Annotated in this window: 43 protein-coding genes and 1 tRNA gene (1 of these 44 only partly in view); 25 read left to right on the plus strand and 19 right to left on the minus strand. The window is 45.4% G+C overall.

All coding sequences use genetic code 11. The features are described 5' to 3' along the window. Window positions 1-1,302, minus strand: partial view of an ABC transporter ATP-binding protein/permease gene (locus L4C42_RS05040; RefSeq protein ID WP_429759619.1) — the 5' portion only. The gene continues 477 nt to the left of window position 1, outside the view; only the first 1,302 of its 1,779 coding nucleotides appear in the window; the start codon lies at window positions 1,300-1,302; its stop codon lies off the left edge, out of view. A 125-nt stretch (window positions 1,303-1,427) separates the two neighbouring features. Then, window positions 1,428-2,324, minus strand: a complete 897-nt coding sequence (locus L4C42_RS05045) for a LysR family transcriptional regulator (RefSeq protein ID WP_429759621.1) — start codon at window positions 2,322-2,324, stop codon at window positions 1,428-1,430. A gap of 136 nt (window positions 2,325-2,460) precedes the next feature. Here L4C42_RS05045 and L4C42_RS05050 point away from each other — a divergent pair, with 136 nt between their 5' ends. Beyond that, window positions 2,461-2,886, plus strand: coding sequence for a PACE efflux transporter (locus tag L4C42_RS05050; protein ID WP_353499069.1), 426 nt, complete (start codon window positions 2,461-2,463; stop codon window positions 2,884-2,886). Between the two features lie 90 nt (window positions 2,887-2,976). Here L4C42_RS05050 and L4C42_RS05055 read toward each other — a convergent pair whose 3' ends face one another. Beyond that, window positions 2,977-5,751 carry a glycoside hydrolase family 3 protein gene (locus L4C42_RS05055; protein ID WP_429759624.1) on the minus strand — a complete coding sequence of 925 codons (2,775 nt, stop codon included), beginning with the start codon at window positions 5,749-5,751 and terminating at the stop codon, window positions 2,977-2,979. A 58-nt stretch (window positions 5,752-5,809) separates the two neighbouring features. Beyond that, on the minus strand, window positions 5,810-6,565 hold the full coding sequence (locus L4C42_RS05060; protein WP_353499071.1) for a type 2 periplasmic-binding domain-containing protein: 756 nt from the start codon (window positions 6,563-6,565) through the stop codon (window positions 5,810-5,812). Between the two features lie 528 nt (window positions 6,566-7,093). Between L4C42_RS05060 and L4C42_RS05065 the strand changes: the two genes are divergently transcribed. The 6 genes from L4C42_RS05065 (at window position 7,094) to L4C42_RS05090 (ending at window position 16,214) form a co-directional block, all read left to right on the plus strand. Continuing rightward, window positions 7,094-8,737: an ABC transporter substrate-binding protein gene (locus tag L4C42_RS05065; RefSeq protein ID WP_353499072.1), complete on the plus strand. Its 1,644-nt coding sequence runs from the start codon at window positions 7,094-7,096 to the stop codon at window positions 8,735-8,737. Window positions 8,738-8,787: 50 nt separating this feature from the next. After that, window positions 8,788-9,762: an ABC transporter permease gene (locus L4C42_RS05070; protein WP_353499073.1), complete on the plus strand. Its 975-nt coding sequence runs from the start codon at window positions 8,788-8,790 to the stop codon at window positions 9,760-9,762. An 8-nt stretch (window positions 9,763-9,770) separates the two neighbouring features. Next, on the plus strand, window positions 9,771-10,763 hold the full coding sequence (locus tag L4C42_RS05075; RefSeq protein ID WP_042497363.1) for an ABC transporter permease: 993 nt from the start codon (window positions 9,771-9,773) through the stop codon (window positions 10,761-10,763). After that, window positions 10,760-11,713: an ABC transporter ATP-binding protein gene (locus L4C42_RS05080; RefSeq protein ID WP_418642435.1), complete on the plus strand. Its 954-nt coding sequence runs from the start codon at window positions 10,760-10,762 to the stop codon at window positions 11,711-11,713. The genes L4C42_RS05075 and L4C42_RS05080 overlap by 4 nt, the downstream gene beginning before the upstream one ends. A 7-nt stretch (window positions 11,714-11,720) precedes the next feature. After that, entirely contained in the window at window positions 11,721-12,695 is a 975-nt protein-coding gene (locus tag L4C42_RS05085) for an ABC transporter ATP-binding protein (protein ID WP_418642434.1), read from the plus strand. Window positions 12,696-12,758: 63 nt separating this feature from the next. Further along, window positions 12,759-16,214 carry a hypothetical protein gene (locus L4C42_RS05090; protein WP_353499075.1) on the plus strand — a complete coding sequence of 1,152 codons (3,456 nt, stop codon included), beginning with the start codon at window positions 12,759-12,761 and terminating at the stop codon, window positions 16,212-16,214. Window positions 16,215-16,333: 119 nt separating this feature from the next. Here L4C42_RS05090 and L4C42_RS05095 read toward each other — a convergent pair whose 3' ends face one another. After that, window positions 16,334-17,341, minus strand: coding sequence for a LacI family DNA-binding transcriptional regulator (locus tag L4C42_RS05095; protein ID WP_042497374.1), 1,008 nt, complete (start codon window positions 17,339-17,341; stop codon window positions 16,334-16,336). A 782-nt stretch (window positions 17,342-18,123) separates the two neighbouring features. Between L4C42_RS05095 and L4C42_RS05100 the strand changes: the two genes are divergently transcribed. Next, a complete protein-coding gene (locus L4C42_RS05100) occupies window positions 18,124-19,407 on the plus strand; it encodes a carbohydrate porin (RefSeq protein WP_353499076.1) in 1,284 nt (427 codons plus the stop codon). Window positions 19,408-19,685: 278 nt separating this feature from the next. Further along, the gene (locus L4C42_RS05105; RefSeq protein ID WP_418642431.1) at window positions 19,686-20,573 is read left to right on the plus strand and encodes a MalM family protein; all 888 of its coding nucleotides are present in this window, start codon (window positions 19,686-19,688) and stop codon (window positions 20,571-20,573) included. A gap of 42 nt (window positions 20,574-20,615) precedes the next feature. Here the strand turns inward: L4C42_RS05105 and L4C42_RS05110 are convergent, their stop codons facing one another. After that, window positions 20,616-20,807 (minus strand): hypothetical protein, encoded by a 192-nt coding sequence (locus tag L4C42_RS05110; RefSeq protein ID WP_353499078.1) that lies wholly within the window; start codon window positions 20,805-20,807, stop codon window positions 20,616-20,618. A gap of 369 nt (window positions 20,808-21,176) precedes the next feature. Between L4C42_RS05110 and L4C42_RS05115 the strand changes: the two genes are divergently transcribed. From L4C42_RS05115 to L4C42_RS05150, 8 genes are all read left to right on the plus strand, one after another. Continuing rightward, the gene (locus L4C42_RS05115; protein WP_353499079.1) at window positions 21,177-22,121 is read left to right on the plus strand and encodes a sensor domain-containing diguanylate cyclase; all 945 of its coding nucleotides are present in this window, start codon (window positions 21,177-21,179) and stop codon (window positions 22,119-22,121) included. Between the two features lie 183 nt (window positions 22,122-22,304). After that, complete coding sequence (locus tag L4C42_RS05120; protein ID WP_429759630.1) at window positions 22,305-24,125, plus strand: extracellular solute-binding protein; 1,821 nt, start codon at window positions 22,305-22,307, stop codon at window positions 24,123-24,125. 9 nt (window positions 24,126-24,134) lie between these two features. Beyond that, on the plus strand, window positions 24,135-25,223 hold the full coding sequence (locus L4C42_RS05125) for a microcin C ABC transporter permease YejB (protein ID WP_418642429.1): 1,089 nt from the start codon (window positions 24,135-24,137) through the stop codon (window positions 25,221-25,223). Beyond that, complete coding sequence (locus L4C42_RS05130; protein WP_353499082.1) at window positions 25,224-26,246, plus strand: ABC transporter permease; 1,023 nt, start codon at window positions 25,224-25,226, stop codon at window positions 26,244-26,246. Between the two features lie 9 nt (window positions 26,247-26,255). After that, window positions 26,256-27,860 (plus strand): ABC transporter ATP-binding protein, encoded by a 1,605-nt coding sequence (locus tag L4C42_RS05135; protein ID WP_429759632.1) that lies wholly within the window; start codon window positions 26,256-26,258, stop codon window positions 27,858-27,860. A 336-nt stretch (window positions 27,861-28,196) separates the two neighbouring features. Beyond that, the gene (locus L4C42_RS05140; protein ID WP_429759634.1) at window positions 28,197-29,795 is read left to right on the plus strand and encodes a glycoside hydrolase family 16 protein; all 1,599 of its coding nucleotides are present in this window, start codon (window positions 28,197-28,199) and stop codon (window positions 29,793-29,795) included. Window positions 29,796-30,360: 565 nt separating this feature from the next. Next, window positions 30,361-32,757: a glycoside hydrolase family 17 protein gene (locus tag L4C42_RS05145; protein WP_429759636.1), complete on the plus strand. Its 2,397-nt coding sequence runs from the start codon at window positions 30,361-30,363 to the stop codon at window positions 32,755-32,757. A 190-nt stretch (window positions 32,758-32,947) separates the two neighbouring features. Then, window positions 32,948-33,967, plus strand: coding sequence for a glycoside hydrolase family 16 protein (locus L4C42_RS05150; protein ID WP_429759638.1), 1,020 nt, complete (start codon window positions 32,948-32,950; stop codon window positions 33,965-33,967). Between the two features lie 83 nt (window positions 33,968-34,050). Here the strand turns inward: L4C42_RS05150 and L4C42_RS05155 are convergent, their stop codons facing one another. From L4C42_RS05155 to L4C42_RS05165, 3 genes are all read right to left on the minus strand, one after another. Then, window positions 34,051-34,734 (minus strand): hypothetical protein, encoded by a 684-nt coding sequence (locus L4C42_RS05155; protein ID WP_353499086.1) that lies wholly within the window; start codon window positions 34,732-34,734, stop codon window positions 34,051-34,053. A gap of 71 nt (window positions 34,735-34,805) precedes the next feature. Next, window positions 34,806-35,825, minus strand: coding sequence for a hypothetical protein (locus L4C42_RS05160; protein WP_353499087.1), 1,020 nt, complete (start codon window positions 35,823-35,825; stop codon window positions 34,806-34,808). Window positions 35,826-35,983: 158 nt separating this feature from the next. After that, the gene (locus tag L4C42_RS05165; protein WP_353499088.1) at window positions 35,984-36,922 is read right to left on the minus strand and encodes a LysR family transcriptional regulator; all 939 of its coding nucleotides are present in this window, start codon (window positions 36,920-36,922) and stop codon (window positions 35,984-35,986) included. Between the two features lie 154 nt (window positions 36,923-37,076). On the opposite strand from L4C42_RS05165, the gene L4C42_RS05170 reads away from it, so the two are divergent. Beyond that, the gene (locus tag L4C42_RS05170; RefSeq protein WP_429759641.1) at window positions 37,077-39,074 is read left to right on the plus strand and encodes a HAMP domain-containing methyl-accepting chemotaxis protein; all 1,998 of its coding nucleotides are present in this window, start codon (window positions 37,077-37,079) and stop codon (window positions 39,072-39,074) included. A gap of 71 nt (window positions 39,075-39,145) precedes the next feature. Here the strand turns inward: L4C42_RS05170 and L4C42_RS05175 are convergent, their stop codons facing one another. Continuing rightward, the gene (locus L4C42_RS05175; protein WP_112462870.1) at window positions 39,146-39,613 is read right to left on the minus strand and encodes a nucleoside recognition domain-containing protein; all 468 of its coding nucleotides are present in this window, start codon (window positions 39,611-39,613) and stop codon (window positions 39,146-39,148) included. Continuing rightward, complete coding sequence (locus L4C42_RS05180) at window positions 39,613-40,347, minus strand: nucleoside recognition domain-containing protein (protein WP_042497400.1); 735 nt, start codon at window positions 40,345-40,347, stop codon at window positions 39,613-39,615. The genes L4C42_RS05175 and L4C42_RS05180 overlap by 1 nt, the downstream gene beginning before the upstream one ends. A gap of 303 nt (window positions 40,348-40,650) precedes the next feature. On the opposite strand from L4C42_RS05180, the gene L4C42_RS05185 reads away from it, so the two are divergent. Then, window positions 40,651-41,823 carry an MFS transporter gene (locus L4C42_RS05185; RefSeq protein ID WP_429759644.1) on the plus strand — a complete coding sequence of 391 codons (1,173 nt, stop codon included), beginning with the start codon at window positions 40,651-40,653 and terminating at the stop codon, window positions 41,821-41,823. Between the two features lie 52 nt (window positions 41,824-41,875). Here the strand turns inward: L4C42_RS05185 and L4C42_RS05190 are convergent, their stop codons facing one another. Beyond that, window positions 41,876-43,003: a JmjC domain-containing protein gene (locus tag L4C42_RS05190; RefSeq protein WP_353499091.1), complete on the minus strand. Its 1,128-nt coding sequence runs from the start codon at window positions 43,001-43,003 to the stop codon at window positions 41,876-41,878. A gap of 218 nt (window positions 43,004-43,221) precedes the next feature. After that, entirely contained in the window at window positions 43,222-43,473 is a 252-nt protein-coding gene (locus L4C42_RS05195; RefSeq protein ID WP_112479601.1) for a DUF2999 family protein, read from the minus strand. A 642-nt stretch (window positions 43,474-44,115) separates the two neighbouring features. Here L4C42_RS05195 and L4C42_RS05200 point away from each other — a divergent pair. Both L4C42_RS05200 and L4C42_RS05205 read left to right on the plus strand, forming a co-directional pair. After that, window positions 44,116-45,405, plus strand: coding sequence for an outer membrane protein transport protein (locus L4C42_RS05200; RefSeq protein ID WP_429759647.1), 1,290 nt, complete (start codon window positions 44,116-44,118; stop codon window positions 45,403-45,405). Window positions 45,406-45,435: 30 nt separating this feature from the next. Next, the gene (locus tag L4C42_RS05205) at window positions 45,436-48,162 is read left to right on the plus strand and encodes a parallel beta-helix domain-containing protein (RefSeq protein ID WP_429759649.1); all 2,727 of its coding nucleotides are present in this window, start codon (window positions 45,436-45,438) and stop codon (window positions 48,160-48,162) included. 78 nt (window positions 48,163-48,240) lie between these two features. On the opposite strand, the gene L4C42_RS05210 is transcribed toward L4C42_RS05205, so the two are convergent. Then, window positions 48,241-48,600 (minus strand): glutaredoxin family protein, encoded by a 360-nt coding sequence (locus tag L4C42_RS05210; protein ID WP_353499095.1) that lies wholly within the window; start codon window positions 48,598-48,600, stop codon window positions 48,241-48,243. Between the two features lie 139 nt (window positions 48,601-48,739). After that, on the minus strand, window positions 48,740-50,320 hold the full coding sequence (gene norR, locus L4C42_RS05215; RefSeq protein WP_429759790.1) for a nitric oxide reductase transcriptional regulator NorR: 1,581 nt from the start codon (window positions 50,318-50,320) through the stop codon (window positions 48,740-48,742). A gap of 296 nt (window positions 50,321-50,616) precedes the next feature. On the opposite strand from norR, the gene hmpA reads away from it, so the two are divergent. Further along, window positions 50,617-51,816 carry an NO-inducible flavohemoprotein gene (hmpA, locus tag L4C42_RS05220; RefSeq protein ID WP_418642425.1) on the plus strand — a complete coding sequence of 400 codons (1,200 nt, stop codon included), beginning with the start codon at window positions 50,617-50,619 and terminating at the stop codon, window positions 51,814-51,816. Between the two features lie 37 nt (window positions 51,817-51,853). On the opposite strand, the gene L4C42_RS05225 is transcribed toward hmpA, so the two are convergent. The 4 genes from L4C42_RS05225 to L4C42_RS05240 all read right to left on the minus strand — a co-directional run bounded on the left by L4C42_RS05225 (window position 51,854) and on the right by L4C42_RS05240 (window position 54,876). Then, window positions 51,854-52,393 (minus strand): hypothetical protein, encoded by a 540-nt coding sequence (locus L4C42_RS05225; RefSeq protein ID WP_429759652.1) that lies wholly within the window; start codon window positions 52,391-52,393, stop codon window positions 51,854-51,856. Then, window positions 52,390-52,926, minus strand: a complete 537-nt coding sequence (locus L4C42_RS05230; protein ID WP_353499098.1) for a YaeQ family protein — start codon at window positions 52,924-52,926, stop codon at window positions 52,390-52,392. Before L4C42_RS05230 ends, L4C42_RS05225 begins: the two co-directional genes overlap by 4 nt. 148 nt (window positions 52,927-53,074) lie before the next feature. Further along, complete coding sequence (locus tag L4C42_RS05235; protein ID WP_042497416.1) at window positions 53,075-53,284, minus strand: cold-shock protein; 210 nt, start codon at window positions 53,282-53,284, stop codon at window positions 53,075-53,077. 428 nt (window positions 53,285-53,712) lie between these two features. Further along, the gene (locus L4C42_RS05240; RefSeq protein WP_429759654.1) at window positions 53,713-54,876 is read right to left on the minus strand and encodes a threonine/serine exporter family protein; all 1,164 of its coding nucleotides are present in this window, start codon (window positions 54,874-54,876) and stop codon (window positions 53,713-53,715) included. Between the two features lie 462 nt (window positions 54,877-55,338). Between L4C42_RS05240 and L4C42_RS05245 the strand changes: the two genes are divergently transcribed. The 3 genes from L4C42_RS05245 to L4C42_RS05255 all read left to right on the plus strand — a co-directional run bounded on the left by L4C42_RS05245 (window position 55,339) and on the right by L4C42_RS05255 (window position 56,853). After that, window positions 55,339-55,413: transfer RNA gene (locus L4C42_RS05245), tRNA-Gly, on the plus strand. Window positions 55,414-55,739: 326 nt separating this feature from the next. Continuing rightward, window positions 55,740-56,336, plus strand: a complete 597-nt coding sequence (locus L4C42_RS05250; RefSeq protein WP_429759656.1) for a hypothetical protein — start codon at window positions 55,740-55,742, stop codon at window positions 56,334-56,336. Next, window positions 56,326-56,853, plus strand: coding sequence for an opioid growth factor receptor-related protein (locus tag L4C42_RS05255; RefSeq protein WP_429759658.1), 528 nt, complete (start codon window positions 56,326-56,328; stop codon window positions 56,851-56,853). Before L4C42_RS05250 ends, L4C42_RS05255 begins: the two co-directional genes overlap by 11 nt. Window positions 56,854-57,671: the final 818 nt, after the last annotated feature.

Below are 57,671 nucleotides of genomic sequence, written 5' to 3' on the forward strand. Positions count from 1 at the left end.
AGGCTGCTGAGGAACCAATGCCATTTGCTTGCGAAGTTCATGAGGATCAAAGCGTCGAATATCGATGCCACCTAAGGTGATTTGCCCTGCTTCAGGATCGTAAAACCGCTGCATCAGCTCAAACAAGGTGGTTTTTCCGGCGCCAGAAGGCCCCACCAATGCCAAAACCTTGCCTTCTTCGGCGACCAAATCCAGTGATTCCACCGCTGCCAGTGTAGGTCTAGATGGATAGTGGAACATCACATTGTGAAATACGACTTCTGGCTTTAGTTTGTTTGGTGAGAGTATATCACTTGCTGGGGCGGTAATATGGCTTTCGACTTGTAAAATCTCGACCAATCTTTCCGTGGCTCCCGCTGCACGTTGCAGCTCGCCCATGACTTCCGAAATGGTGGCAAGGGATGAAGCTACCATGATGGCATAAAACACAAAAGCACCGAGATCGCCTGCCGACATCACACCGTTAATCACATCGCTGCCGCCTACCCAAAGCATGCCGGCGATAGCACTAAACACGATCACAATCACGCCCGAGATTAAGATTGCGCGCTGTTTAACTCGGCGGCGACCGATATCATAAGCCCGTTCTACTTCACTGGAAAACGAGGCGCGCTCTTGCGCTTCAAAGCTGTAACTTTGAACCGTCTTGATATGTTCAATGGCCTCTCCTGCATAGCTACCCACATCCGCCATTGAATCTTGGCTTTGCCTAGATAGTGCTCTTACGCGCCTGCCATAAAACAAAATAGGCACTAGAATGAATGGCACAGAGGCAAGCACAATGAGGGTGAGCTTAACGTTGGTCGCAAATAGCATGATGATGGCACCCACGCACATCAAGGCACTGCGCATTGCCATTGAGAATGATGAGCCAATAATGCTTTGCAGTAGCGTTGTGTCTGTGGTGATACGAGACATGATGTCACCGCTGCCATTGGTTTCAAAGTAACTCGGATGCAGCGTAATCACATGGTCGAACACGGCTTGACGAATGTCGGCGCTGACACGCTCACCAACAGAAGAGACTAAGTAGAAACGGAAAAACGTGCCGATAGAGATACACAACGTGATGAGGAGAATGAACTGTATCGCGCTCTGTAGATCAGCCAGTGACTGCTGAGTAAAACCTTGGTCAATGAGAATGCGTACGCCGTGGCCAACCGAGAGGGTCAATCCAGCCGTGACAATAAGAGCCAGCAGTGCGGCGAACACTTTCATTCGGTAAGGATGGATAAAGGCCAAAAGCTCAACTAAAATCCCCAAGTTTCTGCGTTGTTGTTTTGATTGGGAGGGTATTTGCATGGTTTAGACCTTTTATTGAAATAAGTTTGGGCATAACATTTTGTAAATTATAGATACTTCAGTAACCTTCACTTCGATCTACGGTCACGTTTTTATATAATTTTCAGTGACGCTGTCACTTCATGCTATTGCCAGTGGTCATTTACAAACTGGTGCTTTTGTAAAACACTGACCAGCTCGCTAAGTACTGGCCCGTTGGCATGACGTCGAGAGACTAAGCAGCCGACTGTAGTAACCCAGCCGCTTTTTTCATGTGCGACAGGAAGGGCAACCATGCGTTGTTCTTGTATGGGTTGTTTTACCAACATTTCAGGTAAGTTTGACCAGCCGATACCCTGCAATACCATATCGACTAAGTTCTGATGAGTGTTCGCGTACCAAACATTGGTACTTATTCCATAGGTAAACCACAGTTCTTGTTTGTCAGAGCTACGATGTACACATTGGCGATACGCTTTGAGATCCGAGTCTTTAACGATGGTAAGTGTCGCGAGGGCGTGATCTGGTGCGACAACGGTCAGAAAACGAGCTTGCCCCATGACAAAAAAATCCATATCGACACGCAGTTCTCCATCGGCATATACAATGCCTATTTGCGCCACCTCTTCTCTCACCAATTTTTCAACATCAAATGTAGAAGCGGTGATGATTTCAAAGTTGGTGATGGGGTACTGGGTGGCAAGCGGTGTAAGAATCGACAATAAAGCAGAGCTCATCAGGCTTTCGTCCACGGCGATGACGAGTTCGTGCTCATAATCATTAGCCAGTGAATCTATTTTCTGATCGAAATACTGCTGCTGATGAAGAATAGACCGAGCAATGGGCAGTAAAGCTTCACCACTCTCCGTCAACTCTGGCGTGTTTTTCTCGCGGCTGAATAAGGTTTGATTGATGGCAATTTCAAGATTTGATATTGCTTGGCTTACGCCAGATTGGGCGCGATTGAGTTTGCGCGCAGCGGCCGAAAACGAGCCGTACTCACAGACTGCGACAAAAACCTTGAGTTGTTCGAAACTGTACATCGGCAATCCTTAGTCACAAAACAGCGCCCAAGGTATCACGAACTGTGATGGTTGTTAACTTTCTATCTATTGCTGGGTGAGGATAATCAGAGGCGAACTATCAACAAACCAAATAAAAACCAGTGAGGAGTTAACAATGGGAGTGCTTGAGAGAGTCTTTCATTCAGTATTGTTTGAAGTATTAGCCGTGAGCCTATCAATCGCGGGATTAGCAGTATTTACCGACCATGACGTGGCGAGACTGTCAGGAACAATGATAGTCATAGCGACAATGGCAATGTGTTGGAATTATCTCTTCAATCTGATTTTCGATTATTTTGTCAAAGGTGAGCGAGTAGAACGAACTGTGATGGTTCGCGTGGTTCACGTGCTACTGTTCGAAGCGGGACTCTTGTTGGCAACGGTGCCTGTAATGGCAGTGATGCTTGGCGTGAACTTATGGCAAGCCTTTATTATGGATATCGGCGTGACGATCTTCGTGACCGTTTATGCGTTTGTCTACAACCTGACTTACGACCATGTTCGAGTTTGGGTGGTGAGCCAGCGTCAAGCAGCGGTGTAATAGGGATTGACCTAATAAAAACAATTAAAAAGGGCAGACGTTAACGTCTGCCCTTGTTTATTTGCAACTTACCACTGTCGATTTTAGAGCCTAAACCTGCTTGAAGTTTAGGTGATGCAGGGTAAGTCCAGGCTTAACAAAAGACACGTCCAATTCATACCAGCCGGTTTGCAGCTCGACAATGAGGCCTTCAACGTCGACAGGCTTGCCTTCTGTGCCATTCGTAGACAATGACATACTGTAGTTGCCATTGAGGTGCAAACTACAGGATGATTGAGCGAGCTCATTACGGTCATAACTGGCATTCATACTGACTTGGTATTGACCAGCCTTGGTGACGTGAAGAACGATATTGGTATCATTCTTGGTCTCGAGTGCGACCGCTCCATCAATGGTGTGTACAGAGCCTTCTGGCTGCTCGTCACACGCGTTGAACGGTTTAATAGGGTTATAGCGAACTAATGGACGTTGCATCGCCGGGGTACTTAAAATAAATCGGCAGATGTTCATGGCGCTTCGCTGCAACTCGCCAAGAGTCAGTTGACCCGCCTCCATTGCGCTAAGTGTGTCATCATCCATCGCGTTGCGCTCGGCACCATCATTGTCGACCACCATATACAGGTCGTTCTGAGCACGAACCATGTAGGAGGTATAGGTTTTAGACTCTTCACCTCCGGTGACTGGGTGGTTCATTTTTGCCCACCAGTCAGACATGACAATGCCATCAAATCCCCATTCGCCGCGAAGAAGGGTGGTATTAAGATCATAATGTGATGCGCCCCAATGCCCATTAATTGGGTTGTAAGAGGTCATTATCGTCGTTGCGCCACCTTTTTTCACCGCAATCTCAAATGGCTTAATGTGGACTTCACGAAGAGCACGTTCAGACATGACGGCGTCGACGAAGAAACGCGAGGTTTCCTGATCGTTGGCCGCAAAGTGCTTAATTGTGCCTGATACGCCAGCGCTCTTAAGGCCACTAACTTGTGCTGCTGCCATTGAGCCCGTTAGTAGTGGATCCTCAGAGAAGTACTCGAAGTTACGGCCATTAAGTGGATGGCGATGAATATTAATACCTGGACCAAGTAATGTATCAATTTGGTAGCTCTGCAGTTCACCACCAACGAGATAGAATAGGTGCTCATTAAGCTCGGTGTTCCAAGTGCAACCGAGTAGTGTACCAATAGGCACCTGTGTCGCTTTATGGCCGCTGTCCATGCGAATACCCGACGGGCCATCCGCTGCGGCGGCAACAGGAATACCAAGATCAAACAAGGCATCGCTCACTCCACCAAATGCCGCTGCGGTGCCTGGAGTCACTTTGGGACTGCACATACCCTCGCCGCGTACGATAGTTGCAAGCATGGATGGACTGAACTGAGCAACAAAGTCTGTCAGTGAGGCTTTGCCGTTTGCCACATGCTGCAATTTAATCCCTTTATCACCGGTAAGCTCAATGCTCTCGGGCAGGCGAGACTCAATGCGCGCTTGCATATCGACGTTTCGAGTTGGCACTGATTCGTGCTCAATAGAGAAACGACCATCTTGTGAACTTTGGACAGGCTTAATGCGGAGGAATGACTCAACAGGCGCTGCCGATTCAGAGAGTTGCTCAATAACTTGTAGCGTATCTACGTTGAATGGCGCATCGACTAATGTCGCTTCTCTAACACTACCGCCGAGATAGAAATCATAGCGACCGGCTTCGAGAACATAGCAAGACTTATGACCAGTAACACCGGAGTCATCATAAGACGCTAGCACCTCGAGTGGTACGACGATACGAACCAGTTCAGACTCGTTTGGCGAAAGCATGCGGGTTTTACCAAAACTTGCAAGGCTACGGGCAGGTTTGCCAAGCTTGCCTTGCGGCGCTTCAACATACAACTGCACAACTTCTTTGCCACTGTATTGATTGCCAGTGTTGGTCACTTCAATGTGAAAGTGTACGGCACGTGTGTTGCCGCGGCCTTCGATAGAGTGTGCAATGAGTTTGCGTTTAAACTGGGTGTAGCTCAAACCTTCACCAAACGCATAACGAACCGCTTCGGGTTTGAAAGTGGCGAAGTAGCGATAACCTGAGTAAATATCTTCTTGGTAGAGGTTTTTGTCTTTGTTGCCAAAGTTAGCATGAGAAGGGTAATCACTAAGCTCAAAAGCGATGGTGTCCGCTAGCTTTCCGCTTGGCGATAGGTCGCCCGAAAGAACATCAGCAAGTGCGTGACCACCTTCCATCCCTGCCGCCCAGCTATATAGAACAGCTTTAATGGATTCTGGTTTGGTGACGGACTCCATCCAAGACATATCAACAATATTGGTCACATTGAGGATCACCACTACTGAGTTGAACTGTTCACAAACTTGGCAAAGCATTTGGTATTCAATATCGGTGAGTCGGTAGCTGCCTGCCTCGTCTGAGTTATCTTGGTCTTCACCTGCTGTGCGGCCGATAAAAACGAGAGCATGATCACTTTGCTGGCTCGCACGTTCAATCGTCTCTTTATCGAGTGGCATTTCCTGTTGGAACCAAGGTTCGGCCGCCCAGCCGCCACCGCCATCATCAAACGGGTGCTGATCCAGCCAACTTTGGTAAGCGCTAACCAATTCTTGGTTCACTTCGATACTTGGGTGAGAATTGAGCCCTTCTAGTGCATTGACAGAGTAGGGAACGTTTACTGCACCGCCAGAGCCTGTACCGCTGCGAACAGTATCAATTTGGCAACGGCCGAAAAGCGATACACGACTGCGTGTGTGCAGTGGGAGAGTGTTGTCGATGTTTTCCAATAAAACAATGCCTTCAGCAGCGGCTTGGCGGCTGACGGGCGCAAGGGCTTGCCTTGCTAATTCAATGTTTGTGAAGGGCATAATTGGGTTCCAGTTCCTGTTATTTTCTATCGTTTTTGGGAGCTTAGATTACTAAGATTTAGATAAATGGGTTGTTCAGTTCAAGTCGTTCACGCTGCTCAATTTTCAAGGTGCTCTCGATGTCTGAAAAGTATTGTTGATAGAGCGCTTCATAGTCGCCCGTTTCAAGCACAATTTCACAGCCAAGCTGGAGACGTGCAGCAAGCTCTGGGTTGTCTGCATTTACGTAGAACACTAAAGGGAAGGGGTACTCGATCATCACTCCGCCGACTAGGCTTACTGGATATTGATTGGCAACACGGCTTTCAAACACTTCAAGTGCTTCATTTGCGCCGAAACAGACAAAGTCGAACTCTCCGTCGGTTAAGCGCTTAAACAAACCATCAAAGTTGCCGCGTTCTACAACAGTAAAGCCGTTGCTTCGAAATAGCTCGGCATCAACCCATGTCTCGGGTACGCCAACGCTTTTATTTTTAATGGCCTCTACCGATGAGAACTCATTAAGCTTATCATCTCGCGCAAATAAAATGCGCTGCCCCAAAAGCTGTTTTGTAACAGACAGTGCAAGCTCGATAAAGCGTTTACCGGCAAATTTAGCATTGCCTTTTACTGTGACGAGTACATCGCTACCGTTGTCGAGAACAGCGCCTTCATCTTTAGCTGAAGGCAAGTCGGTGCGATCGTCAATGATACTGACGTCGCCATGGCTCTCAGCGGTAACAGAAAGCAGTAGATTGAGCACATCAAGCTCAAATTGTTGACGATACGCAGACTTGTTTCCGTTCCAAAAACGTACCGAATTAATCGTTGTCACATTGATCACCAAAAAGTAAGCGGTTTCTTTTTGGATAATATCAGTTTGGAAAAATGGTGGTAGTGAGCAGATCACATAACGGATTAATAGTTTGGTTTGGTATTATAAGTTACTGTTATTAAGATAATAATGAATCATTATGAGCTTAAAATTCACTCACTTATGCATGGCGTTTGCTAGCGATAATGTCGTGAGTCGCATGTTAATCTGAGTTACAAAGTTGCTGAGATCACATTTCTCGAAAGAGACATTTTAAAGAGCTTGAGATGAGCTAATTGATTGAATTTTAAGAGTAATATCTTTGAGTTTTATGCGGTTAATTATTAATCTTTGAATTTAACCTATTGTTTTTAAATGATTTTATTTATTGTGATCGGCACGGGCTTTTTGGGGGACGTTTTTGTTATCGAGCAATGGATTGCTTAGCATCTTAAGAAAGCGCTTTCATGAAGTGTTACCCCCGAACTGATTCAGTTCCACTTAAATTGAAAATCGCTCGACCCAAAAACAAAACTAAAGGACAAAGTGATGCAAAAGAAAACATTTATCGCCTCAGTGATTTGTGGTGCATTGTTTGCTGGTAGTGCAGTGACTGCACAAGCGGAAGAGATTAAGCAAGGGGGCACACTAACGGTGCCAATCATCAACACTGGTTTCGTTGATAACTTTAACCCATACACAGTGAAAGACATTTATAACGGTACGATGTTTGAACCGTTGATGGTCTTCAACAACATGACTGGTGAAACGCACTGGCGTTTGGCTGAGTCTGCTGACTATTCTGATGATCTAAAAACCATCACTATCAAACTACGTGACGGTCTTAAATGGTCGGACGGCAGCCCTCTAACGGCTGAAGACGTGGCATTTAGTTTCGAGATGACTAAGAAAGCGCCAGCATTCGACCTTAAAGGTATTTGGTCTGGCGGTAACCTACAAGGTATCGACGTTGTTGATGCTCGTACGATTAAGCTTAACCTAACAGAAGCCGACTCTACATTCCTATGGAACCTTGCGGACTACCATATTGTTCCTAAGAAAGTATGGAGCAAAGCTGAAGACTTAACGACCTTTACCAACCCAAATCCAATTGGCAGCGGTCCAATGACGACGGTGAAGTATCTTAAGCCTCAACAAATGGAGCTTTGCCGCAACGAGAACTACTACCTAGATAACCGTCCTTACCTAGATTGTATGACGTTCCGCTCGTACAACGATAACTCGCAAATTCAACCTGCACTTATCAAAGGCGAAATCGACTGGGGTTCAAACTTCATCGCTGACATCGAAAGCACATTTGTTGAGCAAAACCCTGACAATCACCACTTCTGGTACCCAGCGAATGATGCCATTCACCTTTATGTGAACACAAAAGAAGCGCCATTTGATGACATCCGTGTTCGTCAGGCTCTTTCTATGTCACTTGACCGTGAAATGATCGTTGATATTGCGGCTTACGGTTACCCAACAGTGAACTACAATGCGGGCGGTATTGCTGAGCTTTACAAAGCAAACATCGACCAAGGTGTAACTGACAAGTACCGTAACCTAACGACATACAGCCCAGAAGAAGCGAAAAAGCTACTTGATGCTGCAGGTCTGAAAGACGTGGATGGTGACGGCTACCGTGATATGCCAAACGGCGACAAGTTCACATTTGACATTGAAGTCGTTAACGGTTGGACAGACTGGATTCAAGTGGTTCAAATGGCAACTGAGTTCTTCGATGAAGTTGGCGTAAAAGCGAACGTTAAAACGGTTGACTGGGCGGTTTACGACAAGAACCTAAAAGACAGTAACTACAAGATGTCTATCAACTGGTCGATGGTATCGACTAACCCAATTCTAGCGTATCAAGCTTACTTCTCATCTGCGTATGTAGGTAAGATTTGGCATGCTGGTCACGGTGTAAATAGCCCAGAAATCGATGCGCTAATTAATAGCTTCGGTAAGACGGGTGACAAAGTGAAGCAGCAAGAGATCATCTCTGAACTGCAAGAGTTCACAGCGCAAAACCTACCGTTTATCCCGCTGTTCTCTAATGCGACTTGGTTCCAATACAACACTAAGAAAATTGTTGGTTGGCCAAGTGAAGAAAACCCATACATTCAACCTGTATTTTACGATGGTGGTAAGCGAGTCATTATCCTAAATAACTTGCACCTTAAGTAACTCGTAACATTTGGGGTCTCGTCTGAGGCCCCACATTAAAAGGTATTGCTATGTCGTTTTTAGCTCGCCGTTTTGGCTTTTATTTTACTGCGTTTTTAATCGCAATCTCATTTAACTTTATGTTGCCACGTCTGATGCCAGGTGACCCAGTCGACGCTCTGTTTGCTGCTGCTCAAGGCCGTATGGATCCAGCTCAAATGGATGCTGTTCGTGAAATGTACGGCTTCGTTGATGGCAACGTATTTGTTCAATACATTCACTACATCAAAAGTGTGTTCACTCTTGACCTTGGCCCTTCAGTGTTGATGTTCCCAATCAACGTATCTGAGGTGATTGCTATGGCGCTGCCTTGGACTATGTTCCTAGCGCTTGGCTCACTGATTGTGGCTTTGATCATTGGTGTGAGCATCGGTACCTATGCATCTTACCGCCGCGAAGGGTTGTTTGGTCAGGTCGTACCGCCAGTATTGGCTTTCATCAGTAACTTCCCGTACATCGTAACCGCGCTGCTTTTGTTCTACTTCTTCGGTTTGAAAATGGAGTTGCTACCGCTCGCGTACACTTACGACCCTTCTCTAGAGCCGGGTTGGACTTGGGAGTTCATTGCAAGTGTTGCCAAGCATGCTGTGTTACCTGTGGGCTCAATGGTTGTGGTTGGTATTGCGACTTGGGTGTTCAACATGCGTAACGCGATGATCAACGTGTTAGGTGAAGACTACGTCACTATGGCAGAAGCCAAGGGTCTTAGCAGCTTTAGAGTCATGTATCGCTACGCGGGTCGTAACGCTATCTTGCCAGTTGCAACCGCTATTGCGATGGCGATTGGTTTCTCGTTCGCAGGCTCAATCATGACGGAAGTGGTGTTCAACTACCAAGGTCTTGGCAACATTCTTCTCAAAGGTATCGTTGCTCGTGATTACCCGCTAATCCAAGCCATTCTGCTTATCTTAGTGACCGCAGTACTAACTGCTAACTTTATCGCCGATCTTCTATACGTTTGGCTTGACCCACGAATTTCCAACTAGGCCGTATTATGGAAAAGTTAATTGACGCTCATAAATATGACCGCGAGAGCAAATTAGCGGTGAGAGAATCTGCTTTCTCGTGGAAAAATATCAAATCAAAACTGGGTAAGGTGTACGCCTTTTTCTATGGCAACCCGCCAGCGATTATTGGTGGTTTTCTTCTGACTATCGTTTTAGCTGGTGCTGTTTTTGCTCCCGCATTTGCAACACATGATCCAGAGCGCCGCGTTGCTCGCCCTCATGTGGCACCAAACGCAGAGCATGTGCTTGGTTCTACTCGTAGTGGTCGTGATGTCTACAGCCAGGTGCTTTACGGAGCACGCAAATCACTAACAGTGGCACTGACTGCCGGTGTGATTGCGATGAGTATTGCTGTGCTGGTGGGTGTATCGTCTGGCTATTTTGGTGGCAAGATTGATGAACGCTTAAACTTCTTAACTAACGTATTTTTGGTGTTCCCACAGTTACCGTTATTGATTGTACTCGCAGCATTCTTAGGGCAGGTGGGGTCCCTCGTTATTACCGTGTTGCTCGGTATCACCTCCTGGCCGTGGGGCGCGAGGGTGATACGTTCTCAAACAATGGCAATTCGTAACAAAGAGTTCATTATTTCTGCTGAAGTAATGGGTGAATCAAAAATTCGCATTATTCTGGTAGAGATTCTGCCAAACCTTATCTCAATCGTATTTGGTGGCTTCCTTGGTACCGTTATCTACGCAATGGGTGCAGAAGCCGGTCTTGGTATTCTTGGTCTAGGTGATGCAACGGAAGTGAGCTGGGGCTCAATGCTTTACTGGGCACAAACTTCGTCTTCACTCTACACCGGCGCATGGTGGGAAATGATGGTTCCAGCAATGGCACTGGCAATTACTGGTGGCGCACTGGCACTGATTAACATGTCGATTGACCAAGTGAGTAACCCGAAACTTCGTACTGGCCCACACATCAAACTGTGGCACAAACTGAAAAAAGAAGCAGATAAAAAGAGAGGCCTACGATGAGCGCTTTACTTGAAATCAATAACCTTTGTGTCGATTACGTATCGCCGAATGGCGTCGCTCGCGCGGTAAACAATGTGAGTTTGACCATCAATGAAGGTGAAACGCTAGGTATTGCGGGCGAATCAGGTTGTGGCAAGAGTACGCTAGCGTTTGCTATCTCTCGTTTACACAAAGCACCAGCGCTTATCTCAGAAGGTGAGATCCTGTACAAGGGTACAGATGTACTAAAAATGAACGACCGTAAGCTGCGCCAGTTCCGTTGGAACGACGTATCAGTGGTATTCCAAAGTGCAATGAACTCACTAAACCCGGTGATTACCATTGGTGAGCAGCTGACTGATGTTATCTTGGCACATAAGAAAATTCCGTATAAGCAAGCTCACGAAAAGGCGGTGGAACTGCTGTCTATCGTTGGTATTCACGGTGATCGTATGGGGAGTTTCCCGCACCAGTTAAGTGGTGGCATGCGTCAGCGTGTGGTCATTGCGGTAGCGCTAGCTCTTGAGCCAAAGCTCATCATCATGGATGAACCAACAACAGCGCTAGACGTGGTCGTTGAGCGTGAAATCCTTAACGAACTGTACGATCTAAAAACTAAATTTGGCTTCTCGATCTTGTTCATCAGTCACGATTTGAGCCTTATGGGTGAGATTGCCGACCGTATTGGTGTTATGTACGCAGGCAACTTGATTGAAATGGGTGAAGCTCAGCAAGTATTTGGTGCTCCAGAGCACCCATACACTAAAGGTTTGGTTGCGTCTTTCCCGACCATCCATGGTCCTAAAGAAAGACTGTTTGGTATTCCAGGCAACCCAGTGAACCTGCTTGATATCCCAACAGGTTGTAATTTCCAAGCTCGCTGTGGTGAGTGTTTTGAGAAGTGTCAGAAGGTAGAACCTGCGCTTTCAACGCTAGCGAACGGCCGTCAAGTCTCTTGTCATTTGGTTTAAGGAAGTAATGATGCAAAGTAACGAAGTCATCCTATCGGTAAAAAACTTGGTTAAAGATTTCCCTCTAGGCCAATCGGCTAAATCAAACCTAATGCGAGCGGTAAACGATGTGTCGTTTGAACTTCGTAAAGGTGAAGCGCTGGCGATTGTAGGTGAATCAGGCTCTGGTAAAAGTACTGGTGCACGTATCTTGACTCAAATCTATGACAAGACCGCAGGTGATGTCCACTTTAAAGGTGTGCCACTGAATGAATACATTGAGAACAACGGCCAGTTGGAATATGCACGTCAGGTACAGATGATTTTCCAAGACCCGTTTGGCTCACTCAACCCAGTGCACACGATTTATCACCACATTGCACGTCCGTTGATGATTCACAACCGTGCAGACAAGAAAGCTATCCCACAATTGGTGTATGACTTGCTTGAGCTGGTGGGTCTAACTCCAGTAAAAGAAACCGCAGAGAAGTTCCCTCACGAGCTAAGTGGTGGCCAAAGACAACGTGTTGCGATTGCACGTGCGATTGCCGTTGATCCTGAGGTGATCTTAGCTGATGAGCCGATTTCAATGCTCGATGTATCCGTACGTCTTGGTATCTTGAACCTGATGGCGGATCTAAAAGATAAGCATGGTATCTCGTTCATGTATATCACTCACGATATCGCGACAGCACGTTACTTTGCTGAAAAAACAGCGGTGATGTATGTCGGCCATATGGTGGAGTGGGGCGAGAGTGATAGTGTGACTCAGAATCCTCAGCACCCCTATTCGAAGCTGCTACTGTCTGCAGTACCTGAGGTAGGTAAGGCTGGTCGTCGTGACCTCGCTGTGAAGAAAGGTGAAATCCCGCTTTGGAAACCATCGAGCGTAGGCTGTCCATTTGCGACACGTTGCCCGAACGCGACCGATATATGCACTAAAGAGATGCCTGAGACGACACAGATCTCTGAGCAGCACTTTGTTCGTTGCCACAACATGTAATTTAAAGAATCCCAAAAATTTTGCGCTTAGAAGAAAGCGCTTACAAAATCAGAAGTGACCAATATGACGGAACAATTACAAGCTAATCAAGCGTTTGAAGTACACGGAAAATTTATTACTATCAACGACGAACGTTTTTACCAGATTTCTAACGTCGATCAGATGGCACCGTTTTTTATCAGTGTCGTCTCTGCCAGCAACCATTGGCTATTTATTTCCTCAACAGGAAGCTTATCTGCAGGTCGCATTCGCCCTGAGAACGCGTTATTCCCATATCGTTCAGTTGATCATATTCATGAGAATGCTGACAACACTGGCTCAAAAGCGGTGCTACGCGTTAAAAAAGGCGAGGGCAAACCAGCACTTTGGGAACCGTTCAATCCGCACCATGATGGTCTGTATGATGTGCAGCGTAATCTGTATAAAAACGCAGTTGGCGATAAGGTCATCTTTGAAGAGTTAAACCATACACTAGGTCTGGGCTATCAATATAGCTGGTCTACATCAGACAAGTTTGGCTTCGTTCGTGAAACTCATGTTACTAACTTGGGTGAGAACGCGGTTGAGTTTGACATCATTGATGGTATTCAAAACTTGCTACCTTCAGGTGCACCGCTTCAAGCTCTGCAAACGCGCAGTGCACTGGTAGACGCGTACAAATGGAATGAGCGCATTGAAGATTTGCCAATGGCAACGTACAGCATGTACGCCAAGCTTAGCGACCGTGCTGAGCCAGCAGAATCACTGCGTGCAACAACGGTTTTCGGCATCGCGCCTAACGCTCAGCAAGTGACGCTGAACGCCAAAGATGTAGCGAATTTCCGTAAAGGATTACCGCTAAACGCGGAATCACTGACTCGCGGCGAGCGTGGTGCTTTCCTTATCACTCAGTCCCTGACGCTTTCTGCTGGTGACTGTGAATCTTGGACTATCATCGCGGATATCGATAAGTCACACGCTGACGTTGCTGTTCTGAAAAACCAGCTTGTCCTAGACGATGAAATCTATGCGACTGTCGCCAAAGATGTGAAAGCGAATCGTGATGAGCTCAAGCTACTTATGGCTGGAGCGGATGCATGGCAGTTGACGTCATCGGAAGAAACCGCGGTTCACCACTACGCTAATGTGTTGTTTAACAACATGCGTGGCGGCGTTTTTGTGGATGGTTATAAGCTTGATAGCAGCGATGTGCTGGCAACGTTCACTCGTATCAACAAGAAGGTTGTAGAGAAGCACTCTGCATTGCTGCGCACGCTGCCAGAAAACCTATCGCATCCACAATTGGTGTCTATGGCGAAAGATACCGGTGACCAGCAATTACTGCGTATGGCTTACGAGTATTTACCACTTACATTCGGTCGTCGCCACGGTGATCCAAGCCGCCCATGGAACCATTTTGAAATCAAAGTGCGTGATGAAGAAGGTCAGCGTTTGCTCGCGTACCAAGGTAACTGGCGTGATATTTTCCAAAACTGGGAAGCGATGGCGCTCAGCTATCCAAACTTCATTGGTTCCTTTGTAGCGAAGTTTGTCAACGCATCGACTATTGATGGTTACAACCCTTACCGTATTACTAAAGAGGGTGTCGACTGGGAACTTCTAGATTTAGATGATCCATGGAGCAACATTGGTTACTGGGGTGATCACCAGATCATCTACCTACTTAAGTTCCTTGAATTGGCGGATAAGTATCAAAGCAATGACCTTATCGAATGGTTAAGTGAAGAGACATACAGTTACGCTAACGTACCTTATGAAATTTCTGGTGTAGAGCAGTTGTTTGCTAACCCGAAAGATACCGTCACGTTCAACGAGCAAAAGCAAGCGACAACTGAAGAACTAACGGAAACCATGGGCAGTGATGGTCGCTTAGTGATGAGTGGCAATGGTGAGGTCTACCAAGTTAACCTGCTAGAGAAATTGTTGGTGCCACTACTTTCTAAGCTTAGTAACTTCGTGATCGATGGCGGTATTTGGCTCAATACGCAACGTCCAGAGTGGAATGATGCGAACAACGCGATTGTTGGTAACGGTTTGTCTATGGTGACGCTGTACTACATGCGCCGATACGTAACATTCATGCAAAAGCTTATTTGTCGCGCGCCAATTAACGTTGCGCTATCAAGCGAAGTGGCAACGTGGCTGGCTAAAACCAGTGAAGTGCTATCAGAAGCGGCAGCATCATTGCGTGTTGAGAAAATTACACCTCAGTCACGTAAAGCGCTACTGACTAAGCTTGCAAAAGTAGCAGAAGAATACCGTGTGGGCATTTACGCCAACGGTTTCTCAGGAAAGTCGACGGTTGAGATGACGGAAGTGGAAGAGCTACTTCGCGTGTCCAAGACGCTACTTGACCATACGATTCATAGCAACAAGCGTGAAGACGGCCTGTATAACGCTTACAACATTCTTGATCTACAAGGTGATGGTGCCAATGTTGAGTACTTGTACCCGATGCTTGAAGGTCAAGTTGCTATTCTAAGTGCGGGCATCTTAGATGCGACACAAGCGGTTGATTTGCTAACCAAGCTTTTCGATAGCGAGATGTTCCGTGAAGATCAACTGAGCTTTATGCTCTATCCAGACCGTGACTTAACGGCTTTCTTGAAGAAGAATCACATTACTAAGAACCTCGTGGATAATAGCCCGCTGCTGCAAGCGATGCTAGAGAACGATGACAAGCGTATTGTGAATCAAGATATTGAAAACCGTGTTCACTTCAATGCTGATTTCGAAAATGCAGGTGTACTGGAAGCACGCATCGCACAAGTTGCTGCAGACTATCCACGTTTTGGTCGTCAGGACTGGGAAAAAGTCGCTGATATCTACGAACAGACCTTTAATCACAAAGCGTTTACGGGGCGCTCTGGCACCATGTTTGGCTATGAGGGCTTAGGCTGTATTTACTGGCACATGGTTTCAAAGCTATTGCTAGCGGTTCAAGAGAACTATCAGCAAGCGTGGGTAGAGCTGGGCAATACAGAGAAAACTAAGCAATTGGCTGAGTTTTACTACCGAGTCCGTGAAGGTATCGGTTTCAACAAAACGCCTCTAGTGTATGGTGCGTTCCCAACTGACCCATACTCACACACACCAAAACAAGCCGGTGCACAGCAACCAGGTATGACCGGTCAAGTGAAAGAGGAAGTGATCACTCGCTTCGGTGAGCTAGGGGTTGCAATCACTGATGGTGAGATTCAAATTACTCCGAACCTACTCGATAAGTCTGAGTTCTTAACTGAGCCAGTTGCGTTTGACTACTTCGACCTTAATGGTCAGGAGCATCAAATTGATGTAGAAGTAGGTAGTCTTGCATTCACATTGTGTCAGGTACCATTTGTGTACACATTGAGTGAAGAGCAAAATGAAGTTTCTCTTACGGTAGAGTTAGTTAATGGTCCTAAGATTGAAAAAGTGTCGAATATGATTCCTGAGAATTTGAGCAAACACATTTTCGATCGTAGTGGTCAGGTGAAAGCGGTATACGTGACGATTCCAGCGGAAAAACTGGTTATCTAGAAACAAAACGTAAATAAAAAGGCAGGACAATGAATTGTCCTGCCTTTTTTTATGAATGAATGGGAGAAAAACGTGTTAAGAATTGAGCTAATGGTGCTATGTATTAATGACTAAGTGTATTAGCTACTCAATGTCTTAACTGAACCACGGCTAATAATACTTGGCTCAATGGGTTCGATAGGCTGCGATGCGGTACTCTTACCTTTAACAATGGCCATGACTTTCTTGGCGGCGGCGGTGGCCATTTTTTGAATAGGGAAATCAACTGTGGTGAGACCTGGTGTCATATGTTGACCAAAAGGTACGTTATCGAAACCAATAATTGAAATGTCTTCACCCACTTTGATGCCGCGTTCTAAGCAAAGCGTGTAAGCCGTCATTGCGATGTTATCGTTCATACAGAAAATGGCGGTCAGTGGAATATCGCGATCCAAAAGACGACGAATCGCATCGTGATTGCATTGATTATCAAATCGACCTTCAACGACAGCATTCGGATTATAAGCAACACCATAGTGACTTAGCGCATTGCGATAGCCTTGCAGACGATCGCGACTGTCCACTTTGCTTAACTGACCGCTGATACAACCGATTTGAGTGTGACCTTTTTTAATTAGATATTCAGTGGCGAGAAAGCCGCCTTTTTCGTTATCTAACCAAATACAGCGATCTGCCATTTCTGGAATGTAGCGGTTAATCAGTACCGTCGCTTCATTTTGACGAGAAATCTCAAGTAGCTCACTATCGGAAAGGGTATCGACAGTGAGTACCAAACCGTCAACTTTCTTTGAACGCAGAAAGCGGATTGACTCATGTTCTTCATCGTACTCTTCATGACCACTAGTGATGATCAGATGATAATTCTCTGAACGTACCACTTTCTCAACTTCATGCATCATTGGACCATAGAAAGGACCGTCTAAAGTACCCACGAGCATACCAATACTGCATGAGCGATTTGATGCAAGCGCTTGCGCGAAGGTATTAGGCTGATAGCCCAGTTCTTCCATCGCAGCAAACACTTTTTGCTTGTTGGCTTCTTTTACAGAAGAGTGGCCATTGAGTGTCCTCGACACCGTCGCTTGGGATACTTGGGCAAGTTCTGCGACTTCTTTTATCGTAATCAATTTTCGATCCTATCATTCAATCTTATTGAAATTATTGGAAATTTATTCAATAACACCTTTTAACTATACTACAAATAGACAGGTCATTGGTAATCCGAGCGTGGAACGCATAATCCACGACGGCATTCTGTGATCTGGCTTGCGATTTGTAGGCTTGAAAGCATCATATCGAATTGCTTTCTCACGTTTAGTGATAGACGCCACATTAGCAAAAGAAAGCGCTTTCTTTCTGGTGATGAGCCTCATGTTTTGTTCATTCATTGAAATGGATGCTGTGTACATAGTGTTTGCCTGCTATTAATATGGTTATCAAGCAATGAGGAACAAGCGCTTCAATCGTCACTATTCCTCAAAAATCTCACAAATTATGAAAGCGCTTTCTATGTAGTAAGGGTGGCTTTCAGACGAAGGCACGTGAAAGTGCCGCCATATCAAGTGATAGGCTGAGTGTTGTGTAAGATAGAACTGATCAAACGTAAAAGTGTTAGCTTACTAAAGTAAGCGCTTACATTGAGGTGACGCAAAAAAATGATTATTTCGGCTAAATGCTGGGGGACTCTTGCGGCCAAAAATTTGATTAGTAATAGAAAGAGCAACAATGAATTATTCTCTTCCTTTATCTAAGGGAGAGGTGAAAACTAGAAATAGTGTGAATTCAGGTGGGGGTCTGATTTCATTCTTTTTCTAAATGTCAGTGCTAATTAAATAAAAGCAGTGGTTGCTAATTTATTTTCTTGGTATTTAAAAACGGAAAACAATTTATAATAAATCAGGAGCTGATAATGAAATTATCACAAATTTCGCTTGCTTGCCTAATGGCTGGTCTAAGTGCTGCTAGTTCAAACGTGATCGCCGCTGAAAATACACAAGGTTTCGAATTCCATGGTTATTTCCGTGCAGGTGCATTGTATAGTAAGAACGATGATTTTAAACGTTCAAAATTCCCTGCTACAAAAGAGAAGTTAGGTCGTCTCGGTATCGAATCAGATAACCACTTTGAGCTTGCTCTACAAAAGAACTTTGATACTGCAGACGGTCAAGCTATTCGTATTAAGACTCGTGCTGGTGCAGACAACGCGCAGTCTGAGGGTAAAAACCAATTAGGTACCAACGCGGATGCAGCTAACGGTAGCATTGGTTTGGTTGAAACATTCGTTGAATTTGATGGTGTAACAGAAACGGGCACAATGTGGGGTGGTAAGCGTTTCTATGGTAAAGATAATTACATCTTTATGACAGATTTCTTCTATACCGATATGTCTGGTACTGGTGTAGGCGTAGAAGGCATTGAACTTGGTGGTAACAAATGGGATTTCGCTTATATCGCAAGTGACAATGCGGAAGGTGGTTATTGGGGACTCGATGATAACAACCCAATGCACTCAGCTCATGTTGGTGTTAATTTTGGTTCTTTCGAAGTTCACGCTATGGGTAAATACCTCCCGGATAACTTCGTTGATGACGTAGAATATGCTGACACAGGTATGGAAATTACCGGTATCTACCATTCTGATACTGTATTTGGTTTGTCTGAAAAGGGCTTCACTAAATATATTGCACAAGCAGGTAAAGGCTTAGGCTCTGGTCAGTTGTTGGGCGGTACAATCACAACATATAATGCATGGAAACCAGGCTACGGCGGTGCAGCTGGTCCTGCTAATATGAAGAAAATCGACTCGGGTGACGTATCAACACGTGCGTTAATTTGGGGTGGTTACTTCTTTGAAAACGGCGTGAGTATTTTCCACTCAATTCAAGGTCAATATAACGACCTAGAGAAACGTGGTAAAGATTCTTGGGCATCGGCGATGGTACGTCCAACATTCCCAATTTCTAAGAACTGGTCAATTGCAACAGAAGCGGGCTATCAATACGGTGATTGGTCTGACGCAAATGATGTTGGTGGCAGTGCATATGACTACAAACTGACTATCGCACCAACAGTGACAGTAGGTACAGGCTTTGGTCCTGCTCCAGAAATCCGCTTCCTAGCGACGTACCTTGATGGTTCAAGCCGCGATAAGGCAGACCTGCTAGTAGGTATCCAAGCGGATATGTGGTGGTAATGTAAACCACTGTCTATAGAGGGGACGGATATGTGTATCACGGGGAGAGAGCATATCCGTATTTTTCACAATATTCATGATTTGTATTGTGTTTATGCTAAAGATAAAGGGTTTTGGTTCTCGCTTTATCAAAGCTAGTTTTATGTTGCCACTCTAATTATAGAGTGGCTTTTTTTTGTTTGAACTCTAACTTTCCGACAATATGTCGTGAAAGCGGTTACTTTTTGGTTAAAATAGTTCATACCATGACGTAGCCATAAGCAGTAAGGAGTGTTGCCATGTTACGACAAACCATTCTCGCGATAGTACTCGCGACCACCTTTGGTTGTGCGAAACAAGATCAAATCGTACCAAGTGGTGATGATGTGCTCGGGTATGAGCAACTTGCCTCGTCTCAAGGGTGTTGCCAATCAATGGCAAGCCTCAATTATCAAAATGTCACAGAGCCTGGTTCGTTGGATGTTTTGCTTACCCCTCAGTCTGCAAAAGTAGCACTAAAGACCGGGCGCAGTTTTGCTCAAGGAATAAAACTGCCCAACGCGCTTGGCAACATCGATCTTACCGTGTACTCAGTGATCGACAAACAAGTGTTGGTGCCCACCGTTCTCATCCTCGATAGCGACCATCAAGTTGTTGATGTAATTGACGACAACGTCATTCAGCATCGCGAAAGTTCGCTATTGTACAAATCGGGTTTTATTGGTGAGTATTCGGTTCCAAACCGCTATCCTGATGGGAGAGAGCCAAGCTATTTGGTCGTCGTCACCACAGATAAGGCCATGGCGACGAGCTCAGAGCCAATGCCACCAAGTGAGTTTGCTCTGCAATCAGGACAAGTGTCGGCCAGTGATCCGTTTTATTCCACCAACGAGATACCTCACGCCGCCGTCGGACTTGTGACTCTCGAGCTAGATTATCAACCGACAGGGCCACGTCTCGAAACAGAAGCTCAGCAGCAAGAGCGCCAACAAGTTGCGGAGAAGTATGTTGAGGCAGAACCAGAGGGCGTACTTACTGGGGAAAAAGAACAAGCCTTTAATGCCGCTATTGAGCGTGCCGTCGAGAAAGGACAATTTGAGAAAGCATTAAGGCTATCAAAAGAAGCAGAAGCGCTGGGTTCGCAAAGTGCGGAGAAGGCTTTTGTTGAGGCAATGAAGAAGTATTAGACGTAAGTGACAGAGTAGTTTATTTACTACTCTGTCATTACCTTACTTGCTTGTTAGGGTAGGGCAAGGCGTGTTGCTATATAGGGCATAAACAACCGTTTCAGTGCCCGCCGCTTTATAGAGGCAGACATTCGCTCCGCCTTGTCCAGTTGCCACTCCGGCAGGCTCTAATTGTGCGGCATTCGCTGAAAGGGAAAAGCCCAATGCTAGGGCTGCAATAAGTAGTGCTCTCATAACGCAATCCTGAAGTTAAAGATTCAATGACTCAATTAATGTGATTTAAATCACAACTATCGTACTAAGACTAGCGGCTATCGGCTATTTATCAAGCCTGTGGAACAGGGCTATTTCTCTTTGTATCTGCGGTTAATCCCCCTGTTTTCATCCCCTATAATGATGCTTTTCCAAGTTAAGTTCTCGCTCTGTCAATCTGTTAGGGAAGTTTTTGCAGGATGACTGTGTGACCTTTGTTCAAAATGTGTTCCAGCTATCAAAATTAGGATTTGTGGCGACAAAATAGCCACCTTCTTCTGCAAACTCGGAAAGTTGGGTATAAACTCTAAGGCTATTATATTCAACGTGGTGCACTAAAAGCGTTATTGTATGCTTGATCTGATTTTATCGACTCAACATGAATCCAGCGAAGAACTACTTGGTCTATCTGAGGTATTCGATGCAGTCGATGCCTACATCTTTATTAAAGATGTGGATGGTCATTATCAGTACGTGAATAAAAAAGTGCTCGATACCTTTGGCGTAACCCTTGAGGGTATTAAGGGCAAAACTGATTGGCATTTATTTAGTTTTCGCACCGCAAAAATGATGCGTCTCAATGATAAGCAAGTCGTCGAGAATCGTAAGCCTAGTCAGCAAAAGATTCCTTTTTCAATTGATGATAGTGAGCTTTATCACCTTACCGTGTCATCGCCTATCGTAAAGAACAATCAAGTATTAGGTGTTATCGGTTTTGCTGTTGATGTGTCAAAAGATATGGCCGAGAGACAGGTGCTGTTGGAAGAAGCAAACACTGATGGGCTAACGGGTTGTTTTAATCGCCGCTACTTGCACCTTGCATTGGAAGAAGAGAGAACTAACTACAGGGAATTGGGTGTACCGAGCTCTTTACTGATTATTGATGTCGATCGATTTAAGCCGATTAACGACAAGTATGGTCACTCTATTGGCGATCGAGTCTTGGTTGATGTGGTCGAAGTGATCGATCAGTTTACCCGTTCGGAGGATAAACTGTGCCGTTATGGTGGTGATGAGTTCGTGCTGTTGCTACCAGGCAGTCACGTGCATCAAGCGTATACACTGGCAACTCGATTGTCCCGCAAGATAGATGCGTTGGAGTTTGAAAGCAGCAGTGGAAGTCGATTTAACGTCTCGTGCTCGATCGGTGTTGCCACGCATAGCTCTGATGACAGTAACATTATCGAGCTAGCTGATAAGGCACTCTACAAATCGAAAAAAGGTAATTCAGGCCGAGTACACATGTACTGTCCAGAAACACATAAGATCCAACAAAGTAGTCAATGTGGCGATTAATTCATCGTTTGGCCTCATCACCCTATAGGTTTAACCCAATATTGAAATAACTCCCCCCTCGAACCCTTGAAAACCCCGTCAAATACAGCTATTTATAGATATATACTTAAGAAAATAAGCAAAAAAATACGCTAGCGAAGAAAGGACGCACATTGACGCCCTTTCTTTATTTCGGGGGAAAGGATGACGTTAATAAAACACGCGGTAGTTGCGATGGGAGTAGGGCTGTTTTCATCGGCGGTGATGGCAGCTAATGTGGTTGAGACCACTTCATTGACCGGATTCGGTAGCGCTAAGTATCCAGAAAATTTCAAACACTTTGATTATGTTAACCCTGATGCACCAAAGTACGGCAAAGTTACGTTTGGGCAGATGGGCACTTTCGATAATTTCAACCGCTATGCATCTCGTGGTCAACCTGCCGCTGCGACTGGCGAGTTATACGATCCGTTGATGCTTCCTTCCGGGGATGAGGTCGATGCCTACTACCCACTCATCGCGGAGAAAATCCGTTACTCCGATGATTACTCCTGGCTAGAGATTGATATTAATCCTAAAGCACGTTTTAGTGATGGTGTAGCGATTACTGCCAAAGACGTAGAGTTCACTTTCAACAAATTCATGGCGGAAGGTGTGCCTCAGTACAAGGCGTACTATAAGGATGTCAAAAGCGTTAAAGCTATTGATAAGCTTACAGTAAGAATTGATATGTCGGTTCCCAACAAAGAGAAACTGTTCGGTTTAGCGCAGGGCACCCGAGTTCTACCGGAACACTATTGGAAAGATCGAAACTTCTCCGAGCCCCTCAATGAGCCTCCAGTAGGCAGCAGTGCTTACCAAATTGTCGATTTCAAAATGGGGCAAACCCTTACTTACCAGCTCGACGAGAATTACTGGGCGAAAGATCTCTCGGTTAATGTTGGCCGAAACAACTTTAAAACCATCCAATATGACTATTACCGTGATGACACGGTAATGTTAGAAGCATTCAAAGCGGGTGAGTTTGATTTTAGGCAAGAGTCGAGTGCTAAGTTTTGGGCTAGCTCTTACACAGGCAGTAATTTTGACCGTGGCTATATCAAGAAAGAAGAAATTGAACACCACAAGCCTATGAGCACTCAAGGGTTTGTATTCAACACCGAGCGACCAGCATTTAGTGATTCGAAAGTCCGTGAGGCGTTGAGTTATGCCATGGACTTTGAGTGGATGAATCGCAACATGTTCTATAACCAGTACACGCGAACACGTAGCTATTTCCAAAATACGGATTACGAGGCGAAAGGGTTACCTTCGTCGGAAGAGCTAGAAGTACTGGATAAGTTTAAAGATAAAATTCCAGCGCGTGTATTCACTGACGAATATAATCCTCCTGTAACGGATGGTTCTGGCCGTATTCGTCCACAAATGCGCAAAGCGTTTGCCCTGCTCAAAGAAGCAGGTTGGGAGCTTAAAAATAAGGTGATGACCAATGTTGATACAGGTGAGCCACTGAGTTTTGAGCTTCTGATCTACAACCCGACCACAGAGCGTATCGCGATACCTGTTCAAAAGAACATGCGTGCTATGGGTATCGATATGCGCATACGTACGGTTGACACCACTCAATACCTAAAACGCTGGCGTGACCGTGATTATGACATGGTTTCTTCTAGCTACTCGGCACATCGCTACCCAAGTTCAAACCTAAAAATTGTTTGGAACTCGAATTTTATCGACTCCACCTATAACCAAGCTGGCGTTAAAGACCCAGTTATTGACGCACTCACCGATATGATTGCAGACAGCCAAGACGATCCGGAAAGATTAAAGGTTCTCGGACGGTCATTAGATCGAGTGCTGCAATGGAATTATTACATCATTCCTCAGTGGTACATCAAAAAGTACCGTGTCGCGACTTGGGATAAGTTTGAGCGTCCGGATGTTCTGCCTACTTATGATTTGGGTATAGATACTTGGTGGATTTCAGAGCAGAAGGCACAAATCCTTCCTGAAAAACGTCGATAAGAGGATTGCATGGCGGCCTATATTTTCCGACGCTTGTTGTTGGTGATACCAACACTGTGGGCGATCATAACCATTAATTTTTTCATCATTCAGATCGCCCCTGGCGGGCCTGTCGAACAAGCTTTAGCTCAGATGCAAGGCTTGGATTCTGGCATCATGGAACGATTTAGTGGTGGTGGTACAGAGGTAGAGCTTGATGCGGGGCAGGGTGATGTCGCCACAGGCTACAAGGGTTCACGTGGCCTTGACCCTGAAGTCGTAGAAGCGATTAAGGTTCAGTTTGGTTTCGATAAACCGCTTCACGAACGCTACTTTGATATGCTGAAAAATTACGCCATGTTTAACTTTGGCGATAGCTTGTTCCGCGGTGGTAATGTGATTGATTTGATCAAAGAGCGGCTACCCGTCTCGATATCGCTTGGTCTGTGGAGCACGCTCATTATCTACTTGATCTCCATACCTCTTGGGATCTTGAAGGCGATTCATCATGGCTCTCGGTTTGATATATGGTCGAGTGCCGTGGTGATTGTCGGTTACGCCATTCCCGGCTTTTTGTTTGCCATCATTCTTATTATCTTTTTCGCTAGTGGTAACTATTTCAGTTGGTTCCCGCTGCGTGGCCTAGTATCAAGCAACTTTGACCAGTTAACCTGGTATCAGCAGATCGTCGATTACTTCTGGCATTTAACGCTACCCATCCTTGCAATGGTGATTGGTGGTTTTGCGACGCTTAGTATGCTGACTAAGAACTCATTCCTAGATGAAATCAACAAGCAATATGTGGTGACAGCACGTGCGAAAGGTCTGGATGAAAGCAGCATCCTCTATAAGCACGTGTTCCGCAATGCCATGTTGATTATTATTGCCGGCTTCCCTGGGGCTTTTATTAGCATTTTCTTTACTGGTTCAATGCTGATTGAGGTGATGTTCTCGTTAGAGGGCATTGGTCTGCTTGGTTTTGAATCGACGATTCAGCGTGACTATCCAGTGGTGTTTAGCTCCTTGTACATTATGACGTTATTGGGTCTGATTTTGAGCATTATTTCTGACTTAACTTATACGTGGGTCGATCCTCGTATCGATTTCGAGGCGCGATAAATGGCAATGAATCCCCTTACAAAAGCGCGTTGGCAGCGATTTAAAGCCAATAAACGTGGTTACTGGTCTACATGGATTTTCATGTTGCTGTTTATTCTCAGTCTTTTTGCTGAGTTTATTGCCAATGATAAACCGCTATTGGTGGAGTATGACAATCAATGGTATTACCCGATATTTGAGCAATACGCCGAAACCGAGTTTGGCGGTGAATTTGAAACCGAAGCTGACTATACCGATCCGTATGTCATTGAGCTAATTGAAGAGAAAGGTTATTTGATTTGGCCATTGATCCGCTTTAGCTACGATACCATCAACTACGACATTGTTGCCTCAGTACCATCTGCACCAGATAATGTGAACTGGTTGGGTACCGATGACAAAGGCCGTGATGTACTGGCGCGAGTGATTTACGGTTTTCGTATTTCGGTATTGTTTGGTTTTATTTTAACCATTGTTTCCAGCGTGATTGGCGCTGGCGTTGGTGCCACGCAAGGGTACTACGGTGGCTGGGTTGACCTATTTGGGCAGCGATTTATTGAAGTGTGGTCGGGTATGCCGACGCTGTTCTTGCTTATCATCTTATCCAGCTTCGTGGAGCCCAACTTTTGGTGGCTACTTGGTATTATGGTGCTCTTTAGTTGGATGAGCTTAGTCGGCGTGGTGCGTGCCGAGTTTTTACGCTGTAGAAATTTTGATTATGTGAGAGCAGCTCATGCCATGGGGGTCGACGATAAGCGCATTATGCTGCGACATATGTTACCCAATGCGATGGTGGCTTCATTAACTATGATGCCGTTCATTCTTTCTGGCTCGGTAACCACACTTACCTCGCTCGACTTTTTAGGATTTGGTTTGCCTGCGGGCTCTCCATCATTGGGTGAGCTGCTGGCGCAAGGCAAGGCTAACCTGCAGGCGCCTTGGCTTGGCTTATCCGCATTTGCTGTGTTATCTATGATGCTGACTTTACTGGTTTTTGCTGGCGAAGCGGTGCGCGATGCATTCGACCCACATCAACAAGGCTAGGAGAGGATGATGACTAAAGACGATCCAAAACACGTGCTCTCGATTGATAGTTTGTCGGTTGGCTTTGGCAGAGGCAAAAATGTTGAACAAGTGACCTTCGATGTCTCACTGGATATCCGAAAAGGAGAGACGCTGGCATTGGTAGGTGAAAGTGGTTCTGGTAAGTCAGTTACCGCCAATTCCATACTTAAACTATTGCCAAAGGGCTCCAGCCATTACTTGAACGGTCATATTAAGTTCGATGATATCGATATGTTGAACTGCTCTGAGCGACAGCTTCGTGGCATTCGTGGTGGTCGCATTGGTATGATTTTCCAAGAGCCGATGGTGTCGCTCAATCCGCTTCACAAAGTGGGTAAGCAGTTGGTAGAAACCCTATCGATTCACCGAGGTATGCGCACCAATAAAGCGGAACAACACGCGATTAGTTGGCTCAAGAAAGTTGGTATTCGCAACCCGGAGCAGAAGGTTACCGCTTATCCGCATGAGCTGTCTGGTGGAGAACGTCAGCGTGTGATGATCGCTATGGCACTTATCAATGAGCCAGAGCTTCTTATCGCAGATGAACCAACCACGGCGCTTGATGTTTCGGTTCAGGCACAAATTCTTGACTTGCTTAAAGAGCTCCAAGAAGAGATGGGCATGGCTATGCTCTTCATCACCCATGACTTGAGTATTGTAAGGCGTATTGCTGATCGCGTAGCGGTAATGCAGCAAGGTAGATTAGTAGAGGTCGGTGAGTGTCAGCAGGTGTTCAATGAGCCTTCTCACCCTTACACTCAGAAGCTTATTAATTCAGATCCACGCGGTTTACCGGTTGAAGTCAGCACTAGCGCAAAACCATTACTGTCAGTAGAAAATCTCAAGGTATGGTTCCCAATTAAGGGGGGACTGTTTAAGCGGGTTCTCGACCACGTGAAAGCTGTGACCAACATGAACTTTGAGTTACGGCAAGGGCATTCAATTGGTCTGGTAGGGGAGAGTGGCTCAGGCAAATCGACCACTGGAATGGCAATACTCAAGTTGGTTCAAAGTGAAGGGCTGATTGAGTTTGATGGGCAAGACATTCAAACTTTGGACAGAAAAGGAATGCTGCCATATCGAAGCCGAATGCAGGTGGTGTTTCAAGACCCGTTCTCTGCGCTTAACCCACGAATGTCAGTAGCACAAGTCATTGGTGAGGGGCTTCGTGTTCACTTTGAGCATGATGAGCAAACATTGGATTCTATGATTTGCGATGTGATGCGTGAAGTCGATTTAGATCCAGAAACGCGTCATCGTTATCCAAATGAGTTTTCCGGCGGTCAGCGTCAACGAATTGCAATAGCGAGGGCGTTGATCTTAAAGCCTGAGTTTATTCTGCTCGATGAACCAACCTCATCACTGGATCGTACAGTTCAGGCTCAGGTGCTGGATTTGCTTAAAGCACTTCAGGTAAAGCACGGGCTCACTTATCTATTTATTAGTCATGACTTGAATGTGGTTAAGTCGCTGTGCCATTACACCATAGTGATGAAAGACGGCCAGATTGTTGAACAAGGCAATACTCAGCAACTGTTTGCTAGGCCAGAACAAGATTACACCAAAACTCTGGTCTCGCTGTCTGCATTTTAGCCGCGCCAGCGCGGCTAGTTCAATAAATAGCCGCGGTTTTATATTTTTAATTGAAAGCGCTTTCTTTTTGGTGATGGTTCGCTAGTTTTAGAGAAAGGAATTTTTATCGCTGTATACAAGGTGTCTGAATTGTAGTGAACTAGTTAATACGGGCTGCAAGAGTCAAATAGGCAGCAAAATGACACAAAACTTATTGATTTTACCATCAAAGCTAACGCGCGTTTTTTTAGTTTCGAAAGTAAGCGCTTTCAATGTGGGTGGGCAGTTTGGTCAGTGAGTTGAGTAATCAGTTTTAATCGGTTTAGGCATACTCGTATTCAAGGAGTAGTGATGCGAATGGAAAAGCGAACAGCAAATTTCACCCCAACAGTACTGGGCTCAGTAATCTCAATAGCTCTGCTGTCTGGCTGCGCTAGTACAGACAAAGAGAAGGAAGCGGATACAGGGCTCGTCCAAACCAAAGCACCCGTTATGCTTACCAATGCTCCAGTAGAAGTAAGTGGTGATTGGCAGTTGGTATGGGAGGATCAGTTTGAAGGTGACAGCATCAGCAAACGAAACTGGAGTTTGGAGCAAAACTGCTGGGGGGGTGGCAATAATGAGCAGCAGTGCTACACCAACCGAAGTAAGAACGCTTTTGTCCAAGATGGTATGCTGCACATTGTAGCGCACAAAGAGCGCTACACGGGGTCTGATAATCCAGAAGGAAAAGCGGGTCCGGAAAAAACGCTGCCTTACACCTCGGCGAGGCTTCGTACTAAAGACAAGCGCGACCAAAAATACGGTCGTTTTGAAATTCGCGCCAAACTGCCTACAGGTCAAGGTACATGGCCGGCAATTTGGATGCTTCCAACCGAAAATAAATACGGGACGTGGGCGGCATCTGGTGAAATTGACATTATGGAGGCCGTGAACCTAAAGACTCAATCCGATGCCCCGAATGCACAATCTGGCGATGAAGAAAACCGCATTTATGGCAGCCTCCACTATGGTAAGAAGTGGCCAGACAATGTGTACAGCGGCCAAGGTGCGACGTTGCCAGAGGGCGTGAATCCAGCTGATGGATTCCATACTTACGCCATTGAGTGGGAAGAAGGCGAAATCCGCTGGTACGTTGATAATCTGCACTACGCCACGCAGACTCAAGATGGCTGGTATAGCCAGTATGAAAAAGAGAAAGGCCTATTGGTCAATGCAAAAGGCGCAGCCCCTTTTGATGAGAAGTTCCACTTACTGTTAAATCTGGCGATTGGTGGTTCTTGGTCTGCAAATGCCAATCAACAGGGTGTTGATGATAGTGATTATCCGAAAACCATGCTGGTGGATTATGTCAAAGTATACCGATGTGGCGTCGACCGCTGGAAAGGCAAGGGCTGCTCTAGTCGCTCTGAACTAGCGAAACACGTCGAAGGTCACGAAGCGCCGGCTATCTTGGCGATGGACGATAGCTATGCCGATAGTCCAACGCTGGATATTTTCACGGATACGTTGAATGCAGCACTGGCGTTCGCAAGTTACGATCCGGTGAACCTAGTGGAACATGCAGTCGTTGAAGAAGCGGGACGTGGTTCGGTACTTGAAATCACTAAGCAAAACGGTGCGGGTAACCTCTATTTCCGATCTCCGGTGACTGACATGACAGATTGGAAGAAAAATGGCACCTTAATTTTTGATATCAAAGTAGAACAAGGCTCAGATACTGAGCTACTAATCAAGATGGACAGTGGCTGGCCAAACACGAGTGACTATGTCGTTGCAACGCCAGCGGTAGGCGAATGGGGACAGGTGAAGATAGCCATCGCTGATATTTTAGATAGTGATAACAGCTTCGCGCCTGGCTCCCAGGCGGATCCAAAAGCGGTAAACAACCTCCTAGTCTTTGAACCACAAGGCGCGATGACATTTAAGTTAGACAATATTCGATTCGAAAGATAGTTAATTAATACATAAGACTAACTGGCCATAAGGAGCATATTCGTATGCTCCTTTTTTAGTTTTAGAAATTCAAATCCTGTCATCCCCTTGAAAAAGGGGAGCTTCCACAGCCTGCACCTTATCTAAATGCAAAATACATATCGTCAATTTTCAGATGTCTATGCGTTATAAGAGATCCTCGATTTCTCGAGGATGACAAGTAGGTAGGATGATGAACTAAGAGAGCGTGTGTTTGGATAACTAGCCTCTAAATATATTGAACAATAAACCGTCGACTAACCTCCCATAAAAGTAAGCGCTTTCTTATTGGTGATGGTTTTCTTGTTTACGAAAACAACTTTCTTTAACCGCTATACACTCAGAAAATGTTGATTAATACTAGATATACAAGCTTTTCACCAATAGTGAGTTCGCCAAGTTTGGTGAAACTAAAGGAGGCTTTATCAGTGTTTTCTTGTTTCTTTAAAAGAAAGCGCTTACTCAAATAATGCCACTTTTTGAGCTGTTCAATGATGGTGCCTCGCGCCTTCAACAATAAGAAATTCCAATACGCAAGGAAGTTACAATGATTAAAAGCAGTTTGAAACCTCTTGTTCTCGCCACTGCTGCAGCGATGCTCGCGGCTTGTGGTTCAGACTCTACAGATACTACAACGGATGGTGGTAACCAAGGTGGAGACAATGGAGGCGGTAGTGAAATTACTGTTTCTGTTACGCCGGATTATCAAATGGATGTGAAATCTCAAGCTCCAATTGACTTTGGCAATGCGTTCACAGAAACGAACGCTATCAACCCAGATCCAACGTCCATGTCTGTAACAGGCTCGGTACTTAAGACGACGAAAGTAGCCGGGGCAGAAACTTGGGCTGGTAGTACGATTGCAGATAGTACTAGCCTCGAGCTAAGCGCTGAAAGAAGCGTTGTCACTGCATGGGTTTATTCACCAGAGGTCGATGTACCAATTCTACTTAAAGTTGAAAATTCTAACGATGCTACTCAGTTTGCTGAAGTGCTAGTGACAACGACTAAGGCTAATGAATGGGAACAGCTGACTTTTGATTTTGCCGATTTGAACCAAGGCGAGTTGAGCGATGCTATTACCTATAACATGAAGAGTTTGTTTTTCGACTTTGGAAACGTGGGCAGTGACAAAGTGTTTTATTGGGACAATATTCGCCTTGAAGGGGATGGCCTAGCAGAGCAACCGATGCCAGAGAGCTACCCTGTATCTGATACGGGTCAGCCACTATTAGGTAACCCTCAGTATCAAGCAATCTCTTATGGCGCATGGCGTAGCGACACTCGTGCATCTGGTGACCTTGTTCCTTCTGTCGCTGATCATGTTGAAGATATGAAAATTCTTAATGCTATGGGCATTAAAGTGGTTCGTACCTATAACACTCAAGGATTTATTGGCACTGATGGCAAGAGCAACACTGAGAACCTGTTAGCTGCAATCCGTCAGCTTAAAGATGAGGCCGCAGGCGATGGCAATACATTTGAAATGTACGTCATGCTCGGTGTTTGGATAGATGCGAACGGCGCTTGGACTGGCGAGGCGATTGATTCGGCAACCGACTCTCCGAATAACGCGTTAGAGCTCGCAAAAGCAAAAGAACTCGCCTTGGCGTATCCCGATATCATTAAAGTGATTGCGGTGGGTAATGAGGCAATGGTCGACTGGGCTTCGTCTTACAAGGTCCACCCTTCAATCATCCTCAATCACGTGAATGACCTACAAAGCTGGAAGCTTGAAAGCAGTGACACCGAAGACATTTGGGTTACGACATCAGACAACTGGGCAGTATGGGCAGGCATAGATCCCAATGGCAACTACGGTGACCAAGCAGATCTAAAAGCGCTAATACAAGCGGTGGACTATGTATCGCTGCACACATATGCACACCATGACACTTTCTATCATCCAGAGTTTAAAGAAGATTGGAAGGTAGCTGAAGAAGATCAGACATTAACTAAAGAGCAGCAAATTGCCATCTCAATGCAAAAAGCCCATCAGCATTCGCTAGAGCAGTACGCGGCCGCGCAGCAGTTTATTAATAGCGTCGATCCTAGCAAGCCAATTCATATAGGTGAGACAGGTTGGTCGACTAACTCTAACGACGGTTACGGCGAGGGTGGCACACAAGCAGCTGATGAGTACAAACAAAAGATGTTCCATGACGATATGCGTGACTTCGCTAACAACGAAGGCGTATCTCTGTTCTTCTTTCAAGCGTTTGACGAGCCATGGAAAGGTGGTGACAACCCAGGTCACTCAGAGAAAAGCTTCGGCCTTATCGATATCGATTGTAATGTTAAGTACGTTGCTTGGGACAAAGTCGATACACTCAATGCGCTTGGGCTGACACGTGACTGCAATGGCTTTACTGCGAGCTACGGTGGTATCTACGCATCACTTTTGGACGATGTTTTACCACCACCGTTTGCTCCAGTTGAACAGCCTCCAGTGGAGGGTGAATTCAAAGTCCTTGGTGCTGGTCTATTTAGTGGTGCAGGAGCGTTTGCTTGGGAAGATACAGCTTGGGCTGGTGTTGACGAAGAAGGCGTGCTAACCGTGGCTACCTCACCTAGCTCTGCAAAAGATTGGGGATGGGGAGCTCACATTGGTGACGACAGCCGCCGTGATTTTACCGCGGTTAAGACACTCAAATTTGAAATCCGTGGCTTTACTGAGGGTGGTAAGGCACTCGCTGAATTTGGGTTTGGTGTTGGTTTCCAATCCGATACTGGCGGTGAGTGGTCAACCAATCACACGATTCGCTTTAATGAAGGTGAACGTCAGCTAACGACCGAGTGGCAATCATTTGAAGTCGATATCAGTGAGTTCTCTAGTGATCCAAACTTAAGCCAAGTCACCCAGCCGTTTATCGTTAACGGTACCACTAAAGTAGGTCTGACTGATGCGGATATTCAGGTTCGCAATATCTCTTGGTTTGAATAATTGCCCGGGTATGAGTACCTCTCATCAGAAGCAATAACATAAGTCTTACTTCAATTAACGTTAGAACATAACTATCGATAGGCGATGGCAATAATGCCATCGCCACTTTCATTAATCTCTAAGTTCAATTCTGCTTAGACCGTCGTGTCGCAAGTGGTTTTTGTGCTGCCTGAAATACAGGAGCAAAGAAATGGTTAACAACAGGCTCTACAGCCTTGGTTTGATGTTGGGTGCTTTAGTTGCTGGTGTTGTCGCCCCTAAAGCGCACGCCGGATGGGAGGTTCATTGGATTGATACCTTTGAGGGAGAAGGTGTCAATTGGGATAACTGGACGGCGCAAACACAAGCAAACTACAACAACGAAGTGCAGTGTTACACCGACGATGATGTTAGCGAGTCGCGTAACTATGACGTATCTGATGGTACTTTGAAAATTATCGCCAGAAAGCAAACCAACCAATGTATGACGTTGGGAGGGCAAACCAAAACTTGGACATCAGGTCGGCTTAATAGCAAAGACAAACGAGAGTTTTTGTACGGTCGGATTGAAGCTCGTATTCGCTTTCACGATTTGGAGGGCGGGACATGGCCAGCTTTTTGGATGCTAGAAAATAGAATCGCGGAGCAGCCGGTAAAAGGTGACAACGACAATGTTGGCTGGCCAAACTCCGGTGCCAGCGAAATTGATGTTTGGGAGTGGTTTTCCAATCAGCCACAAAGCTATATCACCAACTTTTTCAATACTGCGGGGTGCGGTGCTGAATATCGCCACCCATACACGAATGGTGCGCAAGATGTCTTGGACTGGCATCGTTATGCCATTGAATGGGATCGCGACTCAATTGCTTTTTTCATCGATGACCAAGAAGTCATTCGCCACGACGTGAGCCAGTGTCCACGCTACAAAGAACCTATGTTTGTTCTACTTAATGTCGCCATGGGAGGTATGTTAGGTGGGCAAATTGACCCTAATTTGCAACGTGCCACTATGGAAGTGGACTACATAGCTCATTGTCAGTTGTCAGACTCTAGTGACTATGAACACTGTGATGAAACTACCTCACGCATCGACCCAAATATTGAGATTCCAGAATTACCAACAGCGCCAGCTATTGCCGAAGAAAACGGTGGATCTGCGTCGATGTTGTCGTTATTCGCTTTGTTAACCCTAGCCTCAATCAAAAAATACAAGTCGAGAGCACGAAGGTAAGTCGGTTGCTGCTTACCACTTCTCAAAAGGGCAAGTAGTCAATAGGTCAAATGCTGACTGCATTTGGCCTTAATCACTTTTGATTATCGGAAATTTAGGTTAAACCCAAACTCAAATGTACCTTCTGTCGTTCTTGGCTCTCCCGGACGGACGCGGTGTTGGCCATATCGGTATTTTACATATGGCTCTACATATTTTGGCTTAAAGGTCAGGGTAAAGTCGGCATGAAAAATACTGGGCTCCAAATGTGTTTCGGACATAATACGGTCGTGGTTGAGCGCATAGCTGTAGGTTAGCCAAGTCACCGGGGTGTAGCTTGCTCCCAAGCTTGCTTTCCATTCGCGGTGTGTGCTGAAATTTGGACTCAAAATAGGGAAGTCATCACTCTGAAAGACATTTTTTCGCCACTCATAGGATGTTGAAGCGAAGACTAAAACATTGTGGCTAAGCATACGACCGGCGAAAGCGCCAAGGTTGTAGATGTCGACCAAGTCCGCTCTGCCATATGTAGCGAAGGCTTCTGTATAGGTTTCGCCTAACAACATACCGTAGCCGGCACCTAGCTCAAGGTAGCCCGTTGAATCAACTTCAAACCCTAGATTGATTTCTTCTGTCGCTTGAACCGTACCGGAAAGAGTCCCAACCCAAGTGTCTGCCACTTTTGAGGTTTGAAAACTCATGGTTGGTTCGTAGTAGGACAATTCATGGTGACTGGCCAACGTAGAAAAAGGCAACAACGCCATCGCGGTAGCTATGTATCTCTTCATATTTCTTTCGCTCAAAATAAAAGGAGCCGAATAAATCCGGCTCCTTTGGTTTTATCTAATGATGCTGTCTGTTAAGAGCGACCAACGCGGTCTTTTACTGCTTGCTTGATTTGTTGGCGTTGTTCTTGAGATAGCGATTGCAATTTTTGTCTTACTTCATCGCGGTTGATCTCTGATTTAGGTAAGTGAGCTTTAATGAACGCACTCGCCTCTGAATTCATTTTGACATCTTCCACTTTGCCATTTCGGTCGGTGTACACGTAAACTTCACCGCCGTTGAAGCCGACCAGTTTGATTTCAACACCGGTTGCCGTTTCTTGGCGCTCGATATCTTTAATCACTCGATCATTACCAAAGCCAGGGTCAATCTCGATAGGTTGATCCATTTCTGGAGCATCCCATCCAATGCGGCTAATCACACCGTTATCGATAGTGATCGCAAGGCGACCTTTGCCTGGTACTTTGATCTCAACATAGCCACCATAGTTAATCACTTGGATTTGCTTTACTTCGTAGTCATCGCCAATTCGAACGTTATAAGTACCTGTACCATCGACCACGTCATCTGTTGGAGAGATTTGGCCAACGGTCTCACCATTAAACTTAAGCTCACCGGTTTCGCTATCGATAAACCAAACATCACTTGGACTTACACCGAAATCTGGGTCGGTAACTGGTAAATCGTTACCAGGACGAGGTGGTTGATAATCCGAAATAACCAGACGACCATCAACATTAGTTAGCTTAACTTCACCACCGTTAACACCGTGGAAAATGAAACCGCCGTCTTGTGCTTGAATGCTGCCAACTTCTTGACCGTCAAGGGTAGTCACATCACCCGCCTCAACGAGATAAGTTGTGCCGTTGTGAACAATGTAGCCATTGCCTTCGGTGCCCCCTACAGCAAGTACATTGTGGTTGCCTTCGTCGCCTTCAACCAGCGCAGCGTTGAAAACATCACCTTCATGAACGGTTACGTTGGCGATTCCATCTTGCGGTGCTTGCTCACCGCCATCGTGACTAGAACCATTAGAAGAACAACCTGCTAGGAATGAAGCGGCGATTACTGCACTGATTAATTTAAGTTTCATGGTTATCTCTCAAAATTGTATTGGAACTAAAGGAGGCATCTTGCTTTTTGATTTGGCGTTCCGAGCCGATGAGAGAACTATAAAGAATTTGATGAGGCTGAACTAATGAACAGCCTTTATCATGCAAATGAACTTAAGTTATTAATAAATGGCTATTATTAGCCTGATAACCCAGGGTTATCAGCGGTTAAAATTGTCTTAATAAGCTTATGTAGCCACAAGGTGGTGGTGTTGTTTCGGTTTTTGTAGTGGTAGAAGGCATTGATATCTGTGTCTAAGGCGGCGCTACCGAAGTAGATATCGAGTGAACGTAGCCCCGGGTGTGTGTCGAGGTTTAAAAAGCTAGAGCCTGGGAACATCATATCTGAGTGCTTCACTACGTCGATAATTGCCGAGGGAAGTTCGGATCGAAATACGATCTTAGGATCATGGCCTCGCATACGAATCATCTTTTCCGATATGGATTGATTCGAGTTCCAGTCAGCAGCAATAAGCGTGGCAATTTCAAACTCTACACCGTCATCAATTTCTAGGTAGTCTTTGTCGTACGGGTGCCCAGTACGCAAGTAGCCTTTGAACCGGTCTTCTATGATGCGCTTTTGGATGATTTCCTTTGGTGCATGATTGATGGTGTAGTTTAGCCCTAAATGAATATCGTCGTTTACGATATCTTGAATCGTTGACTTACTCCAGTTAAGTAGCTGAACTTGCACATTAGGCGCTTCTGCCCGGATAGCATTAAACAGTTGGTTGGCGATCCCGGCGAGGAAAAAAGGGGAGATAGCAAGCTTTAAGGTGACATCCAGTTCCGCTGGGTCAAATTCTGCAGAGTGATTGACTGCACTCGCCAAATCATCCATGACAGGGCTTAATGCATCCGCCAATTGGTGTGCTTTTTCGGTAGCACGCAATCCATGATGGGTTTTTACGAACAGCTCATCATCAAAGTGATCACGCAGTCGTTGCAGAGCTTTACTTACGGCGGGCTGTGAGACAAACAGGCGCTCCGCCGCTTTTCGCATATTGCGCTCTTGGTTCAAGATGATGAAGGTTCTTAATAGGTTTAAATCAAGATTTGCGAATAAATCTTTAGCCATAACTGCACCTTGTGATGTCGACTTTGATCTCAATCTTAAAGTCTAATCCATGGCATCGCAAAAAATTGGTAATAAAAACATCAACAAAATGTTTAGAATTCTTTTAATTTACCGATATAGTGATAATTCGTTTGTATTTTATAGAGGTTTAAGGATGAAACTCTCGATATCGAGTAAGCTTCGGATGAGTTATCTGGCGCTTGCAGTACTTTTTATCGTCTCATCTCTGTTTGTGTATCGAAGCGTCGATGGACTGCAAACACAAACACATTCACTATTGCGCTTTGACCTACCAACGGTTGATGCCAGTCGCCAACTTGGCCAGTCATTGCAAACGACGGTTTCTGAGTTAAGAGGCCATATGTTGCTGGTGGGCTCGGAAGAGCAGGTAGAGGCTTCTAAAACCAAGGTGCTGGAACATATTGAACGCGTTGATATTCAGCTTATTAGCTTAGAAGGACTGTTGCCGGAACAAACCTATTTGGCAGTGAGTGAGCGCTGGACATCGATTAAAGAGACCGCGAATAAAATATTAGAGATTGCGCAAACCCATGACAACCTCCCAGCGCATGCGCTATTTATCAATGAAGCGGCGCCAATTGCTGAGGTCGCTCTTGATCAAATACAGGGGCTTATCAACGAAGAAGCAGGCCGCGTGGCGGGTGGTGAGCGCAAACGCTTATTTAAACTCTATGCCGACGCCTACAACTCTCTTGCTAACGCACTTTCTGCTCAGCGAGATTATCTTCAGTACGGCAATCAAGACTACCTCGATAAGTACAATGACTTTTTGAAATCACACGCTAAAGTCGTCGAGCAAATCGGCTACAAAACACAGCTATTTAGTAGCAGTGATGAAAGTCTATGGTCTCTGTTTAATGAGATGAAAGGCCTGTATATACCGCTAGCAAAACAAGTGATTGAACTGCGCCAATCACCGAGCTGGAACCAGTCTAATTTCTTGATGGAGTCTGAGTTGCTACCATCGATTCAGCGAGTTGAAAGTGAGCTAGATAATGTGGTTCTTCTTGCTCAACAAAAAGCAAGCGAGACAGAAAATCGCATCGGCTCTAGCGTGAAATCACTGCTGGCAATACTAGCGCTAAGCTGCGTTGCTGTTCTTGGTGTCGCCTTTATCGTTTCCCATTTCTTAGGGCGTCAAATTGGTGGCCGTGTGTCGCTAATTGCTAAGCGTGCGCAGTTGATCGCTGCAGGTGATGTGTCGAGTGCACCACTGACGGTCACTGGCCGCGATGAATTGGCGGATCTTATGGTCTCTATCAACAGCATGAACCAATCACTGTCTAGGTTAGTGGGGCAAGTGTCGCAAAGTGTTGGCGCTGTTGAGGACAAGATGGATGACTTGACCAAACATAGTCGCCAAAGTTTGCAGCAAGTTGAATTGCAGTCGTCAAACCTAGATAACATTGGTCATTCGCTGTCTGAGGTTGCGGTGGGCTCTGAGCAAACCGCAAGCCAGGTTCAGATTTCGTCTTCTGCGCTGGTGGATGCTAAGCAAGAGTTAGCCTCTGGTGAAACGATGTTGACCGAAAACCACGGCAATATGACGGATTTGGTTAGTGCGATTCAAACTGCACAGCAGCTCGTCGCGCAGCTTAGCAACGAGAGTCAAGCTATCGGCAAAGTAACCGAGGTAATAGAAGGGTTGGCTGAGCAAACCAATCTATTAGCGCTTAATGCGGCGATAGAAGCGGCAAGAGCAGGAGAGCAAGGCCGAGGCTTTGCCGTGGTTGCTGATGAGGTGAGAATGCTTGCCAGCCGAACAACGGAATCCACTACAGAGATAAACGCCATTGTGCAAGCTATCCGCAGTTCAACCAATAAAGTGGAAGAGCAAATCAATGAGGGAACTTCGATTGCTTCCGATGCTATGGAGCAGACTCATGAAGCGCTGGGTCGAATTCAGTTGTCGGCAGAACAAGTAGAACTTGTGAATGCACAAATGGCGAGCTTAGCGGCAACCGCAGAGCAGCAGGCGAATGCGACACAAACCATCTCAGGGTTAGTGAATGATATCAATGACTCACTCAGTGCGGTCGCAGGACAAACACGTTCAGCCAACGAGGTGACAGAGCAGGTCACCGCGAACGTGGGCGAGCTTCATCAGCAAGTCGCTAATTTTAAGGTGTAATCGCCACAAATAGAAAATGCCCATCAACATAGAATGATGGGCATTTTTTTATGGTCAAATTAGTGCTATTGCTAGACCAAAATGTTCATTAGGAACATAGCGCCAAAGGCGTTGAGGACAGAGATTGCGATCATTACTGGAATGTAACGGCCTTCAGTACCAATCGGTCCCATAATACGACCCATGTATTGAATTTGAGATCCCATCAGATAGATAGCAGGCGCTAAGATGGCTATGTGAGTACCATTTAAGATGCCTTGGTCAAACAGTGTGATGACCACACCAACCGCGCCGCCCATCGACATCCAAGCACCAATAAGTACAGCCGCCGCTTCGCCAGGCAAGCCAAAAATAGCCATGACTGGAGCAAAAATAGCGCCCATAGCATCTAGAGCACCGGTAATTTGCAGTGCTTTGATGATCACAAATGCCATTAGGACATTCGGTACGGTTGACGTGGTGGCGATTACCCAACCTTTCTTTGCACCTTCAACAAAAATGTCAGTGACCATTGGTTTTTTAGCTTTTACGTCGCTCATTATGCGGTCTCCTGCTGCGTATTCGTTTGGTCTTGTTTTGGTGTCTTATCTTCTTTGCCTTCAGTAATGTTCAAATACACACGGAACAGGTTAGCGCCAACGAACTTAAACAAGAACATGACGGCGACGGCCAAACCAATTGAAGATGTTACGGCAAGTGAGCCGTCCATAAGAGTCAATGTGAAAAGTACGGCACCAGATGAGAAGAAGTTTACAATCGCCGCACCTGCGGTGAACTGGAACATGGTGAAAACGTCGGTTTCGCGCTTGGTTAGGTGACCTTCGTCTTTTAGCTGACGCGTCATCGCCGCACCTGCATCTGTACTTTGCAATGAGGCAATCAATGCTAGGCCAGAGTTGCCAGGAATGCCCATTAGCGGACGTAGAAGGGGAGAAAGCAATTTGCGAGCCGCATCCAGCGCGCCATAGTGCTCAAGCACATTAATCATACCCAGAGCGAACATCACGGTTGGAATCAGAGTCAATGCGAAAATGAAGCCGTCACGTGCGCCACTGCCACCGACACCGCGAAAAGAGGTGGTTGCAGCTTGAACGCCATTTTCAGTTTCAGTGACGTTGTGGGCAACTTGGCCAAATGCACCGTTGAGCGTGGTGAAATCAAATACCCCATACCATTCGTTGGATTGGAGTAAGCCAGAGAAGAAAACAATCGCAAAAGCTAAGGCTATATAGCTTCCGATCGTTACTTTACGTTCTTTAGTTAAGTCAGACATGGAACAACCTATTGAAAGTGGAACAGAATGCATAGTCTGAGGATATCGACACTTTTAAATACTGATCAGCATCAACTGAAGGATTGTTTTACAGAAACTAAATATTACAAAATATGTAACTGTGAAATTGTGCGCGAAATAGATATAGCTCTGTTAATGGGTTGGATTAATTTGGCTAATTCGAGTTAAAAACGTTCATGAAACCAGCGACGTATGTTACCTATTATTCTGGTTTGATACTGCTCATTGGCAGCAAATAAGAATAGGCTGACAATAGAAATCAGATAATCAGGTCATTAACTTATGCAAAAACACGGACTTTCATTTTGGTATGCCGCAGCGTTTATGTTTGGTGCTATCCAGCTTATCGCGTTACCGCTTTTGATCCCTAGTCATATTCTGGACGTGACGGGCTCTATGGTACACACGGGAGCAGCGCTTTCGTTTGTTGGATTAAGCGGTTTTATTGCGCCACTAATAGGTTCAACCGTCGATCGCTTGAAGCTGCATAGCATGGCACAAAAAGCATCACTCGTATTCTATGCCTTTGCCATGGCGTTGTTCGCTTTTGTTCCTACGACGTGGGCGATGTACCTGGCGACATTCTTGGTGGGTCTTGGCTCTATCACACTAATGACCGTCAACCCGACCTTTATCGTGGCAGCAGGTTTTGATAAAGCGCAAGAGGCATTGCGCTTAACTCGCATGAACCAAAGTATCTTTGTTGGCGCGATTGTCATGGGCGCAATTTTGGCTATAGCTGAAGGCATCAGTGCAACGCTCAGCTTCGGTATTGTTAGCGCGCTTTCGATTATTGCGATGATAATTGTATCTATTGATGGCAAAGCGGCTGCGCAGCGCATTGTGTCGGATACACCACAACAAGGTGAAAGCGAAGAAAAAGGGCGCTGGAACCTAACGTTTGTTACTTTCCTGTTGGCGGTGTTCATTGCAATGCTGGCAAGCTCTAACCAAGTCGCGCAAGGTCCTAACCTATTTGAAAGCTTGTTTAACATTGACAAGTCAGCAACGGCATTGCTGCTATCCATCTCTTCGGTAATTAGTCTATTAACATTGGATATTGCTGGTCGTGCACTTGGAAAATTCGGGGCAGGTAAAGTGTGGGTTGTGGGGTTAGTTGGCTACATTGTGGTTGGCACGGTACTTTCAAACTTAGTCACTGGCTCTACAGAATACTTTTATCTACCACTTGTGATGCACCTAGTGTTTATGCAGTGCTTGTCGATGGTCGACATGGTTAAGCCGGCAATTGTTGCCAAGGTCACGACTTTGTCTCCTGCAGCGACCCAAGGCTTTCTGCTGTTCGCGATTGCGGGCGGTTACGCAGCGGGCACAGCGCTTGGCGGTGTTGTGGGTGAGGTTGCGGGTATGGCGAGCTTGTTCACCTTTATTGCGCTAAGTGCCGCAGTAGCACTTGCTTTTGCGCTGTTTACTCTTGTTCGTATTAAAGACTAACCGCCCCGAGTAGAAGAAAAAATGGCGTCCAAATCGGACGCCATTTTTGTTGTTAGTCGATGAACCAGTAGCCTTTATTAATGAGCTCAGTCAGAAGCGGTACCACGTGAGAGTTAGGCTCTATATCTACAATAACGTCACTATCTGTGAGGGCTCTTGCTAACCAAGTTTGCGCTTCTGGCAACTTGAACACTTCACCATTGATGTACACCATGGTCGGCTCTTCTTCATGTAACAGAGCACGTAATCCCGCCACTTTATAGATAGAACCACCGTTTGAAAGGTGCTGGGCGATATCTTCGGATGTCCACTTTTGTTCCGGTTCAATGATATTGAGCTGATGACGCGACTGACTAAGCATACAACCTAGAAAGTCTTTGATGGTCGACTCGTCTTGCAGTGCCGACATCAACATGTTTGTCAGCGTTTCTTTATCATTGGTGCTGATTTGACCGAAGTGCTTGGTAGCACTGAGAGTCGGCTTATCCATGTGCTTATCACCATAGTCGTGAGCTAACACATAGTCGGCGAAGTTGCTGATAAGTTCTTGTTCTTTTGGAGAACGAAAGCCAACGGAGTAGCTGAGTGATGGCTCAAGGGCGTATCCATCATGTGGAAAACCAGGTGGGATATAGAGTATATCGCCAGGTTCAAGCACATCGTCGATGATGGCATCAAAAGACTCAATTTGGCGCAGTGCTTCATGGCGCTTAGTTTCTTTGTATTGCCCAATATCTTTCGCGCCAACTCGCCAATGACGTTTTCCCATTCCCTGAACAATAAAGACATCGTATTGGTCGATGTGTGGACCCACCCCGCCACCTTGGACGGAGTAGCTCACCATTAAATCATCAAATAGCCACTGAGGGAGCGCTTTAAACGGCTCGATGAGTTCAGCAGCACCCGCATGCCAATGATTAGTGGCTTGCACAATTAAAGACCAGTGGCTATCTGCAAGCTCTGCGAATTTTTGTTCAGTAAACGGGCCGTGTTCAGCCTGCCAATTTTGATCAAGATTGGAGACAAAGCGAGAGTCGATCTCTTCTTCCATCGATAGCCCTGCAAGCTCTTCTGGCGAGATAGGATCCGTGAAAGAGGCGAATCCACCTTTAATAATAGTTGGCTGCTTTTGCCAGTATTGGGCAAGGAAGTCGGCGAGATTTACGGTTAATTTATACATAGGAAACTTAATTATTTACGAGTAACGGTTGAAAGCTGTGCGGATTCTAGCAACTTGGGATGGAGAAGTCGCCTTAGTTACCAACAGAAGGCCTAATAAGGCGGTTCTTGTTACCTGTATGATGTGTTGAGCTGTTTGGGTCAGCATCAAATTGAAACTATGGCTACAAAAAAGCCGAGGATAACGAATGTCACCTCGGCCTTTTTACGTCTCAGGCATTACTTGTTTAGCTGTTCTTTTGCCGCTTCAACTTTAGCAAAATCGAGGCCAAGCTCTTCTACCGCTTCTTTGATGAGTGCTGGGTTTTGCATCACTTGATTCATCAATAGTTGAAGTTTGTCTTGAGGCAGGCCCAGTTGGCTAATGGTTGCCATGGCCGCTAATGGGTTTTGCGTTAGTGTCTCGAAAATCTCATTGATTTGCGCGTCACTAATATTGTTCTCTTTCAATAGGGCAATAATTGGATTCATTATCTTACCTTTGTTTTTACTTTTAGCCGTTGGGCGGACATTCTAGCACTAGGTGTTGGTCGAGAGAACCGTCAATGTATGCGCAGTGCATGAAAGCAGAGCTTTTAGTATTGCTCTAGCATGCTTGATAGTTGCTAGTGTCGTAATTTTGTCACGGCGAGTCATTATTTTGACACTGCATGGCGTTTAATAATAATCAAGGGTAGGTGAGCTATGTATTGAATTAGAGCCTTCTACTTTAGTAATAAAAAATATCGTACGTTAAATGACTCAGAAAGCCAAATATGCGCATTCAGCTATAAAACGATGCTTGATAAATTGCAGGTTAGCCATACGGTAAAGTGCGATTCTGTTATTTTTTAATCCGTTAAATAATTAAATAACGAGACCAGCTTAACGTTTTTGCAACATAAGACTAACTGGATTGGAATTTTCGCTCTAACTTTTTAGATAGTTTGCTCAATAGCTATTTTAAAGAGAGGTGACTCCCCTAAAGCATCATGTCTAATTGCACCCGTTTTATCTTGAAAACAGTGTGCATCAATATCTCAGCATAACAATGGAATGACTTCCTATCATAGTGTGTTTGCCCCAAAACGCACGGAATTTTTGCATCCTTATAAAATCATGGAGTAGATAATAATGGATAAAAGGTATGCGACGCTCTCCCTAGCCGGTTTGCTGGCAATATCCTCCACACCCTTGTGGGCTGCAGGCTTTCAGCTTGCAGAGCATTCGGCTGCAGGCCTTGGTCGAGCGAATGCGGGTGAAGCGGCGATTGCTGATTCAGCAGCAACGATTGCCCATAACAGCGCGGCGATTACTCGTTTTAGTAAAGCGCAACTATCGTTAGGAGCAGCCTATATTGCGCCGCAAGTTCGTGTCACGGGTAATGGACCTTCTGAGAGTTTTAATCGACAGCTGACCAACAACGATGTAGTCGATGATGTCATTGTGCCATCAGCTTACTTTTCCATGCCTATAAATGAACAGTGGCATGTCGGAGTGGGTTTATTTACCGACTTTGGTCTAATGACTGAATATCCTAAAGACTATTTGGCCGGGCCTATTGCTGGCAAAACCAGCTTAAAAACGATGAATATTAACCCTAACGTTGCTTATAAAATCAATGACAGTTTTAGTGTGTCGGTTGGTGCGAGCGCAGTTTATGCTGATGCAGAACTGGAGCGAACCTTAGGTATATTAGCTGATGCAATTAATAGTCAGAATGGTACTAACTTTAATCGCACCGATATTGCAACTTCATTAAAAGGAGATGGTTGGGGGTATGGTTTTAATCTTGGCGTTTTATGGGAGCTAAATGAAAACCATCGCTTTGGGCTTAGCTATCGCTCGAAAGTCGATATTACCTTGAAGGGTGATTACACCACGGATGTTCCCAACGGCATAGTGACTCAGCCAGGTCAAACCGTCGTCGGTGAACTTGAACTTAATTTGCCAAGCATTGCTGAGTTTTCGGGCTATCACCAGGTTACGGAGCCACTTGCACTCCATTACAGCGTCGTAATGACTGGCTGGAGCACTTTCGAAGAAATTCGTGGCACGGTAGATGGCATGACTGTGCTGCAAAAGGATGAAAAATTCGAGGACTCGTTCAAGTACGCACTTGGTCTTACCTATGGTGTTTCTTCTGCCGTCACGTTGCGCACGGGAATTGCCTTTGACCAAACCCCTAACGTCAATCATCCAAGCATTAGCCTACCGGACTCTGACCGTATGAACTACAGCGTAGGTGCTAGCTACGCGTTTAGTGATTCTACTTGGTTAGACTTTGGTTTCAGCTTCATCGACGCGAAAGAAACCACCTTTACTGAAGAGTTAGAGCCAGAAAATTTGCCTGGTACGACAGTGGATTTCAAATCTGAAGGCGACGCTTATTTGTACGCGTTGCAATTCAACCACCGTTTTTAATGGATGACGATTTTTGATAAGGAATGAATCATGATGTCTACGCTTTTAAGACCGCTCTCGCTAGCGGCAATGGTTGCTGTCATCCTTACCGGGTGTAACGGTGACGAATATGAAGAATCTCAGTCCACCGGCGCTTATGCTTTGTCTGACTATGGGTCACCAACGCATTGTGCTGATGGTATGGAGTGGGCGAGCGCAAGTGAAGTGACCGCCATTGAAAACCTAGTAGAACTAGCAGAAAGCAACAGCACTATCACGTTGCCTGAAGGCTGTTTCAAAATGAACAATCAGCTTACTGTTGATTCGAAAGACAACCTAGTGCTCAAAGGGGCGGGGATAACGAAGACCTTTTTGGATTTCTCTAATGTAGATGGCAAGGACGGCATTGCAGTCAGTGGCGGTAGCAATATCGTGATATCTGACTTGCAGGTGTCTGAAGCGTCGAAAAACGGCATCAAAGCGGACTCTGTCGAAGGGCTGATTATTCGTGATGTCGCAACGGTATGGCTGGAAGTACCCCGTGAACGAGATGAAGATGGTTCACTGCGTGGCACGTACGGTATCTACCCTGTGAAATCGCAAAATGTTTTGATCGAAGATACATGGAGCTACGGCAGTGCCGATGCAGGTGTCTATGTGGGGCAAACCATTGGTGCCGTGGTGCGTAACAATGTGGCTGAGAAAAACATCGCAGGTATTGAAATTGAAAACAGCTCGGGCGTTGATGTATACGGCAACCTTGCAGTGGGTAATACCGGCGGCGTCTTACTATTTGATTTGCCTGGTGCAACCACTATTGGCCGTCTAGTTGATGACGTAAGGGTGTTCAATAACACTATTCGCGACAATAACTTAGTTAACTATGTTGATACAACCTGTGATAAAGGCGTTGGTGGTTGTGGCGTGGTGGGTATCGTACCTCCCGGTACAGGTATAGTGATTTTATCTGGCCGTAATGGCGAGTTCTTTAACAACACTATCGATAACCACGACTCAATGGCTGTGGCAATGACCAGCTACTTGTTGGTGAATGACAACCCAGAAGCGTACGTGCCAAGCTTTACTGGCCCAAGTAGCTCTGAAGGAGCTGCGATTTTACAAGGTTGGAACCCAGTACCGACAGGTATGTACTTCCACGATAATTCGGTTACCAATGTGGGCATGAACCCCAACGGTGCCCTCATTGATGATATGGTGCTGGCGTATTCACTTGAGCATCAAGCGTTTCCTGCCGTTTTCTATGATGGCGCCGGTGAGTCGTTGGTGCGCTCGCAAATGTTTACCGAGCTGCGCGATGCGCTTAATGGCACATTTGGTACTGACCGCTGGAACTACTTAACCAATTTTACGGACGCAGATTCAAACTGTGTCATCAACAATACTGGAACCAGTGTTGGTGTGCTGGTGGATCACTTAGACCCAACAGCAATAGGCCGATACTCAGAGAACCCAGCAAACGCAGATTTCCTCTACCAGAACCCTCATACGTCACTGCTGCGCGGTGGGTGTGATGTTAAACAGCCTTTGGCTGTAAACACCGTAACTATTGATAGGGTGGAATATGGTTGGGGCATTACGGATGCAACGCCAGATGATGGAGATTCGGGCTCAGGTAACAATGGCATAGTTGGTAATGAGATGTGTCGTGCTAATACGGCAGGTGATATTAATTGGGCTGCACTGACTCGTGATTCTGCAAGCTTTGCCGAAAACTGTACGAATCTCTCTGACTATCATCTATTCGCTGATGCTAGCGATCCGACTAAGAACCTTAACCTTGCGACATCAGGTAAAGGTACGTTGTATGAAATGAACGTTGAACTGTTTACAGATTACGCTCGCAAGTATCGCTATGTGTTGATGCCAGAAGATGTGTCGGCGACCTACCGTTCTCAAGAAGTGTTCGATTTCCCAGTTGGTACGGTACTAATAAAAACGTTCACATTACCAACGAGTACTGATAATTCGATTGGCGAAGATGAAGAGTTGATCGAGACTCGATTGTTGATTCGTCGTGATTCAGGCTGGGTGGCACTGCCATATGTGTGGAATGAAGATAAAACGGACGCCACACTCACCGCAGTATCTGTACCATTTGAGCGCACTATTGAACATAACGGTGAAAACTTGGCATTTACGTACGAAGTACCAAGCCGTAATGAGTGTACTTTGTGTCACAAAGTTACCGAAGATGTGGCGGATCCTGTAGGTAGTACCCAAGCGGCAGGCTTCTCACCAATTGGACCAAAAGCACGCAATATGAACAGTGTTCGCTCTGTATCTTTAGGTAATCCGATTAACCAACTATTGCACTGGGAAAACTTGGGATTGGTGAGCTTACCGGATACACCGAGCAACTTACCGGCAGTACCAGAGTTTGATACCGAAGCCGGGGCAACCAATTTAACTCCAGCCGAGCTAGAAGACTACGCCAAAGCTTACTTAGATATTAACTGTGCGCATTGCCATCGAACAGAAGGTAAGGCGGCCAGTAACCCATTTAAGTTGGAATATTGGCGAGAAGGTGTCGGTCAAATGGGATTGTGTGCGCGTGGCATTACGTTCCACAAAGGGCCTAGTCCTTATGTAGTGATGCCAGGGGATGCCGACAATTCGGTTCTGCATTATCGAATCAACATCGATAATGGCAACATGATGCCTGAACTTGGTCGTCATGTCGTACACAAAGAAGGAGTGGCTTTGGTTGCTGACTGGATCAACTCTATCGACCCAACAGGATGGGATTGTGTGGAGTAAGTCCGCCAACACTCCCTAGAAAAACGCCCGGCAACATGGCCGGGTGTTTGTTTATTCGGTGACGAGATTCAAAGTGGGTTAGGCAAATTCTTTTTGCAGGTAACTCACAATGTCCGATGACTCATACATCCATGTTTCTTCGCCATTTTCGACGATTTTCAGACATGGCACTTTAACTCGACCGCCGCCATCTAAAAGCTCTTCTCTAGCAACAGGATCGTTTTTCGCGTCTTTCAATTCGATATTGATAGATTGGCGTTTCATTTCACGGCGAACTTTGACACAAAATGGACAAGCTTCGAATTGATAAAGCTGCATCGCCGATGCTTTGGCATCAGCTTGTTGCTGTGCTTCACTGCTGCGTTTTACGCCGCGTGGTGAAAACACAAAGTTCAGCAATAGAATGATTTTGCCTAAAATAATGCGGATGAACTTCATAACTACCTTTCTTTGGGATTTGTTGAGCTTATAGTTGTTATCGTGTTTTTGTTTCCAACACGTACAGCGCCAAATCTTAACACCTCTTTTACTTTACCGATACGTTTAGTCTCTCGATAAACCCATTCGCTAAAGCAGTTTACTCCCTAGATAAACTATGACGCTTGGTGATGCTAAGACCCAAACGCTTAGACAATCGGATAAGATTGGCACGGTCCGTTTTGAGCTCGCGTGCCGCTTGAGCCCAGTTGTAGTCTGCACTGACTAACGCATTTGATATCAATGCTCGTTGATATTCTTCCGTGGCCTCGCGGATTCCAGCGCTCTCTTTTGGAAGCTCAATAGTCGTTGCTTTGGTTTGATTTTGTGGTGGAAGTGCGTCATCAAATTGTCCACAGTCATCGATGGTGACGGACACAACCGCTTTTCCCATCGAGCGGGCTTTTGCTTTTAGGGCCGCACGGTTTATGACATGTTCAAGTTCGCGAACATTGCCTGGCCATGCGTATCGGTTAAGGTGAGTAACGACATTCGGGTTGAGTTTGATCTGGCTGATCCCGAGTTTTCTGCGCACTTGTTCTAAGAAAAAGCCGGTTAGCAGTTCCACATCACCAAGACGTTCTTTTAGTGGAGGAACGGAAATCGGGTAGACGCTGAGACGGTGGTAGAGGTCTGCGCGAAACTTGCCATTTTCCACTTCTAACTTGAGGTCTCGATTGGTTGCCGCCAACACGCGGACGTTAATTTTCTGAATCTGATCTTTACCGACAGGTTGGATCTCATTGTTTTGTAGAGCGCGTAAAAGCTTACTTTGTGCGGCCAGTGGCAATTCCCCAATCTCATCGAGAAACAGGGTGCCACCGTCTGCGAGTGCAAACTTACCTAGGCGGTTTTTATCGGCGCCTGTAAACGCTCCTTTGACGTGGCCAAACAGTTCGCTCTCAATCAGGTTTTCTGGGATGGCCGCGCAGTTCACGTAGACCAAAGGTTGTTGTCTTCGGGTTGATTGGTAATGCAGCGTGCGCGCAACCAGCTCTTTGCCAACGCCTGTTTCACCATGGATCAAAATGTTGAAGTCGGAGGGCGCGACGATCTCAATATCAGATTTAAGCGCTCGCATTGGCTCACTGTTACCGATCATCTCTCCTCCGTCTCGCTCCCAAGCTTCCTCATTGAGCTCTTCGAGAAGTTGCTTCGATTGCTTTGCTTGATATTCTAGCTGAGAGAAAGTGAGTGCCATTTTCAACGTAGAGGCGGCGATAGCAGACAGAACTTCGAGATTTCTCGTTGGAATACTATGAAAGACATTCGGTTCTAGGCTATCTAGCGTTAGCGCTCCCAACATTTTTTCGCCAAAAATCAGCGGAAGCCCCATACAAGAGTGCATTGGCAGGTCGCCGTGATGGTCAATCAATAGACCATCAAAGGGGTCGGGCAGCTCACTATCAGCATCAAAAATCACTGGGCTACTAGCGGCGCAGATTTCAGCGAAACGCGGATGCTCATTAATGACAAAGCGTCGTCCTAATGTATCTCGAGCGAGCCCCTGCATCGCCAGTGGTACTAGCGTGTCTCCCTGCAATGAAAGCAGCGCTACACAATCACAGCGAATGGTTTTCCTGATAGTATTGAGCAGCGAATCGAAACGTTCTTGATCGTTGTTGCTGCTAGCGAGACCAACGGTTAGGTCGATAAGACTTGAGGTGGAGATATCTTGCATGTGGGATACGACGTTGTAAATGAGTATGGTTGTCATTCTAGTGTCATTTGGACATAAATGGAAGTAGTCATTTTGACTCAATTTAGAGTCTAAATGTTCTTTAAAACCAATGAATACCGATGTTTTTATACTTGGCACGAACTCTGCAACACACTGTCTGTAAAATCAGATGTGAACGCGAATAGTTCACTTTTAAATATAAAAAGCGTGCTGCGTTAGCAGGAAACACGTGAGACAGCCAGTCTATTATTATATCTATAAATAAAGTCGTAATTTAAAGCCTTCTAGGGAACACTATGCTAAGTAATCAACATATCGAAATCATCAAAAGCACTATTCCTCTACTTGAGTCAGCTGGACCTGCTCTGACTCAGCATTTCTATCAGCGAATGTTTGCTCATAACCCAGAGCTCAAAGACATTTTTAATATGACTCATCAAAAGTCGGGTCGTCAAAGCGTTGCTTTGTTTGAAGCGGTAGCCGCTTACGCTAAGAACATTGAAAACCTCGCTGCTTTGTCAGCAGCAGTTGAACGTATCGCGCACAAGCATACGAGCTTTCACATCAAAGCTGAGCACTACCAAATTGTTGGGCACCACCTCATTGAGACATTGCGTGAACTGGCGCCAGAGGCGTTCACTCCGGCTGTAGAGGAGGCTTGGACAGAAGCGTATCTATTTTTAGCGCAGATCTTTATCGATCGCGAAGAAGAGCTTTACCAATTGCGTGAAAAAGCACTGGGTGGTTGGCGCGGTACTCGTCGATTCGTCGTCGTCGAAAAAACATCAGAGTCTAAATTAGTCACGAGTTTTGTTCTTGAGCCTGAAGACGGCGGCAAAGTACTCGATTTTCAACCAGGTCAGTATCTGGGAATTCAAGTCTCACCAACGGGCAGTGATAACGTGGAAATTCGACAATATTCACTTTCTCAAGCACCAACGGGCACAAGCTACCGTATCTCTGTGAAAAAAGAGCAATCGAGTGAGCATGCTGATGGTTTGGTCTCTAACTATTTGCATCGTGAGTTAAATGTTGGTTCAACACTAGACGTTATGCCACCTGCTGGCGACTTCTTTTACCAGCCGTCTGATGCACCTGTGGTACTTATTTCTGCCGGTGTGGGCTGCACGCCTATGCAAGCAATGCTACAACAAATCGGTAAGCAAGATTCCTCCCAGCAAGTGACTTACTTACACGCGTGTGAAAATGAGCTGCAGCATTCGTTTGTTGATGAAACGGCGACAATTTTGGCTGCAAACGGCTGGCAACAACATACTTGGTATCGTGAACCACAGGACAAGCATGAAGCGACGAATTGTCACAATGGGATGATGGATTTATCAGCTATCAAAGATTCTCTACCAGTTCATTTTGGTGAGTTCTATCTTTGTGGACCAGTTGGCTTTATGCAGGCCGTGGTGGCACAGCTAGAAGCGATGGATGTGGAGCGCTCACGTATTCACTATGAAGTATTTGGTCCACATGCAAACCTATAACGCTTAGTCTAACTTGTCGGCTAGTTCAATTAGCCGGCTAGTTAAACCATTTTTCAAACCACCTCTCCCAACCGGATGACGGTGGTTTTTTTGATTCAAATTCGCGAAAGCCCTGATAGTAGCTTTGGTTGAATGCTATACGTAAGTCATCGATACTTTTTTGTGTTAGAGGGCTGAGCGTTTCGCTGGTCTGCAGGGCGTGATCATTGGCGAGGCTAAAGTCCATTCCCAAGTACCCTTGGATATAGACCCAGATATGGGTTACTAACATCAGCTCTTCAACAACAGGGAGCTTAAATGCACGGGCATGCTCACTGCCCACTTGTTGCTCAATTGCAGATTGCATCGCCTGAACTTGATTAAGATGTGCATTGAGAGAGGAAAGCGCTTCTACATTAAGTTTGGTGAATAGACCAAGTAGTAAACCAGAAGGGGCATGATCGGGTTTATTCTCTTGTGCTCTAGCGAACAAAAGGTTTTCTCGCTCGCACAAGTTATTCAGAGCTTCTTGGTGCGTCGCTGCAATGCTAAGCGTGTCGGCCTTAATGTCGTTCAGTGCTTCCCTCAGTTCAATCATTTGTCTTGCAATTCCTCTACAGTGACTTCTACTGAGCCACTCTCCGCATCAACAAATAGGGAGGTTCCGGTAATCATGACAGAAAGATCCATTGTTCGAGTAACCAACCCAGTCAGTGATTCGATAGACTCATTATCGAAGCGATAGACGCTAGCATCTAAATAGCCAAATTTACCTTGGTTTTGTTGCCACCATACATCGCTTTTGGTGTTGAAGCTGTAAACCTTGGTTTTCTTGGAGAGTCGAGTGGCTTTCTTAACGCGATCAACATCTGGCTCACCAATATCAATCCAAACCAAGGTTTGATCATCGAGTGATTTTTCCCAAATGTCCGGCTCTTCAATGGTCGATAATCCTTTGGTGAACTGAAGGTCGGGAGATGCGTTTAAGCAGAATGCCATCAGTCTTGCCATCATACGTTGCTGATTTTCAGAAGGGTGCAGGGCGACGGTAAGGTTGAGAGAGTCGTAGTAGTCACGATTCATGTCGGTCAAGGCAACACGAAACTTATAAATGGTTGGTTTTAAGGCCATGAGAATGCTCAAAATTTGTGAATATCGTTTGACTCTATAGTACGCGTCTCACCGCAAAAGGGTACTAACAAAGTAGGGGATTGGGACTAACTGATACAAAAATAGCCAGCAGAGCTGGCTATTTATCAAACGTTACTGGAAGTCAGTCTTAAACTGGAACGATTTCTTCAGCTTGAGGGCCTTTTTGGCCTTGAGTTACTCGGAACTCAACTTTTTGGCCTTCAGCAAGCGTACGGAAACCGTCTGCTTTAATGTTGCTGAAGTGAGCGAAAACGTCTGGACCATTTTCTTGTTGAATGAAGCCAAAGCCTTTAGTTTCGTTGAACCACTTAACTGTACCAGTTACTGTGTTAGACATAGTTATATCCTAAATTTTTTACTATCTTGTTTCTATTGCCAATCCGGCAGCTATAGCGTGGAAAATGAAATTGCTATTGCGTACAACGCGTCGGGGGAATCACGAGAATTCAACGAATGCTTTTTGTATACAATGGAACTTTTTTTCTAGCCAGTAACGAATATAAGCGACTTCTTAGGCAAGTCAAAGAGTGGTGAATATATTAATGTTGAATATTTGATGTGTAGCTCGTTTTTAGATGGCACTTTCATGACATTTCAAACAGATAGCTAAATTTTTGACGCTGGATCAACATCTGAGTAGGATGTGTAAAATATTGATATAAAACATTATTTAGCGCCTCGAAATAATGTTTTGTAAAGATTGTGCAAACAATACGATTATTTTGAAGTGCTAAAGGTTTTTATAGAATTACCAATTAATTAGGCCTATCTCTCTATTTTTGGCGAGTATATTGAGTATGCGGTAATTTGACCAGCCACAATAGCTGAAAACATAAATAATGCGGATAAACCGATATTAGGGATCGGTAAAATCGATTGCTCAAACACAGATTGGCTAGCGCTCACCATAACACGGCTTCCTGGTACCAAGATAATGATGCCCTGAACAATGTAAATGGAACCCGTGAGATCAAGCCTTTTGGCAACCCAGGTGCCATATAAAGTGATGAGCACCGTAGTGACCCAAGTGCCCACAACCCAGCCGCTATCAAACCCTAAATAGAACGGCCCCCACATGCCAAGCACGGCTACGGGTAGTCCCAGTAGAATGTCAGTTGGGCGGGCGTTAAAAATGACGCCAATGGAGGTTGAGATGAGCAATAGCCCAAAACAATGCAGCCATAGCGGGACTTCATTGGTGTAGGACAGAGACTCTGCTTGCCCCCAAAAGGCCTCACCAATATTGAGCCCCATCATCACACCGATAAACAATTTTATGAGGGTGAGGGCGCTTTGCCCCAAAAGAGCGGTACCCGAGACTAAGTCATTAAATGCCAAACACTCAAGTGAGTTGGCGATAGATAAACCGGGCACAAACAAAACGACACTCGCAATACATAACGCCCATATGGGAATTGCAGCGCCGGTACTGGCGATAAATGCCACAAGTACCCCGGTGAGTAGAGCTGAAATGAACTCGACCGCGATAGAGTTGCGCCCACGATAAACAAGCTGACACACCCAAACCATCAAACCTAACAACATAGAAAATGCAATGGCTTCCAACGTGCTGCCTACCAGCATGAGATAAGCGGGTGGGATCCCCATATTAGCCAGGGCGACCACCCACTTTGGGTAACCGACCGGCTCTGGAACCGGCTCATTGCTTGGCTGATTGATTCGAATGATAGTGTTGGCGAGCAAGCTAAGGTTGATGGAGGCGGGTTTTAATCGCTTTAGTACAACCGTGTTGTCTTTATCTGGAAATTGATAGTTGATGGCGGTTGGGGTGGCTTGCACCATGACATCGATGCCGTGTTTTTGCGCGTAGTATTGCGCGTACTTTTCCACTTTATAAGGGGCACATCCACTGCGGTGAAGTGTGTCGCCGATATCTACGATTTTTTTAATTGTTTGAGTGGAAGGCATAGGTTCGTCTAATCAATGTCGTGGTGCCACTTCGGTGGCGTAAAGGTACCAAAGCTTCAAGGGTTTTTCGATAGTTAATATTCAATTTGCTATCAATTTTATTCACTGTAACAGAACGCATTGCAGCAGTCAGATGGCGAACCGCAAACGTTTCAATGTCTTAGAAAGCTGATTGATAACAAACGATAGGTAGACTTGGTAGTCGCTATATTTAACACGCTTCTCTAACTATTGACTATCAGATTTAATTTCGATTTGAAGAAGTACTATTTATACGAGCGAACGGTTCTTCGCTTCGAAAAGGAAAAGTGAGATTTACCTCTCACTTTTCCTTTTCGTATCAGTGTGATAGTGCAATTAAGAAGCAAATCGAAGCAAAGATGCGCAGTTAACCCAGAATGTTCAAAAAGAGGCTTTTCTTTTCTATCAGATGTGGCATATTAACTCTCGTCCCACGATGATGCGTGCATCGTATAATGGCTATTACCTCAGCCTTCCAAGCTGATGATGCGGGTTCGATTCCCGCTGCACGCTCCAATCTTTGCTTCCTAAGTATACTGCTAAAATAACCCTTAATTTCAAGTGTTTAATCGTTCTATAAATCAACCGATCAAAGCCCCCAACTCCATAAGTTTGAACCGTTCTATCTGCGGTTGAGACCATTTTGAGACCAAATCTAGACCATGATACTTTTGTAGTAAAAATGGTGTTAATTGATTTTAAATGGTCAAGTTGTCAGCTCACTATTAACAATACTTATCCGAACCTACGCTTCTTTAAAGAACTAGTGGGTCATCCACAATGCTTAAGCTTCCGGCTTTTTTACTCAAAAGGTGTCACCACATTTGCTTGAAAAGAAAAATATGAAACGTTCGCTAATTGGCCTTTTAGGTTTGGCGCAACTATTACTGTGCTCTTTACCCGCTAAGGCGGAGGTAGAGTCATATCCGTATCACCTGGCGCGCATTACATTAACTGAGAAATTGGTTATCGAACGAGATAGAGAAGTGGCTAGTCTCGCTGTTGATGGCTCAGAAATGTATCACTTTCTTCAACAGCAAATTGAACAGCAAGGTATCTTCTTTTTGTCGGTTGAACTTCCATGGATATTGGTACCTGAACGTGTGTTAGTGACTGACTATCAGCACGTTTCTGAAGATGGTGAAAACTACTATGTCCCGATGGAAAGTGCAGAGTACTTCCTTCCAGACTTGGCTGGCTTTGAAAAAGGCTTTAACCGAAAGCGAATGTTTAGGTTTAGCGAAAGCACACAATACCAAGGCTATTATCAAGCCTTTAAAATGCATTGCTTCAGCAGTATTTGCAGCTATCAGCTGAGGTTAGTGCCACCAGACCCTGAGCGTGCTGCGGCAACCTATAAGGCCGTTTATCCCCTCCTTGAAGGTAATTATGTAACCGACCCTGATTTTCGACTTTTGGATGTCACTTATGAAGATTGAACAGTCCGCATTAATCGCCTTTCAACTCGGAATAGGTACCGATCACCAAGGGCGATTCATTAACGAGATATGGGACTATACTAGTTTTTGGCTTGAGCATGATCACAAGTATATCCAATGGCTATTTCCTATCGATACCCAAACCAAGTTCAACCGACATGCTCCTGTTTTAACCACTGATGACAGAGCTGCATTTTTTGAGTCGGAAGCACTTCAGCAAGCGCAGCAAAAATCTTTAGATTTGTTGCTCCGCTTTTTTGGTTTGCAGTGGCAAGAGGGTGAAATCGTTCCTACCGCTCAGTTAAATATCCGCGATCATATCTGGTTGAAACGGGGTGGACATAACCACTTACGTATTTCACGAATCATCAGAAGCCTTGCGCTTTGTGGACAACACGAGCTCAGTTACCAATTTCAGCAGGCTGTGATTAAGGTCGCGAAAGAGTATGGAGAGGTTAGTGATGAGTCGATAGATTATTGGTTGAAGGCTGGGGATGACCTTAATTCGGATTCATGAAGAGAGTTAAAGAAGTTATGAAGCAGCGGCCAATTTGACTTGGCCACTGCAGTCTATATATGCCTAGAATGTGTTTTTAATGACTTATTTATCAGTATCTTATTTCCTTGCTTGAACTTGGTATTGAAGCTTGCTCGTGTGCAATAAGTTTTTTTATTGCCTGATTGATAACAATGATGTCGTCTAGAACTGTCACATTGTCGACGGCATCGAGCAACGACTCTTTACTGCAAGGTGGGATCCTTTCGATATTTTTTATTTTTCCGCGAGTGGTATTTTTAAGAAGATCGAATGTTGAATGATTCATGTAATAAGCCTGAAAGACGTTGTAGTATTAGGAGAACGTTTGCGCGAAATATATACATGTTTTCCAGGTACTTCAAATACTGCTTGGGAATGTATTTGAGTCTCTCATTCCTGCTGCGAATGTTTCCTGCTCGTGTTTTCGAGTGTGAATGTTAACCCTATGAAGTACAAGAACTAATCAGCTCTCTGTTTCGATATTTATTAACAGGCTGGCTAAGTAATGAGTCTATTATTGTGAACTCGCGCTAGTTTTATTGGAATTGATGAGCGGTAGACGTGGGCGGTACACAATGTCCGCTGGGACAAGAAATTGTCAATATTTTCGCTATAGAGTAAAATTTATTAAATGAATCTGTTCATAGCTAAATGGAGGCAAGTGACAGAAATTAGCAGTTGGTGTATGAAAAATGCGCACGCGCATTATGCAGTCTGTGCATTAATTCGCAGGCTTAGACTTTATTCTATTGAATTTAAAGAGTTATTTTGTCAGTATCTCGATTGAACGATGTTGC

Source organism: Vibrio wakamikoensis (assembly GCF_050337275.1).
Lineage (GTDB): Bacteria > Pseudomonadota > Gammaproteobacteria > Enterobacterales > Vibrionaceae > Vibrio > Vibrio chaetopteri.

Excerpts from the sequence above, each read along its gene's own strand:
- L4C42_RS05210 (WP_353499095.1), bottom strand. The coding sequence starts at position 48,600 with ATGAAGTTCATCCGCATTATTTTAGGCAAAATCATTCTATTGCTGAAC.
- L4C42_RS05225 (WP_429759652.1), bottom strand. The coding sequence starts at position 52,393 with ATGATTGAACTGAGGGAAGCACTGAACGACATTAAGGCCGACACGCTT.
- L4C42_RS05200 (WP_429759647.1), top strand. The coding sequence starts at position 44,116 with ATGGATAAAAGGTATGCGACGCTCTCCCTAGCCGGTTTGCTGGCAATA.
- L4C42_RS05145 (WP_429759636.1), top strand. The coding sequence starts at position 30,361 with ATGATTAAAAGCAGTTTGAAACCTCTTGTTCTCGCCACTGCTGCAGCG.
- norR (WP_429759790.1), bottom strand. The coding sequence starts at position 50,320 with ATGCAAGATATCTCCACCTCAAGTCTTATCGACCTAACCGTTGGTCTC.
- L4C42_RS05100 (WP_353499076.1), top strand. The coding sequence starts at position 18,124 with ATGAAATTATCACAAATTTCGCTTGCTTGCCTAATGGCTGGTCTAAGT.
- L4C42_RS05235 (WP_042497416.1), bottom strand. The coding sequence starts at position 53,284 with ATGTCTAACACAGTAACTGGTACAGTTAAGTGGTTCAACGAAACTAAA.
- L4C42_RS05130 (WP_353499082.1), top strand. The coding sequence starts at position 25,224 with ATGGCAATGAATCCCCTTACAAAAGCGCGTTGGCAGCGATTTAAAGCC.
- L4C42_RS05140 (WP_429759634.1), top strand. The coding sequence starts at position 28,197 with ATGGAAAAGCGAACAGCAAATTTCACCCCAACAGTACTGGGCTCAGTA.
- L4C42_RS05195 (WP_112479601.1), bottom strand. The coding sequence starts at position 43,473 with ATGAATCCAATTATTGCCCTATTGAAAGAGAACAATATTAGTGACGCG.
- L4C42_RS05240 (WP_429759654.1), bottom strand. The coding sequence starts at position 54,876 with ATGCCTTCCACTCAAACAATTAAAAAAATCGTAGATATCGGCGACACA.
- L4C42_RS05105 (WP_418642431.1), top strand. The coding sequence starts at position 19,686 with ATGTTACGACAAACCATTCTCGCGATAGTACTCGCGACCACCTTTGGT.
- L4C42_RS05070 (WP_353499073.1), top strand. The coding sequence starts at position 8,788 with ATGTCGTTTTTAGCTCGCCGTTTTGGCTTTTATTTTACTGCGTTTTTA.
- L4C42_RS05250 (WP_429759656.1), top strand. The coding sequence starts at position 55,740 with ATGAAACGTTCGCTAATTGGCCTTTTAGGTTTGGCGCAACTATTACTG.
- L4C42_RS05160 (WP_353499087.1), bottom strand. The coding sequence starts at position 35,825 with ATGAAACTTAAATTAATCAGTGCAGTAATCGCCGCTTCATTCCTAGCA.
- L4C42_RS05080 (WP_418642435.1), top strand. The coding sequence starts at position 10,760 with ATGAGCGCTTTACTTGAAATCAATAACCTTTGTGTCGATTACGTATCG.
- L4C42_RS05075 (WP_042497363.1), top strand. The coding sequence starts at position 9,771 with ATGGAAAAGTTAATTGACGCTCATAAATATGACCGCGAGAGCAAATTA.
- L4C42_RS05045 (WP_429759621.1), bottom strand. The coding sequence starts at position 2,324 with ATGTACAGTTTCGAACAACTCAAGGTTTTTGTCGCAGTCTGTGAGTAC.
- L4C42_RS05175 (WP_112462870.1), bottom strand. The coding sequence starts at position 39,613 with ATGAGCGACGTAAAAGCTAAAAAACCAATGGTCACTGACATTTTTGTT.
- L4C42_RS05205 (WP_429759649.1), top strand. The coding sequence starts at position 45,436 with ATGATGTCTACGCTTTTAAGACCGCTCTCGCTAGCGGCAATGGTTGCT.
- L4C42_RS05120 (WP_429759630.1), top strand. The coding sequence starts at position 22,305 with ATGACGTTAATAAAACACGCGGTAGTTGCGATGGGAGTAGGGCTGTTT.
- L4C42_RS05055 (WP_429759624.1), bottom strand. The coding sequence starts at position 5,751 with ATGCCCTTCACAAACATTGAATTAGCAAGGCAAGCCCTTGCGCCCGTC.
- L4C42_RS05085 (WP_418642434.1), top strand. The coding sequence starts at position 11,721 with ATGATGCAAAGTAACGAAGTCATCCTATCGGTAAAAAACTTGGTTAAA.
- L4C42_RS05050 (WP_353499069.1), top strand. The coding sequence starts at position 2,461 with ATGGGAGTGCTTGAGAGAGTCTTTCATTCAGTATTGTTTGAAGTATTA.
- L4C42_RS05150 (WP_429759638.1), top strand. The coding sequence starts at position 32,948 with ATGGTTAACAACAGGCTCTACAGCCTTGGTTTGATGTTGGGTGCTTTA.
- L4C42_RS05190 (WP_353499091.1), bottom strand. The coding sequence starts at position 43,003 with ATGTATAAATTAACCGTAAATCTCGCCGACTTCCTTGCCCAATACTGG.
- L4C42_RS05110 (WP_353499078.1), bottom strand. The coding sequence starts at position 20,807 with ATGAGAGCACTACTTATTGCAGCCCTAGCATTGGGCTTTTCCCTTTCA.
- hmpA (WP_418642425.1), top strand. The coding sequence starts at position 50,617 with ATGCTAAGTAATCAACATATCGAAATCATCAAAAGCACTATTCCTCTA.
- L4C42_RS05255 (WP_429759658.1), top strand. The coding sequence starts at position 56,326 with ATGAAGATTGAACAGTCCGCATTAATCGCCTTTCAACTCGGAATAGGT.
- L4C42_RS05185 (WP_429759644.1), top strand. The coding sequence starts at position 40,651 with ATGCAAAAACACGGACTTTCATTTTGGTATGCCGCAGCGTTTATGTTT.
- L4C42_RS05180 (WP_042497400.1), bottom strand. The coding sequence starts at position 40,347 with ATGTCTGACTTAACTAAAGAACGTAAAGTAACGATCGGAAGCTATATA.
- L4C42_RS05125 (WP_418642429.1), top strand. The coding sequence starts at position 24,135 with ATGGCGGCCTATATTTTCCGACGCTTGTTGTTGGTGATACCAACACTG.
- L4C42_RS05230 (WP_353499098.1), bottom strand. The coding sequence starts at position 52,926 with ATGGCCTTAAAACCAACCATTTATAAGTTTCGTGTTGCCTTGACCGAC.
- L4C42_RS05135 (WP_429759632.1), top strand. The coding sequence starts at position 26,256 with ATGACTAAAGACGATCCAAAACACGTGCTCTCGATTGATAGTTTGTCG.
- L4C42_RS05155 (WP_353499086.1), bottom strand. The coding sequence starts at position 34,734 with ATGAAGAGATACATAGCTACCGCGATGGCGTTGTTGCCTTTTTCTACG.
- L4C42_RS05065 (WP_353499072.1), top strand. The coding sequence starts at position 7,094 with ATGCAAAAGAAAACATTTATCGCCTCAGTGATTTGTGGTGCATTGTTT.
- L4C42_RS05165 (WP_353499088.1), bottom strand. The coding sequence starts at position 36,922 with ATGGCTAAAGATTTATTCGCAAATCTTGATTTAAACCTATTAAGAACC.
- L4C42_RS05170 (WP_429759641.1), top strand. The coding sequence starts at position 37,077 with ATGAAACTCTCGATATCGAGTAAGCTTCGGATGAGTTATCTGGCGCTT.
- L4C42_RS05115 (WP_353499079.1), top strand. The coding sequence starts at position 21,177 with ATGCTTGATCTGATTTTATCGACTCAACATGAATCCAGCGAAGAACTA.
- L4C42_RS05090 (WP_353499075.1), top strand. The coding sequence starts at position 12,759 with ATGACGGAACAATTACAAGCTAATCAAGCGTTTGAAGTACACGGAAAA.